Here is a 57671-nt window from a genome sequence, read left to right as displayed (position 1 = left end):
AAACACCTGTGTATTCGGACGAAACAATCGCTAAAACGGCCAGCGGTCTGGACCCTTACCTCTATCCAAACGTAAACTGGATCGATGCTATTTACCGCGACTGGGCTTCTATGACCAACGCGAACGTAAATATCAGCGGTGGCGGAGAAGCCATGCGTTATTACGTGTCTATGTCCTTCTTTAACCAGGAAGGCCAGTATAAAGTAGATAAAGACGTAAACGGCTACAATCCCAACCTGAACTTCAAACGTTACGACTTCAGAAGCAATATTGACCTCAACATTACCAAGTCTACGATATTATCATTAAACCTGGCGGCGATGCTGGTGAACAGCCGTTATCCAGGCAATTCTGCGAGCACTATCTGGTACAATTCCTTTGCTACCAACCCGGTTGCCTACCCTATAAAATACGGTGACAATATATGGGCAGGCCCGCGCGCAAACGGCGGTAACAATCCTTTCAACCTCGTACAGAACGCAGGTTACAGCACTGAGTTCCGTCCCTCCGTACAATCCATCCTTTCCCTTAACCAGCGCCTCGATGGTATTATAAATGGACTTAGCGCTACAGGCCGTTTTTCGTTTGATACCTATGGCGAGTTTAACAACAGCCGCAAGGGTCTCAACGATCTTTGGTACGCCGGTTCCCGCAACCCGGACGGCACACTGGCGTTAGAACGTGTAAGGAACGGCAGCACTTACCTGGGTTACGAATATAGCTCGCAGGGCGAACGGGTAATGTACCTCGAAGGTAACATCAACTACGATCGCAACTTCGGCAAACACACGGTAGGTGGCTTACTCGTAGCATCTGCCCGTAACCGTCTTATCGGTGCCGCCGGCACGCTGAAAAATGCTATTCCCTTCCGCAACCAGGGCTTCGCCGGTCGTGTAACATATGCTTACAATGACAAGTACATGGCTGAGGCCAACCTCGGTGCTACCGGTTCAGAGAACTTTGAAAAAGGCAATCGCTGGGGTTACTTCCCTGCAGTATCTGCCGGTTGGGTAATATCGAAAGAAGACTTCTTTACGCCTTTTACTTCCACCATCAACCTGCTTAAAGTAAGAGCCTCCTGGGGACTTACCGGTAACGACCAGATTGCAGGCGACCGGTTTGGCTATCTTACCTACGTGGGTACTGGCGGCGGTACACAACTGGGGTACTCTCCCACCTGGTACGAGGGTATAACAGAACAAGTGATAGGTGCTGACAACCTTACATGGGAAAAATCAGCGAAAACGAACATTGGCCTCGAAGTTGGGCTTCTGAATAAGTTCAGCCTGATCGTAGACGTGTTCCAGGACAAAAGATCGGCTATCCTGATCCAGAGAAATTCCATTTCTTCCATCGGTGGCTATACAGAACTCGCCTCCTTTGCGAATTTGGGCAGAATGCAGAACAGGGGTATTGATGGTACCCTGGAATATAACGACAAGTTTGGCGAAGATGGAACTATCCGTTTGTTCGGTAATGTTACCTACGCGAAAAACAAAGTGCTTTTCAGAGATAGTCCTAAGTACCTGTACGATTACCAGCAGCCTGAAAACAGGGTATGGTCTGAATTGTACGGTTACAAAAGCCTCGGCCTCTTCGCAGACCAGAACGACATCGATAAAAGTCCGGAGCAAATGCGCCCTGTAAAACCAGGCGACATTAAATACGAAGACCTGAACAATGACGGTGTTATTAACGCCAATGATCAGACTTACCTCGGCAAATCCACCTTCCCTACATGGTCTTACGGTTACGGGTTCAATGTTACCTACCGCCGCTTCGACCTCTCGGCTATTTTCTCTGGTATTGCAGATGTGGGCATCATGGCCAATGGTGATCAAATTAACATGAACGACGGCAGTTCTGCCGGTGTGGGTGTTGTGCCTTTCGCCGGTATCGGTCAGTATCCTGCCAACGTGATCGCCAATGTTAAAAACAGGTGGACGGAAGAAAACCCAAGCCAGGACGTTGAGTATCCGAGACTCAGCATGGCCAACTCAGAAGATAACAACTACGTTCGCAGCACCTGGTGGTTAAAAGACGGTAGTTTCATGCGTTTGAAACAGGCTTCTATCGGCTATCAGATCATCACACCGGCTATGAACAAAACAGGCATCAGCAGTCTGCATTGTTACGCTGCGGGCACCAACCTGCTTACTTTCTCCAAGTTCAAAACGTGGGACCCGGAGTTAGGTAATTCAGCAGCCAGGTATCCTTATGCAAGAACGATCACCGTAGGTCTGAGAGCACAGTTTTGATCAGGTAACAACAAAAACATTAAAGATGAATACGTGTAAATATATTATTCTGTTCACAGGCCTTCTGCTGGCTGTAGGTATTACTTCCTGCACCAAATACCTGGACCAAAAGCCGGACAATCTTTTAACTGAGGACCAGATATGGCAAACCAGGGCGAATGCCGAAGCCTATCTCTACAACATATATGGCTATCTGCCCGATAACAGGGCCGGTGGCGACTTTGAAACAATGGGCGCTTCTGATGAATCCTCTGTTTCTATCCCTACAGTAGGCGTTCGCCAGATGGCCATCGGCAACTGGAGCCCTACCAGCGGTTATTTTGAAACATGGGCATGGTTTTACACCGCCATTCGTAAGAGTTATGTATTTGAGCAGAACATTGACAAAGTACCGGCCAACCAGCTGAGCGACGAGCTTAAACTGCAGTACAAATCAGAGAATAAATTCCTCCGTGGTTTCTTCTACTGGAATCTGTTAAGACAATATGGCCCGTTCGTAAAAGTGACCACGCTAATCCCACAGGACGCCGACTTTCATCAATTCCCACGCGCACCGTTCGATACTTGTGTAGGCTTCATCAACAACCTGATGGACGAAGCCATGGTAGGACTTCCTGCTAAATGGGAGGCGAATTCAAACTTTGGCAGACCCACAAAAGGCGCCTGTATGGCCCTGAAAGTGAAAACCAACATGCTCGCCGCAAGCCCGTTATGGAATGGTAACCCGGCTTTTGCCACCTTTAAAAATGCCGACCAAACACCACTTGCACCGCTCAGTTATGATAAAAACAGGTGGAAACTGGCGGCCGATGCAGCAAAAGCCGTAATTGACTCCAACTACTTTAAACTGTTTACCAACCTTGATAACGGTGGTACCACATTTGATCCGTATGCTTCCGTTCGCGACGTGTTCCTGACTAACTGGAACGACGAGATCGTGTTTGGCAAAGTAGGCTGGAGCCGCTGGGGCTTCACAAAATGTGCGTCCCCTGCACCAGGTGGTTACAATATGTACAATCCTACTCAGAACCTGGTAGATGCCTTTGCTATGGCAAATGGTAAAACCATCGACGATAACACTTCCGGTTACGTAGAAACAGGTTTTGCACAAAGCAGTGGCGCCAACAGCTGGGGGCACAGGCAAAATGACTGGAACATGTACGCTAACCGCGAACCCCGTTTCTATGCCTACATCATGTACAACGGCCGCCCCGTAGTACCTGCACCAACTCTGGACGACAAAAACTTTTACTCATCAGATAATAACATCAACGGCCAGGGACGTGCAGAGTTTTACTATAATGGCAAATCTGGTCAGCGTACCGCTACGGGCAACCTTACCGGCTACCTGCCACTCAAACGGATCAGCGCGAACGATAACATCCGTAACGACCAGGTTGCCTTCCGCGGTCCCTACATACTGCTGCGTTATTCGGAGATACTGTTAGATTATGTAGAAGCCCTCAACGAATTTGATCCGGGCGATCCTAACATTGTTACTTACCTGAACCTCGTAAGAACAAGAGCAGGTTTGCCAGGCATAGAAATCGTATACCCCGGTGCTGTGGGCAACCAGGACCAAATGCGTAAACACATTCTGCGCGAAAGGCAGGTAGAACTTTGTTTCGAAACCGATCGTTACTACACCCTTACCAGGAGGTTGCTGCTGGGTAAACCGGAACACACCGCTATTTACGGCCTGGACGTTAACGCGAACGATAACGGGCTTGGATTCGCCTTTACCGGCTTATACACCAGGAAGTTGTTCCAGCAAAGGTATTGGGACGACAAAATGTACCTCTACCCTATTCTGCAGGGCGACATAGAGCGTAACAGGGCCATCGTGCCAAATCCGGGCTGGTAATATCATTCACACAAACTTCAATGCATTATCTATGATAAAGTCATTTTCTATATACCTGCTGCTCGCCGTGTTAATCATGGCGGGCTGCAGCAAAGATGATCTCGGGCACAATCCATCTCAGCCGATGACCATCACCAGCTTTACACCGGAACAAGGCAGCGGTGGCACATCGATACTGATTACCGGCGAAAACTTTTCGGGTGATACTTCCCAGCTTGAAGTACTGATCAATGGCAACAAACTGGTGATCACCGGTGCTAACACCAAACAGATCATGGCCGTAGTGCCGAAGAAGTGCGGCTCCGGTACTATCACCGTGAAAGTGGGCAGCAACAGCGTAACCAGCACCGATGTATTTAATTACCGATTCACCCGCACCGTAAGCACGCTTGCAGGCAACGGTACCGCAGGTTATGCAAACGGCAAAGGCGAAAACGCCTCTTTCAATTTCAGCGGTGCTAACTGGTACAGATCGCAGGGTATTGCGGTAGACGACAACCTGAATGTTTTCATAGCAGACCCTGGCAACCATTGCATCCGGAAAATCGACAGCGCGGGCAACGTAACACTGGTAGCAGGTAATCCGAACGTTGGAGGTTATGCTGATGGCCAGGGTACCGGCGCAAATTTCTGGTATCCTTACGACCTGGCTTTAGATAAAGCAGGCAATATGTATACCGTAGATCCTATCAACTGGGATATCCGTAAAATTACCCAGGATGGAACAGCAACCACCATTGGCTGGGCATCACAGGAGCCATGGTCAGTTGCTGTGGACAAAAGAACAGACCAGGTGTATTATAGCGGTGCAGTAGGCAGCGCGAATATATATAAACTGGAAGACGGTAATTCAACCGCCATCGTTCAGGGTCTTGTATATCCTACAGGTTTCGATTTCGATAAAGACGGCAACATGTTTGTGACCGGTCATGGAGAAAACGTTATCTATAAATTCGACGTGGGCACCTGGACACGCTCTATTGTGGCCGGCCAGTTAAATGTAGGCGGCTATCAAAACGGTGTAGGTACCGCCGCTAAATTCTCTTTACCCTGGAGCCTGGCACTGGACAGTAATGGTAACATTTACGTAGCGACCAACGGCCGCAGCGATGGTGGTACAAACAATCCTGATCAAAGCATCCGCTTTATTGAGCCGGGTACCTGGACCGTGAGTACGTTCGCTGGCAGCGGCACGGCAGGTTACAGCAATGGCATTGGTGAAGCAGCAGCCTTTAGTGCGCCTACAGGCGTAACAGTGGATAAAAACGGTACGGTGTACGTACTGGACAAAAACAACAACCGTGTAAGAAAAATAGTATCCGAGTAACCATATAAACGGGTGGCAGCTCCGGTTGTCACCCACCTTTTTCTACCATGTATTCCATTCGCTTATGTGTAATATTGCTGCTGGCCTGTGCCTGTAGCAAAAGTGGCAGCGCGCCCACTGGCGGCAACACACCGTCTTCCAAAACGTACTATGTATCACCCACTGGCAGCGATGCCGCTGCGGGCACTATTAACGCACCACTGAGGGGTATTAATACCGCTTTAGACAAAGCTGTGGCCGGCGATACGGTGATGGTGAAAACGGGGGTGTACCACGAAAATGTACGGTTCCCGAAATCGGGACGACTGGATAAATACATTACATTAAAGGCCTACCCCGGTGATAAACCGGTAATCGACGGAACGGGCCTGGGCGTTACCGGCAAAGAAGCCCTGGTCAACATCAGTAAATCCAGCTACATTATTTTTGAAGGATTTGATGTGTGCAACTTCAAAAGCAGTTCGCCCTGGGTTAGTCCCAACGGTATAGTAGCAGACGCGGGAGCCAGTAACCTCATCATCAGGAAAAATAAGATTTACAACATTGAACACAATGCAGCGCCTGCAGATGGCAGAAGCGCGCATGCCATCGAAATATTCGGTAACACCAGCACCCCTATGAAAAATATCCTGGTGGAGGATAACGAGATACACGACTGTAACACCGGCTACAGCGAAAACCTGACCATTAACGGGTATGTTGATGGCTTTACCATCCGCGGCAACAAGATATACAATGCTGAAAACATTGGCATTGACGCTGCAGGTGGCTACGCCGCCAACACTGTACCGGAATTTAACTACGCCCGCAATGGTGTTATTACCGGCAACGAATTGTTTAATATCGATATGACCACCGGCCCCGTAGGCCCCATTCACGGTCACGGTGCTATCGGCATTTATGTAGATGGCGCACGTAACATTACCGTAGAGAAGAATAAAATATACAATACTGATCGCGGGATCGGTATTGTGAGTGAAAACGACGCCTTCCCTACCAGCAACTGCATCGTTCGCAATAACGTTGTGTACAACTGCTGGCGTACGGGTATTTACCTGGGCGGTTACCTGGGTTATACCTCCGGCGGTACCAGGGATTGTTATGTGGTCAACAACACCATCTTCTTCAACAACCGTGAAAACGGCGCTTTCGGTGAAAATGAAGGGGAAATAAGACTCACGGAACAATGCTTTAACAACATAATCAGGAACAATATCGTGTATGCAAGGCCCGGTGGTATTTTCGTTCATAAATACAGCAACACCGGATCGGGCAACATCATCAATAACAACATGTATTTCACCACAGGCACACCGCAATGGATATGGAACAGCACCAATGGCACACCGTACACCACACTGGCCGCCTGGCAAAATGCATCGGGCACAGACGAAGCTTCTGTTAGTCACCTCGATCCGCTGTTCGTAAACTTACAGTTACCCGATCTCCAGCTACAATCTGCCTCCCCCGCAAAAACCGGTGGTGTATTCATTTCGGCGGATGTTAACGGTACAACGGACATACTGGGAAAACCCAGGTTTAACGGGACAAATATAGGATTGGGCGCTTACCAGGCGCAATAGCACATCAACAGCTAAATAATTTTTTTATGAGTATAAATAACCGACGCAGCTTTCTGAAAAGGGCCACCGCCGGCACGGGTGGATTATTATTGGGTAATATGTTCGGCTATGCTTCTGCAGGTGCTTTGAACGAATCGGTACAGCAAAGCCTTTCGCAATCAAAAAAGCATAAGCAATTGTTTAATATGACCGGTTATGCCGCTCCCAAAATACCAACCGTTCGTATTGGTTATGTAGGCATTGGCAACCGCGGTGGCTGGGCAGTACACAGGATGACCAATATCCGGAACGTGGAGATCAAAGCGCTTTGCGACATCCGCGAAGTGGCAGTAAAAAAGAGCCAGCAGGTATTGAAGGAAAAAGGATTCGCTGCGGCGGCTGAATACTTCGGCGATGTGAATGCTTATAAAAAAATGTGCGAACGTGATGATATAGATCTCATCTACATTGCTACACCATGGGAATGGCACGCTCCAATTGCCATATACGCTATGGAACACGGGAAACACGTAGCGGTGGAAGTTCCGGGCGCTGTTACACTTGAAGAGTGCTGGCAGATGGTGGAAACATCGGAGCGCACCAGGAAACACTGTATGCAACTGGAAAATTGCTGCTACGACTTTTTTGAAACACTGACTATCAACATGGCGCAGAAGGGTTTATTGGGAGAACTGGTGCATGGCGAAGGCGCTTATATTCATACACTGCTCGATGGCTTCTTCCACAAACCAGGATCGCCAGATGAAGCCCCGGGCTGGCGCTGGAAAGAGAACCTGAAAAACGGCAACCTCTATCCTACGCACGGCCTGGGCCCCGTTGCCCAGGCAATGAACATCAACCGCGGCGACAAAATGGAATACCTTACTTCGATGTCGTCGAACGATTTTATGATGGAAGCACTGGCCAACAAACTTGCGGCGGGCGGCGATCCCTACTACCAGCAGTTTGCAGGTAAACACTATCGCGGCAACATGAATACATCGGTGGTAAAAACGAATAAGGGAAAAACGATCATGATACAGCACGATGTTTCTACTCCCCGCCCCTACAGCCGTATCCACGCGCTTAGTGGCACCAAAGGTTTTGTACAGAAATATCCGGAGCCGGGCAAAATTGCATTCGGTCACGAAGGTTTTCTGAGCGAAGCAAAAGTAAAAGAGCTGGAAACACTTTATACACCTGAAGTAGTGACGCACGTAGCCGAAGTAGCGAAAGCCGTAGGCGGCCATGGTGGTATGGACTTCATCATGGACTGGCGTATGATCGACTGCCTGCGAAACGGGCTGCCACTCGACATTGATGTGTACGACCTGGCTACCTGGAGTGCCATTACACCTTTGAGCACCTGGTCGGTAAACCATCGTTCCAATTCGGTTGACATGCCTGATTTTACAGGTGGTTCATGGAAAAACAATAAACCGGTAAATCTTTCCCTGCGTGGTGGTGGCAATACAGGTGCTGTAAAACTTTAAATCGATCATGAAGAAACTCATTATATTATTGCTGCTGTTACCTACAGCGGGCTTTGCCGCAGACTTTACCGGCGTACAACAACTCGTTAAACGCCGCGTACCCTGGCTGCAACAGCATATTGTATTTGAAACACTGAACAGTAAAACGGACGCGTTCCAGTTACAGACCAAGCAGCATAAACTGGTGATAAGCGCCAACAATCCCAATGCAGCAGCTGTTGGCCTTAACTGGTACCTCAGGTACTATTGCCACCGCAGCATGTCGCACATGGGCGACAACCTCGCACCTGTAACAAAACTGCCGGAGCTGGAAACACCCGTTACGGTACAATGCCAGGCCATTTACCGCCATGCACTCAACTACTGCACCTACAACTACACCATGAGTTTTTATACCTGGGCCGACTGGGAGCATGAACTGGACTGGATGGCACTAAATGGTGTAAACATGATGCTGGTGGCCAATGGTACGGAAGTGGTATGGCAGAATGTGATGAAACGCATGGGCTTTAGTGCAAAAGAAATCGAAGGTTTCATTACAGGCCCGGCTTTTAACGCCTGGTGGCTGATGGGCAATATCGAAGGCTGGGGCGGCCCAATGCCACAAAGCCAGATCGATAGCCGCAAAGTACTGGTGCAAAAAATGCTCGCCCGTATGAAGCTGCTCGGCATCGAACCCGTAATGCCTGCCTTCTTCGGCATGGTGCCCAAATCGCTGGCTGCCAAAACAAAAGCACATATCATACTCCAAGGTACCTGGGGCGCTTTTCCACGTCCAGACATCCTTGACCCCACGGATACAGCATTCGCACGCATTGCAGGGATCTTTTACGACGAAACCCGCAAGGCTTACGGTAAAGACATCCGCTTCTTTTCCGGCGATCCTTTCCATGAAGGAGGCGTTACCGAAGGCGTTGACCTCGCCAAAGCCGGTGTGGGCGTGCTAAAGGTGATGCAACAATACTTTCCCGGTGCTATATGGGTGTTACAGGGCTGGCAGAACAACCCTAAGCAGCAATTGATATCCGAGGTAGATAAATCGTCGCTGCTGGTGCAGGAACTGTTCGGCGAAAACACCCAGAACTGGCAGGACCGTAACGGGTACGAGGGTACGCCTTTTATCTGGTGTACAGTTACCAACTTCGGCGAACGCCCGGGACTTAACGGTAAATTACAAAGGTTTGCGGACGAGGTGTACAGGGCTAACCAGAACAATTACATGAAAGGGGTGGGCATTATGCCGGAAGGCATCAACAACAACCCGGTTGTATACGAATTGCTGTTAGAACTGGCCTGGCACAAAGAAAAATTAGATGTTAGTAAATGGCTGAAGGATTACACCGCCGCCCGTTACGGCAAATCCAACCCGCATATCGACTCGGCCTGGCAGTTACTCCTGCAAACAGTGTATGGCAACCCCGGTTACCAGGAAGGTCCGCCGGAAAATATACTCTGTGCGCGCCCTGCTCTGGAAATAAAATCGGTATCCCGTTGGGGGAATTTAAAGAAGGGATACGACACCGCGGTATTTGTAAAAGCAGTAACACATTTCTATAAAGCTGCGCCGGCCTTTACGGGCAGCGAAACGTATAAAACAGACCTGATCAACTTCGCCCGGCAGGTATTGGCGAACAGGGCCGATAAAGTGTTTGCGGAGTTTGTAAACGATTATCATGCGAAAGACCTGACATCGTTTAAACTCTCTTCCGGCAAATTCCTGCAGCTCTGCGATCTGGAAAATGACCTGTTAAATGCGCATGCTTATTTCAGGTTACCTACCTACCAGAAACAGGCAGTTAATGCCGGCAATACTAAGCTGGAAAAAACGAATAACCTGTTGAACCTGATGATGCTCACCACCTATTGGGGCGGCCATAATGAAAAGGAAGACAACCTGCATGAATATGCCTATAAAGAATGGGCCGGCCTGATGAAATCGTTCTACCGGGAACGCTGGGCAATATACTTTGCACACCTGGAAGGAAATTTAACCGGCAAACCCACTACCCTGCCCGATTGGTTCTATTGGGAGCGAAGCTGGGTAGAAAAACATCCGGGAATAGCAGTAGATTCGTATCCATCCAGGATTAACGAAACGCTAAAATCTATTCTCCGTTGATGAAGAACACATTACTATTATGCCTGCTGTCTATCAGCAGCTTTGCCCAGGTAAAACTGGCCGGTTTTGGAAACACCGATGTACGTTACAATGCCACGAACCTTCCGCAGCAGCAAACCACGCACACACTTGAAGGCTGGAAGGGCGAAAAAGTAAATACACAACTGGTAATCTATACCAGTTCTCCCGTAGCCAAAGCCTCCGTAAAAACGGGCACCTTCCGCAAAAGCGATGGTAAAAGCCTTGCCTTCGAAACAAAAACCGGCTTTGTACATTATGTATGGACCGATGGTTTGAACAAAGCTGGCAGCGGTTGCGGTATTCCGGCCAACAACCAGCTTGACTCTTCCCGGGTGGCAGATGGTATTGAATGTATCAACACAAAAAAAATCGCCGCAAACACTGTACAACCTGTATGGGTTAGCGTTCGCATACCACGTCATGCTGAAACCGGTGATTATAAAAGCGATATTATTATTGTGATCGATGGGAAAGCGTATCCTCTCACCTTAAACATTAAGGTGAAGGATCACGTTTTGCCCGAACCTTCCAAATGGCAGTTTCACCTCGACCTCTGGCAAAACCCGTATTCCATTGCCAGGGTGCATAATGTAAAACCCATGACGCCGGCCTTTTTCAAGGCAGCAACGCCGTACATGAAAATGCTGGCCGACGCCGGACAAAAAACGATCACGGTGAGTATGATCCACGATCCGTGGCGTAGTCAGACCTACGACATTTACCAGTCGATGATCAAATGGACTAAAAAGAAAGATGGCAGCTGGGCTTATGACTATACCATATTTGATCAGTGGGTGTCTTACATGATGTCGATAGGGATTGATAAGTTGATCAACTGTTATTCGATGGTGCCCTGGAACAACCGGTTCTATTATTACGATGAAGCCGCTGGCAGGGATACAGTACTGGTGGCTCAAACCGGTACGCCCGAATACAATGCACACTGGCGCCCTATGCTGCAAAATTTCGCCCAACACCTGAAACAAAAGAACTGGTACCACAAAACAGCCATCGCTATGGACGAACGTCCGCTGGCGGATATGCTGAAGGTAGTAGCGCTGGTGAAGTCGGCCGACAAGGATTTCAAGATCTCGCTGGCCGGTACCTATCATCGCGAATTAGGCGAAGATATTTACGACTATTGCATATCAGCCGCTGAAATATTTGAGGCAGACATCATGGAAAAGCGGCTGAAAGCATCGCTGCCTACTACCTTTTACACCTGTTGTGTAGAAGCCCGTCCTAATACGTTCACCTTCTCCCCTCCTGCAGAATCAACCTGGATGGGCTGGTTTGCTGCCAACAAAGGCTTCAACGGCTATCTGCGCTGGGCTTACAACTGCTGGCCGGCCAACCCAATGACCGATTCACGCTTCGGCACATGGTCGGCGGGCGATACTTATTTCGTTTATCCGAACGCAGGCAGCTCCATCCGCTTCGAGAAACTGATCGAAGGTTTGCAGGATTATGAGAAGATCAGGATACTGCGCGCCGGTGTTATCAATGCTTCACAGTTGGAACAACTGAATAAAACCGTTCAACAATTTGAGTTGGGCGCACTGGCTAAAGAAACCGCAGCAGAAATGCTGCAAAAGGCCAGGACAGTTCTCAATTCACTTTAAAAACGTTTATCGTTGAGGATGTATCCGTAAGGATCTATCTCCACCGCATCCACGCTTCTGCTAAGCACCAGGTCCAACACCGTTTCGGTTGATGTGACCTGGTGCTTTTTTAAATAACATCGTTCGCCACCGGCATACAGGGCAATTTCCAGGTTATCGTCGGGCACCAGTTCTTTTCCTGTTCGTATATCTCTCTTTCGAACACTAAGCGCAATAGTGGCTTTAAACTGCTGTCCGCCGACAGGTTTACAGGAAAGGAGCCGGGCGCCCGCTGAATAAATGATGACCCGTTGTAGCTCTTCGTGTACTACTTTCTGCTGCCACGGATTCGCCTTTGCAGTCAGCATTTGCACCAGGGCATCGGGGTTGGCCTTTATATGAGGATAGGCATGCTGTGCTAATAACTGGCGCAATACCCCGTTCAGCGTATCTTCCCCAAAAGCTTCCTTCAATGCGTACATCACCACGGTGCCCTTCTGATAATGCACGTATGCTTGGTTGTAAGTGTAGGCAAGCGGCAACTCATCCGCTGTACGCATACCGAAATACAGTTGATTATCAGTCAGCAGGTGTTTGCCAACTTTATCTTTCCCAAAACGCTTCTCCAATACCATTGCCTCTGTATACTGTGCCAGCGACTCTGTAAGGAAAGCTGCCCCTGCACCGTTCTCCGGCCCCAGCAGGTATGCGAACCATTGGTGTGCCGTTTCATGAGCAGTAATGGCGTACGCCTGGTTTACCGTACTACTATCGCTGTAATTACCAAGAAAGTTGATACGTTCACCACTGAATACTACGCCAGGATAAGCTGTAGCAGCACCACGATATTGCGGAATGGCCACCAGCCTGTAATGCCTGTAAGGATACCGGCTATACTGACTGTCCCCATAATCCAACGCATCTTTCATTGCCATCATCATACCTGCCAGATTTTTGGTTTGATTGGGATGATGATAAATGGTAAGTGCTACCCCATTGTACCACTCGGATTTTACGGCATACCTGGCCGAACTGAGCGCCAGCATAAAGCGTACCGGCGATGCCGTTTTATAGTGATAATAACGTCTGCCATCTTTCTTCCAGGAGCCTTGCAGATCACCCACTGTCACCACCTGTTGATCTCCTTCCGTACTAACTACGGTTTCGTAATCGATGAAATGATACAGGCTATCGATTTTTTCTGTTTGTGCAGGCAAACCAAACTTACGTCGCGCAACTTTATCGCCGTTTTCGTACCGGTTATTGTAGCCGATATGTGGCAGGTATTTTTCCAGTTCGATATAAGTACCGTTGCTCACTACAGCGTGTTCGCTATTAAACGGCGTAAAGCCCGAACGCACTGTCTGCATATTAAACTTCAGTATTGTTTCTTCGCCGGGCTGTAGCGGTTTCGGCAACTTGTAGCGATATTGACGGAATTTTCCATCTTCCTGTTGCATCGTACATCCCTCCATAACCGCAGTCGTCACTTCCGGATCGATGCTGATCCATAGCGAATGAATGACAACAGCCGATTCGTTCATTATCCTGTAACTACCACTCACGCTGTATCTATTCTCTGATGGATATAAATCAACCTTTGTGGCAACCGCCTTAATGGTCGGTTGTGGCTGGTTCTCTAATGATTTATATTTTCCCTCATACTGCAACTGCCATTCTTCAGCAGCTTTCCGGCTTTTATAATCCCCTTCTATATTCGATTTATAAAAGATAAACGCCCCGGTAACCATCCAGGCCACCAGCAACGGGAACAGCCACTTACTAATGGGAATTTTCCTTTCCTTTATCCAGATGCTGATGCCAAGCAGCGAAAGTGCTACCGATAATAGCGTCCAGTAAAGCATGTACCAGTTAAATGCTTTCGCATAATGACCAAACCCGTTAAAGTCTGAATATTGCATTTCCGGCACAGTAGCAAATCGTAGCAGGTAATGCTCTATCCCTATTTTTTTACTGAAAATGATAATGCCGGCAATGATGAGGTTACATAACATCGCGAGGTATTTATTCGGTATCAGACTTTGAATGAATATGGCAAGAAGTACGTAGAGGCACAAAGGCAAAGCGCTATAATAGTAGAGACTCAGATAAGCCGCTACATCCATCTGCGCAGTATTGTTAGCCAGTTGCAATACCACGCCCATCATTACATTCAGCGTTACCAGCGTAAATACCAGTAAGAAAAGACTACAACTTTTGGCACTCCACATCACACCATTCGAAACCGGGGTACTGTAAATTATGCCCTGCATGTTCGATGCTCTTTCACGGGCCAGCACTTCGGCCGTGTAAAAAATGATCAACAGCATGGCCGGCCTTACCGTCCGTAATTCCTCCACCAGTATCCCGGTTAACGGGTAAAACGTTATCCCGTAAGGCCCGCGAAACACACCTTCATAAAGCTCTACGCCGTACAGGAATACCCATAACACTAACAGCAGCACAAAAGGAATATGTAAAAAAACAGACCTGACCTCCAGTTTCAGTTGAGATGTAAACGAATACAGGAAACGCGGCTTCACGGCAAAACGCTGGTAGGGAATTATATCGCGGATAACCGTACCCGGCAACTTCTGTCGTAGCTTCTCCGCCAGGCGGAAACGAAATATGCGGTAGGTAACCAATAGCAGTAACGCAGAAACCCCGCCCCATAACAAACGGTTCCATAACAGGATGCCATTTAAGGGCAAAACTTCCGAATTCCGCTGCACATCCGTCCACTGCCTGGTTTCACCAAAAAGCACAGAGAGGGCAAAAGGGTCGGTGAGATAAGGTAACAAAGACGCATGATCGGTCTTAAGCGCCGAACCTGCCATCATCGGCGAATTACCGAGAATGGAAGAGGTAAGATAGAGGATGAACAATAATACACCGGCAGCATATACAGCCTTTGTGCTTCGCGTAAGAACCGCCGTACAAAAAATAACAGCACACGTAAACAATACATTCGGCAGCGCGAATACAAATAACGGATGCAGGTGCCAACAAACGCGAAACGGGCCGTTATTGTCCATCATTGAACTGCCGAGCATCATACCCGCAAGCGCTAACACCATTACCACGAAAGCAGCCAGTAGCAGCCCTGAAAAACGTGTAACAAAGTAAGCTGAACGTCTGATGGCAGTGGCGTACAGTACTTCCTCCATCTTCCAGGTACTGTCTCTTAACACCACGACAGCACAAAAAACAATACTCACAAAAATCGTGAACAGCGATAACAGTCCGAGTACCACCGAAATTACATAAGGCCCGTTGGAATGTACATCCGGGCCGCCAAAGCCGCCATGTACACACACGCAGCCTAACACGAAGAACAGTAGTCCGGCCAGCTTAAATGTTAGCTGCGACCAGTAATACTTTAATTCGAAACTCAACATATGCTACCCTCCTTTTGCCCTTCTATTGCCGAAAAGTAAACATCTTCCAAATCAGGCTGGCATCGCTCAAAGTCCTCGCCCGGCTGCTGGTCGGATAATACATGCAGCTGAACATTGCCCGCAACACGCCTTGTTGAAATAACATTCAGATACGACAGGTAATGCTGCGCCGAAGATTTATCTACCACCCTGCGCCATACCCTGTCCTGCAGCGACCGGGTAAGGTTAGCGGGGCTACCCTGCAACACAATGCGGCCGTGTGCCAGTATAGCCATGGCCGGACACAGATCGTGTACATCTTCTACGATGTGCGTAGACAATACAACTACGATCTGCTCGCCTATTTCGCTTAGCAGATCGTGGAAGCGGTTACGTTCCAGCGGATCGAGACCTGCCGTGGGTTCATCTACAATAATTAGCTGTGGGTTACCTAACAGTGCCTGCGCTATACCGAAACGCTGCCGCATGCCACCTGAAAAAGTACTAACGGCTTGTTTTCTTACCTGGTAGAGATTAGTTTGCTGCAACAGGGCTGCCACCTGCTCTTTCCGTTCTGCTTTGCTGGTCAGGCCTTTCAGCACAGCCAGGTGATCGAGTAAAGCCATAGCAGATATACGCGGGTAAACACCAAAGTCCTGCGGCAGGTAACCCAGTTGCAGTCGTAGCGACTGTGGATCACTCATCACATCTTTACCATCGAAAAGAATGGTACCGCTATCGGGTAACTGCAAAGTGGCGAGGGTACGCATTAACGTTGATTTACCGGCACCATTGGGTCCCAGTAGTCCAAACATACCATTACTCAGCTCGAGGTTAATGCCGCGGAGCGCGGTGATGTTGCCATAACTTTTTGTAAGATCTTTTACCTGTAAGCGGTACATAGGTTTACTGATTTGCTGCAAAGTTGCGGGCAAGGAAAAAAAGCATCAACTTAAAATGAAGAAGGTGACCAACCCAATGATGAACGCCCGCCCATCACCTTCAACCGTCATTTTTTACCTACATCACGAAAAGAGCTGCTTTCGTCATTAAAATTTGTCAGACACACAGATTCGGTGTTTTTTTAGTGATGTTTAAGATGTCGCGCATCTATTTCTGGATATATGCAGGCTTGCTGTTGTGGGGTTGTTTGCTTTTCACGCAGCCTGAAGGTGGCTGGGATGTTTATTTCCAGGCGTTCCTTTTCGGCTGCCTGCAACTGTGGCCCGTGTTGGCCTTCAGTTGGTTCAGCCATCACAAACCGCGGCTCTTTCGTCCGCTCACTTTCCTGTTAGCGCTCCCGCTCACCAGTTATATTTGCCTGGCGCTGAACGCTGATCCGGAATTAATTGTGGGCATGGGCGCCACCGCCATCGTACTGGAACTGCTGTTCATGCTGGATGTGTTTTACAGGCAACGTGCCCGGAACAGCGGCTGGCTGCGGCAACCCGGACTGGAACACGCTGTATTGATCACCATCGGGATTATTGCCGTAGCACTTTCGGCGATGGCAGTTTCCAGTATGGATGATCCGGCCTATAATAGCGGCGGCCAGTTGTTGATCGGGTTTGAATTCAGTATAATCAAAGTGGTTCGGAACTTCGGCACCTTCCTGGTTTTCTGCCTGCAGTTTATATTGATGTACCTGTGCGGATATGCGTTCTTCTTCATCAACAGCAGGTACCTTGTGCCTATTATCCTGAAGCAGAAAGGAATACTGATCTACCTGCTGTCGGGTATGGCAGTGGTGGCATTCCTCGCCCCTCTGCTGGCCCAGCTCGTCATCCTGCTGCCACTCAATCGTACTTTCGGGCAAATATTCCCCAGCAATCCCCTGCGACTCGAAAATGCAGCAGCGGGGATATTCATTATCCTGCTAAGCCTTCCTATTGTGCTGGCATTACAGTACGCACGGCAAAACAACCGCATCTTATCACTGGAAAAAGAAAAAGCCCGCACCGAACTGGATTTGCTGAAGCAGCAAATCAATCCTCATTTCTTCTTTAATACGCTCAACAACCTTTACGCCCTGAGCATGCAACAGTCGGCGCAAACATCTGAAAGCATACTGCAACTGTCGGAGCTGATGCGGTACACCATCTACAAAGGTCAGTTACCAGCCGTTGCCATCAGGGAAGAAATAAAGTATGTGCAGGACTATATACAACTGCAACAAATACGGTTAAAAAACACGGCAGATATTACTTTTGATATACTTACCCAGGATGAAGAGCAACTGATACCACCCATGTTACTGATCGTTTTCGTGGAAAACGCATTTAAACATGGGATTGAGAATGCGGAAGATGCGGCGTTACTCAGGATAAGCCTGCAATGCAGCGAACGCCGGTTGTATTTCTGCTGTGAAAACTCTTTTGAAGAAGGGCATGAAACGCCAGGCATAGGGCTCAGCAACCTGCGGAAGCGCCTGGAACTACTTTATCCGGGTCGCCACGAGCTGCGCACTACCATTAAAAATCATACATTTAAAGCCGAATTGCAACTGGAATTATGAGTATGCGCTGTCTTATCGTTGACGATGAACCACTGGCCCATGATATTATCCTGCGGTATATGGAGGACGTGCCTTTTCTCAAACTGGCCGGACAATGTTACCGCGCGGCAGAAGCACTCGACTTCCTCAGCAAACATTCCGTCGATCTTATTTTCCTGGACATCCGCATGCCTAAACTAAGCGGCCTCGAATTACTTCGCACACTGAAACACCCGCCAATCGTGATCATTACTTCTGCCTACGAAGAACATGCCCTCGAAAGCTACGACCTCGATGTTTGCGATTATCTGCTAAAACCCTTCCGCTTCGAACGTTTCCTGAAAGCTGTAAACCGCGCACTGACGCAGCATACACTTCAGCAACCAACGCCCGGCACATTGCCGCACGCTGAACCGGCACCACCTGCACAGATCTACATCAAATCAGACAAAAAACTCATCCTGCTCGATCTCGAAGCTGTTCACTACCTGGAAAGTCTGGGTAATTATGTGAAGATTTGGGAAGGCGCCACCTTTTTGCTTACACCACGCACGCTCAGCAGCTTTGAAGAACAACTGCCTGCAGATGCCTTTATCCGTATCCACAAATCGTTTATCCTGCACCGTAAGTACGTGCAGTACATTCAGGGCAACATCATCAAATTAAAAAACGGGAAAGAGTTACCCCTGGGTAAAAACTACAAACATGTGCTAAAACTGCTCACCAACGGTTACCAGTAAGCCGGGTACTTATGTAATTCCGCCGTATCCAGCGGCATAAAAATGTAATATTCTTTATAGATACCGGGATAGTTTTTATCTGCGAACGGTTGCCTGCCCTCAATACCACCTTTCAGGATCACGATACTGTCTTGTGCAATGTGACCGAAGGCATAGTTAAACTGCCGCAAAGGGTTATTTACGCGTTGAATAGCTATACGATCACCTTCGATCCGGTAATACCCTTCAAACAGCGTTGCTCCCTGTTCTTTATGCCTTGCTGCTATTTTACCGATAAAGTCCGCTTCGGTTTTAAGGCTGTCGCCCATATCGAGAAACAGGTTGGTTTGCCCGCCAGGGAAAAACTGCAGTATCTTCTTTTCCTTCGGCGCACGCAGGGTGGGATTATCATCTGTCCACACGGCGGCGGCAATATACACACCATCGGTACGTAAGAATGAACTGTCTGCCAGGCGAAATTGTTTACGGTAATAGGAATAATCGCCTGTACGATAAGTTTTTGGAGAACAGGCTGATAAGGCGATAAGCAACACCAGGCTAACGTATTTCATGTATATCGGTTGGTTGTAGATGCCAATTTAGAAAAAAACGGCGTAATTCCTTACCATACGCAGCTGTAAGCGATGGCATTTGCTTTGTAGTTGTATACAGGCTTAACATAAAACCGGCGTATCGGAATATATTATTATTTTTGCTGTCTTCTAACGAACTAATTTAAAATGACCTGGGACATACTTCTAACACTTTTCCTTGTAATACTGAATGGATTTTTTGTAGCGGCGGAGTTCGCGATCGTAAAGGTGCGTACTTCTCAAATTGAGGTAAACACTGGTCGAAGCAATGCGGTTACCGGCATTGCCAAAAGTATTGTAAACAACCTGGACGGTTACCTGGCCGCTACGCAACTGGGTATTACGCTGGCTTCGCTGGGCTTAGGCTGGGTGGGTGAAGATGTAATGACGGTACTTATTATGGACCTGTTCAACTTCCTCAACATGAACCTGACGCCGGAAGTTGCCCATAAAGCTGCTTTGCCGGTGGCATTCATCGTGATCACCATATTACACATCGTTTTCGGAGAACTTGCGCCCAAATCGCTGGCCATTCGCAAACCGGTGGCTACCACCTTTGCAGTGGCGTTACCCCTGAAAATTTTCTTCATCGTGTTCCGCCCCTTCATCTGGATATTAAACAGCTTTGCCAACTTCATCCTGAAAGCCATCGGTATAAAACCCGCCGGCGAGCATGGGGATATACATTCGGAAGAAGAACTGCGGGTCATCATCTCTGAAAGTCACCAGGGCGGTGTAATTGAAGAAACGGAAAAATCACTCATCCAAAACGTATTTAACCTGGCCGACCGCCATGTACAGTCGCTGATGACACCGAGGAACGAGATCGTTTGGCTGGATGTGAACGATGCGCCTGATGTGAATATGCAAAAAGTACTTACGCGCAAACATACGATCTATCCACTGGCCACCGATGATATCGACGCCTCTTTCGCATTCGTATATTCCAAAGATCTGATCAGCGAAAACCTTGCGGAGAAGTTCAAGGACCTGAAAGCGATCAGCAAAAAAATGCTGGTGGTTACGCAGTATAACCGCACTTACCAGATACTCGAACTTTTCCAGAAGGAGAAGGTTTACCAGGCGATGGTAGTAGACGAATTTGGCAGCATTAAAGGTCTGGTGACCATTAACGACATCGTGGACGCGCTGGTAGGCAATATTTCATCGGAAACCAACGAGTTTGAATACGAAGTGGTGAAATACGAAGATGGCAGCATGCTCGTAGATGCACAAATGCCCTTCATCGAATTCCTGGAACTGCTGCATGTCACTATCGATCCGGCTAAAGCCAAATTAACCGGTGGTTATGTTACCCTCGGTGGCTTTATCCTCGAAAAGCTGGGTAAAATACCCGACATCGGCGACACCGTAAAACTGGGCAACCTGCAGTTAAAAGTAACTGCCATGGACCAGTTACGTATTGCCAAGATACTAGTGACCGGCAAAATCCGTCCGTAACCTTCTTTTAAATATAGTGAGCGGGTGTTCCATCAATATGGGGCACCCGATTGCTTTTTTAGCCCCCTCTTTATTTAAAAACCAATATGTCAAAGAACTTCGAAAACGACCTTTTGCCGTTAACGAAACGAAGTTACACCCGCCAACAGGCGAATGAAGGCGAAATGATTTGAAGCTTCATAAACCTTGGGACGAAGCTTAGCGAAAGTTGGGACGAATGCCCTCCTGATCGCCTGTAACCCTCCACCAGAAGGCATCTCCACCATAATTCACTTAATCACCATACAAAAGATGCTGCTTATCAAGCCACTCGAACCAACAGCAATAGGATCAGCATGGCGAAGGTATATCGATCCTATATCGATCCTATAATGCCCATCACCACCAGCGCGGGTTTCAGCGAAAACGGATATAGGATCGATAAAGGATCGATATAGGATGGCCGAAAAAAGGCGTCCCAAAACTGGGACGCCCGTCTTTTCTTTCCTTACTTTATTTTATTTAATAGTTACCCGATATACGGAGAACGAGTTTGGTGGCAGTTCTACATCCAGCTGTTTGCCTTTTAGCTTAACAGCCGATGTTACAGGCGCTACCAGCTGCGGGGCGTTGAAACTGTTCATGTCCTGCAGGGACGGGCTTTTAAGTGTAGCTACCTCGGCATTGCTGACAGCTACGCTCACACCTTCCAGCGCGATCTTTTGTTTTACCGCTACAGAAGAGGCGTTCACCACTTTGAGCAACAATGTTTTCGCCGGTTTGTCGATAACAGCAGAGGCGTACAGGCTGTCCTGCCCTTTAATGGTATTACCGTTCCGCAAAATGGGCACCACGTGCGTGCCTTTATTGGTAGAGAACATCTTTTGCACGTAATAGTCGGGCGTGCCGTACGACTGCAGGTTGTTTACCCAGATAAGGTCGGGCGTCCACTGCCAGCCGTCGGTGTGGGCGAACAACGGTGCGTAAGAGGCCATTACCACTACGCCCGCATTACGTTCCAGCCCGGTCATAAACGCGGCTTCGGCGATCGCTGTTTTTAAGATGTTGCGGTTATGGATACTTACTACTCTATCGCTTTGGGCGGCATACTCACCCGCGAAAATCTTGGAAGCGTTGCGGTCGTAATTATCATAACGGCCGGCATTGTCCAGGAACCAGGAAGGCGGACTGTAATAATGTTCGTCAATAATGTCAGCTTTCATAGCGCGCAGTTCTTTATCGAGATAATCGAAGCGTTCGCCGTTAGGATTAGTGCCTGCGCTTGCGATGATCTTAAAATCCGGGTACTTTGCCTTTATTGCATCCCGGAACAGTTTTAAACGTTCGATGTACTGGGGACCCCAGTTTTCATTACCCACGCCCATCATCGTCAAATTAAACGGAGCAGGGTGACCCATAGAAGCACGGATGCCGCCCCACTTCGTAGCCACGTCGCCGTTGGCAAACTCTATAAGGTCGAGGGCGTCCTGTATATAAGGATCTAACTGATCGAGCGGCACTACCTCCGCGGTGTTAAACTGGCAGGCCATACCACAGTTAAGGATAGGTAGTGGTGCTGCACCAATATCTTCCGCCATCTGGAAGTATTCAAAGAAGCCAAGCCCGAACGTCTGGTAATAATCGGGGGTTGGACGATGTGCAAACTCGGTATTCCAGCGGTTAACGATCAGGTGACGGTCTTCTATCGGGCCAATGGTTTTTTTCCATTGGTAACGTACAGAAAGGTCGTGGCCCTCCACAATACATCCGCCCGGGAACCGGATAAAACCGGGTTTCATATCGGCCAGTAGCTGCACCATATCGGCACGCATACCGCCGGGCCGGCCCTTCCAGGTATCTGAAGGAAAAAGGGAGATCATATCGAGATCTACAGAACCGGCACCATCGAACCAAACCGCCAGTTTGCCACGCATGGTACTATCGGTGGCGTTAAAACTTACATTCGCTTTATGCCAGCCGTCGCCGGTTTCTTTTAAATCAAGTGCGCTGTTGCCAATGATTTTCCCCGCAGCACTCACCAGTTCCAGCCGCAGTTTGAGGCCAGGTTTATGTTGGCGGTACATCACCGAAAAATCGTAGCGCAAGCCCTTCTTAATGCCCATGCCCCTGAAGCCCTCATTCACCATTCCTAAAGTCTGGGTATTAGCTTCGCGGGTTATGCGGATAAAACGGGGATTCGCGGCACTTTTTTCCTGCCTGTTCTGCACCAGCACTGCACCTTCTTTAACGGGCGACTGCCGCACTTCCCAACCCATCAGTGGCTGGTAAAATTCGAAAGAGCGGTTCTTTACCATTTCGGCATAAAGACCACCATCGGCCCCCATATTAATGTCTTCGAAAAAGACGCCCCACATGGTGGGTTCTACAGTCGAAACTACCTTTCCAGCCTGTACCGTCATTACAGGGCTGCCGGACTGTGCCCGCACTTTAGCGGGACAATATGCGGCAACCGCGAGCAGGGCGCCCGCAATCATGCGCTTTTTGTTCATATCTCAAATATAAGGTTATTCAGTACGGGTCTATTTCAGCTGTATCAGTTCGGCAGGCGTATACACCTGTTCGCCAACCCCCACCGCCTTAATTCCTACCCGCGCATATACAAAACTTTTGTTTGCAAGGTCTGCGGGCAACGTGAGCGTTAAGGTTTGCGGTTGAAGGATGTTGGTGATATCGGCAGCCACTTTGGTGACCGCTACATTCCTGTTAAACACATCTACAATCTTACTATTGCCCACGTAAAGAGTGACCGACTCCAGTGGTTGGGTGGGATTTATCCGCATTATTGTAAAAGTTGCCGTTACTGTGGTGGCCGTATGCTGGAAGGTAGCGTCCTGGAACACAAAATACGGGTCTACCTGCACATCGACCTGCCCATTACCCGAAACAGTTACGGGGATAGAGTCCTGGAAGTCGACCCAGGGCCCGTTACCACGCACGCCCACCAGCTTATAGTTACCATTAAACAGTTTTACTGAAAAACTGCCATCCTGGGCTACAAACACAGGGATTTTAGACGACAGTGCAAAACCAGGCTGCCATAACTCCAGCTGCACACCATTAGAGCGGAGGCCCAATTGTTTACCATTGTAAATAATACGGCCTTTCAGTTCCGTGGAAGGCGCATCATAATTATCCTTTTTACATCCCGCGCCCGCTAACAGCAGTATAAAGGCGAGTGATGACAGTATTCTTGTACGCATATGATCTATTGTAAAGGATTTTTAACAATTTTCGGGTTATTGTTCATTACATCCTGGGAGATGAACGTGTAATAGTTCTGTAACTGGAAGTTGCGCGGGGCACCGAAGCGCGGGGCCACCATCTTCACAAAAACAAACTTGTTGTTACGCGCTGCATCGCCTGGCCGTATTACCCGGTACGGATAAAGCGCATACACCCTTGCATTGGGATTGTCGTTTACACCATTCCATACCTGGTCGGCAATACGCCAGCGTTTCAGGTCCCAGAGGCGATGATCTTCAAAGGCCAGCTCTACCCTTCTCTCACTTTGTATTTTAGCGATGGACAGTGTGGTAAGACTGTTTGGAGGAAACCCCGCCCTCACACGCAGTTCGTTAATGTAACCCAGCGCTTCACCCGTACGGCCTAATTCAAACGCAGCTTCGGAAGCGTTCAGGTATATTTCACCCAGGCGGAACCATACCCACCAGTTATCGCTTCTTACACCACGGGTACTCGATTGCGGTGTGGCATCCACGAACTTCCGGAGATAAAAGCCAGTGTTACTTACCTCCTGGATGGCGCGGTGAGGGCCGGCCGCGGCTACCAGGGTACCACCATCTGTGTACTTAGTAGCCAGGTCGTTGCCTTCTGTGGTTTGATAAGCAGTACCGTTCCACACCATTACACCGGCCTGCATATCGATCACTGTACCTTTAAAAGGCGCGCCGCCGTATACGACAGTGCCGTACAGGCGGGCGTCCTTGTTGGCAAAGATGTCTTCTATCTTATCGTAATAAATATAATCGCTGTTATCGGCAGTGCGTGTTTTTACAGCGCCATTACTGCCGTCGAGGTAATCGAAACTTTCAACCAGGTTTAATGAAGGCGTTACGGACGATGACCCGAGGTTGTCTTCACGAATACTGCGCACGATGTTATCGTATGCAAAGAAGTGACGTTTATCTTTAGCGGCAAGATAATCCTTTACGAAAATCACTTCACCATTGGTCGCTTTCTTGTTTACGGCTTCATAAAAGTTCTCGCCCAAATTGCCGGTATTATTACGGTACAGGCGGAAAGGACTGGTAGTAATGATTTCCTGCGAGGCGATCAGTGCTTTATCGTAATACTCATTCGCCCGTGTTGCGGGTATTCCTACTTCGCCACCCGGTGTGGTAATCTGGGGTGTGTTCAAAGCATTGTATTTAGCGATAGAGGCTGCATACAACATGGCCCTGCTCTTTAAAGCCAATGCGGTGAACTTAGTTGCCCGGGTAATGCTGCCGCCGTTTCCTAAATCTTCTTTAATAGCATCTACTTCGCTGGCAATGAAGTCGTATACTTCGGCCTCTTTTGCCCGCGGTTGTTGCAGTTTGCTGGCATCACCGCTGTAGTCATAAAGCAACTGTGTAGTTACAAGCGGCACACCGCCCATTCTTTTCACCAGTTGGAAATAGTTGAAAGCACGGATAAATCGCAGCTCGGCCAGGAACTGTGTCTTCTGCCCGGCAGTAAGCTGGGTGCTTTTAGTAGTGATATTATCGATCATCAGGTTGATGTCGCGGATAAGGCCGTAGTTCCAGAGGTACCAGCTGCCGAAGAAGTCGTAACCGAAAATATTATTACGCCAGTCTTCGTTACTCTGCCCGCTCCACATGGCATCGTCATAATTAGCCATATTACGCCATTGCGAAATACGGTCGCCGCCGTCGGCAATGTCGTCCAGACCCTGATCGGAGGGTAAACGACTGTAAAAGTTAGCGAGTACGCCCACGATCTGACTGGGATCATTCAGCACCTGGTCGTCGGTGAGTATATTCCTGGGCTTCCTGTCCAGCCAGTCTTTCTGGCAGGCTACCAGCGCGGTAATACAAAGGAAGAGTGGGATCGTTTTTTTCAGCATTTTCATAACATGTACGAATTAGAGCGATAAATTAAAACCAAAGTTGAACAGCCTTTGCTGCGGATATACAAGCGCGTTTTCCGAAGCAATTTCCGGGTCAATGCCGTAGTCTTTCACGTTATCGATAGAAAACAGGTTGGTGCCGTTCGCATACATCCTGAAAGCTTCCACGCCTATACGTTCCAGCCACTTTTTCGGGAAGCTGTAACCCAGTTCGAGGTTGCGGAGCCTGACGTACTTCACGTTCATCACCCAAAAATCATTGGGCAGCCAGTTATTGGTAGCGTTGTTCAGGCGGATGGCGGGGTATTTACCGGGAATCCATTCACTGGTATTGTCATAAGGATCGGCGCGGTGCCACACATCGGTAAGCATGTAGTCGGGTGAGTTGCCATTGTTCTGGAAAGGATACCGAATTTCCCAGTTACGGTTGAAAGATTGCAACGCACCTCCCGCAAAGTCGGCACGAAGCGTAATGCCTTTCCAGGCGGCATTAGCCGTGAAACCAAAGCTCACGTACGGCTGCGCGCCCAGGGCATAACCAATCGGGCGTTCGTCCATGAAGTTGATGATCTTGTCGCCGTTCACGTCCTGGTATTTAAAGTCGCCCGGCAACTGTGTCCTGTTGCCCTGCTGATCATTGTTGATATCGTAGTTGCGGATCTCTTCTTCTGACTTGAACTGCCCGGTTACATGGTAGCCCCAGTAGATATTAGACCAACGGCCTTCCACAGAAGCACGGTACTGCTGCCAGGAGTTCTCGAACAGCGGGTTGTAGGTATTCAGTATTTTCAACCTGGCGAAAGTGGCGTTAGCACCAACACCGATATTTACATCCCCTACACGGCCGGCATAAGTAAGCTGGCCTTCAATACCGCGTGTTACATCGGAGTTCAGGTTTTCGTTGGGTAACACGTAGCCTACTTCGTTCGGCAGCCTCACATCGTAGCGGCCGGCAGGTAAACCTGTGCGTTTGCGCTGAAAGATATCTGCACTACCGGTTAACTTATTATCGAACAGGCTGAAGTCAACACCAATATTGGTAGAGCGGTTCGTTACCCAGCTGAGGTTCGTAATAGGAATACCTCTTGGCCTTACATTGATGGTATATTTATTATCAAGTACCGCGTTAAACACCGTGTTGTTATAAGTATAACCGGGAATGGCATCGAACGCGCTCACTCCTATTTCACTACCGGTTTCGCCATACGAAAACCTCAGTTTAAGATCGTTCAGCACCCTGCCTTTGATCTTTGTAAAGAACGGTTCATCCGAAATACGCCATCCCGCAGACATGCCGGGGAAAAAGCCATAACGGCTGCCATCTGCGTACAGGAACGAGCCATCGTAACGGCCCAGCACTTCCAGCAGGTAGCGCTGTTTATAGTTATAGGCGATACGGCCGATATATCCGGCACGTGCTTCCATACCCCACTCATCCGCCAGGTAATCCTGTTCGGCAAATGATTGCAGTGGAATGTAGTTATTGGAAGGCACCGTATGCACTACGAAATAAGAGTTATCGTAATCCGACTGCTCGTACGCACCCACTGCATACACGCTATGGTCGCCAAACTGGCGGGTATACGCGATCTGTAGTTGTGAGAAACGCGATACTACGTTACGCTTATGCCTTTCACGCCAGGGGTTTTGGTTACCGGTGCCTTTGATGTACGTATCAGTGGCGGTGTCATAACGGTACGCATCGTAAGTATATTCAAAACCGTCGAAGTCTTCGTTCATGTAATTGTACGAGTAAATCCCCTTCAGCGACAAGCCGAAATCAAAGTCGTACTGCGCGTTCAGGTTTACGTTCATCGCGCGCCACAGATTGTCTACATAACCCGTTACATCATCCTTATAAGTAGCCGGGTTCAGGTTTACGCTATGGGTTTCGTTGATGTACTGGGGGTTATCGTTTGCATAAGGACTCTCGGTAGGCCACATGCTAAATACGCTCAGGAACGGGTTAAAGTAATCGTCGAGCCCCGGCACCCCTACGTTATGCGTTTTTTCCAGTCTCGCGCTGATCTGTGTACCGATCCTCAATCCTTTTGCCAGGTTCGTTTCTATATTCGCCTGCAGGTTGGTGCGGTTGTACGAGTAATCGCGTATAATTGCTTCCTGGTTAAGGTTACTGGCCGACATGTAATAACTCGCACGTTTCGAACCACCGGAGGCGCTTGCGCTGATGTACGACTGTGGCACATTCTTACGCATCACCATATCGAAGTAATCGTAACTCTTATAGTATTTCTCAGTTCCCGCCTGCCATTTCGCCAATACTTCGGGCGTGTACAACGTTCTTGGATCGCCGCCGATGTTTTGCATACCTTGCGCCCTTGCCAGTGTATATTGCGCGGCATTGGCAGGTTTAGGGTACCGCGTAAAATTCTGGAGGCCGTAATAGCCATTGATGTTGATGTTGGGCTTTTCGTTTTTGCTGCCTTTTTTCGTGGTTACCAGCACTACGCCATTGGCGGCACGCAGGCCGTACACGGCGGCAGCACCATCTTTCAGGATAGTGATGCTTTCGATATCTTCCAGCCCGAGGTTATTAAACACGTCCTGCCCCGTACCTGTGCTAAAGCCGAAGGCATCCGTTTGTGGATTGGCATTGTAAGGCACACCATCGATCACGAAAAGCGGGTTACCCATATTACGGATCTGGATATTAATACCATTGCCCGGCCTGTTATCGGTAGCGCGCGTGGTAATACCCGGCACTTTCCCCACCAGGGCACCTGATGTAGTGGTAGAAGGTGTTTGCACCAACTGGGCCGACTTAACACTGCTCACGGCCCCGGTTACGTTCCCCCGCTTCTGGGTACCGTATCCTACCACAATAACGTCTGTTAATTGCTGGCTGGATGATTCAAGGCGGACATTAACCGTGTTCCGGCCGCCTATCTTCACTTCCTGGGTCGAAAAACCTATATAGCTGAAAACCAGCGTAGCCTCCGGGGCGGCATTGATCGTAAAGGTACCGGTGGCATCAGTAACCGCCGCAATAGTTGTACCTTTCACCTGCACGTTTACGCCGATAAGGGCGCTGTCGCCGGAACTGCTTACCTTACCAGTTACAACCGAAGTTTGTGCCAGCAAAGCAGATGGTAATATCAGCATCAGGAAAAGAAAGAATGGCCGGGGTATACAGTCCAAATAGAAAGTATCACTCTTCAGTTGTTGAAAAGTTTTTTTCATAACGCGTGATTTTGATTGAATATTTAATACTTTAGTTAGTGTGAAATTGACAATTATTATCTGATCCGGCACGCCATTTTGTTTCAATATTTCGCCAAATCATCTCAATAAAGTGATTTGAAACCCTGGACCCACATATTACTTTCCACGTTACTGGCTGTTTTTGTACACAGCCTTTACGGGCAATCCTATAACTTCCGCCATTACCAAGTTGAGAACGGGCTTTCCAACAACGCCACCATCTGTTGCCTGCAGGACCATAAAGGTTTCATGTGGTTTGGGACAAAGGACGGACTGAACCGTTTTGATGGTTATACTTTTAAGGTATTCCGCCATAACCAGGCAGACAGTACCAGCATTGGCAGCAACTTCATTCACAGTATTTATGAAGATGGGCGGGGTATACTCTGGGCCGGAACAGAAAAAGGGTTATACCGCTACGATGCTTCAGTAGAGAAGTTTAACCAGGCCGATAAAAGGGTGAGTGGCCCGGTAAGAGATATTAAATCTGACCGCCACGGCCGACTCTGGTTTATCATGGGTTTTACGCTCTACCGATTTGATCCGCAATCCGGTCAGCTCGATACTTTTGATACCCAGGGCTACTTTGAGGCCACGTCTATTTGTATGACGCCGTCCGGGCACATCTGGGTATCTACGCGCGACGGACTATTAGAGCGGTACGATGAAGCCAGGAATACTTTTACAGGCTTTGATATTTTCAGCCACTCCCCCGGTGCCGTTTCTCACTGGATAGAAAAGATCTACTGCAATTCGAAAGGACAAATATTCGTTGGCACCTCCAACCAGGGCGCGAAAATATTTGACAGTCAAACCCATTCTTATAAAGATATCATCACTTATAATGAAGATAAAACCGCCCTGTTTGCGCGCAACTTCGTAGAAGTATCACCGGAAGAAACCTGGATCGCCACCGAGTCGGGTATTTACGTATACCACACTGCTGCGGGAAAGATCATCAACATCAGGAAAAAATACAATGACCCCTATTCACTGTCAGACAATGCGGTGTACTCATTCTGGCGCGACAAAGAGGGCGGCATCTGGGCAGGCACGTACTTCGGCGGCATCAACTACTTCCCCAACCCGCTAACTCCATTTGCCAAATACTATCCGAAGATGACGGGCAACGCTATCAGCGGCAATATTGTACGCGAAATAAAGCAGGATGCTGCGGGCAACTTATGGATAGGAACAGAAGATGCGGGACTGAATAAACTGGATACCGCCACCGGCCTGTTCACCCCCTACCAGCCGACGGGAAGCCGTAAAAACATTTCGTACAATAACATACACGGGTTACTGGTAAACGGTAACGAAATATGGATAGGCACCTTCGAACATGGCCTCGATGTAATGGACGCCCGTACCGGACAAATTATCCGCCACTATTCCGCCGGCGCCGGGCCGCATATGATGAAGAGCAACTTCATTTATTATCTTACCAAAACCGGCGATGGACAAATACTGGCAGGTACCACACGCGGCGCATACGTTTACCGGAACGATGGTTTTGATCCACTACCGAATATGCCCGCCAACAACTGGTACACCTATCTTCTAAAAGACAGTTACGGCGTAATATGGGCCGCCACCTACGGTAATGGTATAAATTATTCATCCGCCTCAGAACATGGCAATTTGCGCCAGCGGCCGGGTGATGAAAAAAGTCTTAGCAGCGACAGGGTAACCAGTGTTTTCGAAGACAGTAAACGTAACCTCTGGTTTACTACGGAAGATGGCCTTTGCCTGTACAACCGCAACAAGCGCAACTTTACAACCTACACTACCGAACACGGCCTCCCGAGTAACTTTACGTTAAGTATACTGGAAGATGATAAAAGTAATTTATGGGTATCAACCACACGCGGGCTTGCAAGGTTTAATCCGGCCGCCGGTAAAGCGGTAATTTACAACAGCGTTCACGGTACTCTTGGCGATCAGTTCAACTTTAATTCCGCTTATAAAGATGCAACTGGCCGTATGTATTTCGGCAGTGTAAAAGGCATGATCAGTTTTCATCCTGATGAATTAAAAGAAAATGAATTTGCACCCCCGGTTTATATTACCGGGTTCCAGGTATTTGATAAGGAATTAAGGATCGGGGATAATGATTCACCTTTGCAAAACTCCGTGTTATATACAAAAAAAATCACCCTTCCGCACGACCAATCTACCATAAGTATTGACTTTGCGGCGTTAAGTTATGCCGCGCCCGACATGTCGGAGTATGCTTACGTTTTAGAAGGACAGGAAAAAAGCTGGACTTACCTGGCGCGTAACCGAAAAGCATATTTTACCGAACTGCCACCCGGTGATTATCTATTTAAGGTAAAAGCCTCCGTAAAACCAGGTGTGTGGAACCAGGAAACAGCGTTAGCTATAAAAATACTTCCGCCATGGTGGGCCAGTAATGCCGCCTACTTTGCCTATTTCATTTCCACCGTACTCGTGATATCATTCGGCATTAAAAGATATCATGAAGAAGTGGAGAAAAGAAACAACCGCAAGTACGAGCTGCTGGAAAGAGCAAAGGAGAAAGAAATATTCCAGGCCAAAATCGTGTTCTTCACCAACGTAGCGCACGAAATACGAACGCCCCTTACACTCATCAAAGCCCCGCTGGAAAAAGTAATGACCAAAGCCACCGGTATGCCCGACCTGATGAAGTTCCTGCACATCATGGAGAAAAACACCAACCGCCTGGTAGACCTTACCAACCAGTTGCTCGACTTCCGCAAAACAGAGATCAATGGTTACAGCCTTAGTTTTGTGAAAGCAGATATCGGTGCTATGCTGGAAGAAACCTATTATAGTTTTAAACCGCTGGCCGATGAGAAGCACACACGATTTCATCTCCACCTGCCGCCGGAACAGGTGTATGCTTACATTGATATGGATGCGTTCAACAAGATCATCTATAATCTTTTCAGTAACGCCATTAAGTTCGGAGATGTATTTGCATCGGTACAACTATTACCTGTGGACGAAGGTGCAGAGAATTTCAGTATCCGCTTTAGCAACGATGGTCCGCCGATACCCGCCGAACTGCAGGAGAAAATATTTGAACCTTTTTACCGGATGAAAGATATTAAACAACCTGGCACCGGTATAGGCCTGGCTTTATCGCGTTCACTTGCCAAGTTGCATAATGGCTCGCTGTACGTAGAAGCGCATCATCAAAATGTATTTTTACTAACCCTGCCTGTACATCAGGCCACAGAATTTAATCTCTCTGTTGTTCACGGCGTGAACGGCAGAAAACTCTCAAACTGAAAACCAGCAATATGAAACCAGTTTTATTGATCGTAGACGACAACAAAGACATCCTGGATTTCCTGGCAGAAGATCTTGGAGAGAAATATGAAGTACTTGCCGCCAGCAGCGGCCCGGAAGCCCTCACCCTGCTAAAAAACAATTGCGTACAACTCATTATCTCCGATATCATGATGCCCGGCATGGACGGCTTCACGCTTTGCCGCACCATCAAAAACGACTTCGAACACAGTCACCTCCCCATCATCCTGCTCACCGCCAAAAACACCATGGAATCGCGCATCGAAGGCCTGGAACTGGGCGCCGATGCGTACGTAGAGAAACCCTTCTCCCCCCAATACCTGCAGGTACAGGTAGCCAACCTCCTGCAAAACCGCAGCAAACTACGGGACTACTTCGCCAACTCCCCCCTCACCCACATCAAAAGCATGGCCCATACCCGCCACGACGAACAATTTCTCGAACATCTGCACGAAGTCATTTCCGACAACCTCGACCAGGAAGAACTCGACGTGAAAAAAATCGCTACCATCATGAACATGAGCCGTCCTACGTTCTACCGCAAACTCAAATCCATCTCCAACCTCACGCCAAATGAGCTGCTCAACATCACACGCCTTAAAAAGGCAGCAGCATTGCTCGCAGAAGGGAACTACAAGGTGTACGAAGTATCAGAGATCGTTGGTTTCGGCTCGCCGAACCATTTTGGCCGTAGTTTCATGAAGCAGTTTGGGATGTCGCCAACGGCTTATGTGCAGGAGAAGTTGGGGGAGATAAGGGGGGTGTAGCTGCTTTGCCCTTATTATAAGCGTTGATTTAAACGTTTTTGACTGGAGCGACGGGTTGCTTCGCTTCGCTCGCAATGACGGCGGAGAGTAGCGTACATGCGGCGTTATACGTCTCGCGACGATCTAATTTATAAAAATTTACGCTCGTATAAATTCATACAGGTCTTCGCTACAGTAAAAAAACACGCCGACACGTAAACGCATCTACGGCACGCCAGCATCGATTCAACAACAGCCCCGAACATCATCCCACTTGGTCGTCATTGCGAGCGAAGCGAAGCAACCCGTCGCTCCAGTCTTCGCTACAGTAAAAAAACACGCCGACACGTAAACGCCCCCGCTAATCCCAAAAACCGAAAAATATCCAACCCACCTATTATCTTTAGCACCTTCAATTACAACCACGTTTTACATTATGAGGTACTCCATCCTTCTGGGTTTTCTATTTACTACGCTGAACGCATTCTCACAGCTTGCAGCGCCCTCTTCGCCACAGTCCGTGTTCCTGGGCAAGGGCTGGCAGATGCAGCATTTCCCGAAAGCCGGTGCCGGCGGGGAAACGATATCTACTAAAACTTATAAGCCGGATGGCTGGCAGCCCGCGATTGTACCGGGAACGGTGCTTACTTCGCTGGTAGCCAATAAGGTATATCCGGACCCGTATTTCGGGGATGCCAATAAACGGTTACTGCACAAAATCCCGGATATGGCCGATGCCGGGCGGGAGTTTTATCATTACTGGTTCCGGAATTCGTTCAGGGTGCCTGCCACTTTAACGGGTAAACGCCTTTGGCTCAGGTTACATGGCATTAACTACCGGGCAGAAATATGGCTGAACGGACAGAAGCTGGGCGATATGGCTGGGATGTTTAATACGCAGGCTTTCGATATCACCAATATTGCCGTTCGTAACAAAGAGAACGTATTAGCGGTGAATATTACCCCGGTAGACGTTCCCGGGCAGAGCGGGCTTAAGAAAGAGCGGCGTAATGGCGCACCTGGCGAAAACCAGAACGGCGGAGATGGGATGATCGGTAAAAACGTAACGATGCTGATGAGCGCCGGCTGGGATTTCACCTTCGCCGATGGTATCCGCGACAGGAATACGGGTATATGGCGGGAAGTGGAACTCTATACTACCGGCGACGTGCTGGTTGAGCATCCTTTTGTCGTGTCTGACCTGCCATTGCCGGATACTACCAGTTCAAGGGAAACCATATCAGTAGAAGTAGCTAATGCTTCTGACAAAATGCAGGAAGGTTTGCTCCAGGCTACTATACCGGAAAATGGCATTACCATACAGCAAAAGGTTTCGCTGGCGCCAAAAGAGCGTAAAACACTAGTGTTTACACCGGAAACGCATCCCCAACTGGCTTTCCGTTCACCCAAACTTTGGTGGCCTATCAATAAAGGGCATCAGTTCCTTTATCATCTTAACTGCTCCTTTATACAAAATAAAGCCGTAAGTCATACCAGCACCAGCACTTTCGGCATCCGTGAAATATCGAGCGACCGTAAAACGCCGGATTCGTCGCGGAGGTTCCTGGTGAACGGGCACCCTGTGTTTATCAGGGGTACGAACTGGATACCGGAGGCGATGTTGCAGAACTCGCGTAAACGCACCAATGCGGAACTTGTATATACGCGACAGAGCGGGCTTAATTTCATCCGCTTCTGGGCGGGTGGTATCACGGAATCTGATTACTTCTTCCAGCGCTGCGATGAGTTAGGCTTAATGATATGGGCCGAGTTCTGGATCACGGGCGACACGCAGTTCCCGGTTGATAAACCGTTGTATTTGTCTAATATAGAGAACACGGTGAAACGCATCCGTCCGCACGCCTCCCTCGCCTACTATGTTTCCTCTAATGAATCTACGGAGGTAGCCGGCGCTGCTGCCCTTATCAAATCGCTCGACAGCAGCCGTGGTTACCAGATGCAATCGGAATGCTGCGGCGTGCATGATGGAAGTCCGTATAAATACGAGAACCCCATGCAATATTTCGAGAACACGGCTTCGCGCAGAGGCAGTCGTGTGGATGGATTTAACCCGGAGTATGGCACGCCCTGCCTGCCTACGGTGGAATCTTTAAGAGAGATGATGCCTGCCAAAGACTTGTGGCCGATTAACGACAGTGTTTGGAATTACCTCGATGGGGGTGGATTTCACCAGGTAACAACGAAGTATCGCGAGGCGGTGGACCAGTTCGGGCCATCATCTTCTATAGAAGAATTTGCAAAGAAAGCCCAGTTTGTAGGTGCGCTGAACTACCGCGCCATATGGGAGGTTTGGAACCGTAATAAGTTCGGCTGGGGCGATCGTTTCGCTTCCGGCTTCCTGTTCTGGTACCATAACAGCCCGGTAAGGCAAACCGGCGGACGTATGTACGACTGGAGCCTGGAGCCAACTGCGGCGCTTTATTACTCACAGAACGGCCTGCAACCCTTACATGCCCAGTTCGATTATCTTAAGAATACGGTGTCGGTATACAACGACTACCGCAGCAAGTTTGATGGTTACACGGTTTATGCAGAACTCTACGACATCCATTCAGAAAGAAAAACGATACAGCAGGCGATCATCAATATTCCAGCCGATGGTGTGGTGAAAGACGCAATCACCCTGGTTTTCCCGCAGGACATCTCCCCCGTACACTTCATCAAACTAATATTAAAAGACGAGAAGGACAATGTGGTGTCTGACGCATTTTACTGGCGTTCTACCAACGAATACAAAGGCGCCTGGACAATGACCGGCCCTGCTACCGCAGGATTTCAGTCGATTAATGAACTGCCGCAAACCATGCTTAATGTGAAGGCAACCATGCAGGTGAATGGCAAAATAGATGTTACGGTGACGAATACCGGCAAATCGCTCGCATTCTTTACCCAACTGAAATTACAGGATGGTAATGGCAAAAGCATTCGTCCGGCGTTCTACTCCGATAACTTTATCAACCTCCTGCCCGGAGAATCGAAAAAGATAACGATCAGCTTTGATAAAGAAGATGCCGGCCCGAAAGAATTTTTTCTGCGTACAGAAGCATTCAATGCAAAAGCGCCGGTGTTGGACTTTAAGGTGAAGTAAGTAAAACGGCCGGGTAATATGCCCGGCCGTTTTCTATTTATCTTTTACCGCATGCCATTCATGCACGACTTTTTTCATTAATAACGCATTATCAAACTGCACGCTTCCTTCGGGAAACAAATCCCTGTTTTCAAAGAAGGAAGAACGCACCTGGCTTACTTCCAACGGCGTAACTTCCCATTTAAGGGTTTGCAGTTTCATACCCTCGTACTTCGCTCCATTAGGAGAATATCCTACAGCTCCTTTTTCGAAGAAGGAAGACACATTCTCCAGTGTTTTAAAGATAGAGTTACTGCTGAAATTATCAGTTTCCTTCGCATCTATGGAAATCTGCGTATTATCTGAACTGTTGAACGCAACATGATAATTTCCATCCCCTTCCTTTACATCAAAATCTGCCAGGTAATGTTTGCCGGGGAACAAACGGCCGCCCACCAGTGCGTTTAACCGCAGCGATGTATCGCGGCGCGGAATGTATACGCCTTCCTTCGTCACACCATCTTCTTCCCACTCCACCGCAAAACGATGCGCGCCGTTTTCAGAGGCTATTCCCAGGAAACCAGGAAAACCCTTAGGCCGAACCTGCTTAAGACGGATCAGGCAAATGCCCACAATGGCTTTACCATTGTACACTTTCGGGCGAAAAGGCGCTGGAATAACACGGGCCACTACGTCCGGGTCGGCAGCAAAATTCACGAGAATGCGGCGGTCGATTACGCCGTGGAGGACAGGGAGCTTCATATGCCCTCCAAATTAGTGATTATATCTCAATAACCACTTTCCCGGCCACACTTTCATCCTCTAACATGGCATGCGCTTCTCCCGTCAATTCCAGGGGAAACGATTTCATGATCACCGGCCGAACATCGCATGCCTCCACCCAACTTCTGAGTACGTCCAGGTCGGCAGTCAGCGGATCTACCATATACATACGCATACGGGCTTTCAGCAGGTCGATAGCGGAGGAGAGTACTTCGCCTACACCATCAGACGGAGGCTTGGTAGTAACCAGCACACCTTCTGGTTTCAGGCTTTTTTCGATATCGGAAAGGGTTAATTGGGCGGCAAGATCCAACATCAGGTCGTAGCGACCATCTGCCGGTATTTCTTCCCTCTCATAGTCAATCACAAAATCACAGCCCAGTTCGCGGGCCAGCAGGGTATGGGCGGATTTGCAGGTACCTGTTACGGTAGCGCGCAGCTTCTTCGCGATCTGCACAGCCATGCAGCCCACACCACCTGTACAACCGTTGATCAGCACATGCTGACCTGCCTGCAGCTTACCTTCGCGCGTTAAGCCCTGGTAAGCCGTTAGGGCCACCAACGGCAGCGATGCGGATTCGGCAAAACTCAGATTACTGGGTTTAATCGCGGCATTATCTTCATCCACCACCACATATTCTGCGTAGGCATGTCCGGCGGCAGCATTTTTAAATCCATATACTTCATCGCCCGGTTTAAAACGGCTGCTGGAGGAAGCGCTTACTACGCCGGCGAAATCGCTGCCGATAATATGTTCGCCGAACAAACCGGTGAGCAGCTTTAGTTTGCCTTTACGCACGAGCGTATCAACCGGGTTCACAGAAGAGGCGAAGCTGCGCACCAATATCTGCCCTTCCTCTATTTCTGGTATTTTCACGTCTTTGATCTCGAAATTACTGGCGTCTCCATACTGTGATAATACAGCAGCTTTCATATTAAATGATTTAGTTTCAAACAATGTTTCCATGAGTAATGCAACGAATACTATGCCAGTAGCAATTGTTACTGAATGAGTTGCTTAAATCGCCGCTTATCTTCCCCAATTGCGCGTTTCTACCAATTTTTCCGCACATTTGTCTTTCAGTAAAAACGAACCTCATGAATTACAGGACATTCAAAGATGTAAAAGTGGCCGAAGTGGGCCTTGGTACGTGGCAACTGGGTAGTGCAGACTGGGGTGTGGTAGATGAAGACAAAGCATTGGAGATATTAAAAGCCTACACGGACGCAGGCGGCAACTTCATAGATACGGCCGATGTTTACGGAATGGGGGTTAGCGAACGTATTATAGGCAAATTCTTAACTACAGTTGATAAAGAGGTGTTAGTGGCCACCAAACTGGGCCGCCGTGGCGATCAACCGAATGGCTGGCCGCAAAACTTCGGTTACGATGTGATGCGGAAGCATATCGAGGACTCATTGCAACACCTTGGCCAGTCACAGTTGTTCCTGGAGCAATTGCATTGTATCCCTACGGAGATCATGCGATCGGGTGAGGTATTCGATCACCTGCGCAAATTCAGGGAAGAGGGCCTGATCCGGTATTTCGGAGCCAGCGTGGAAACGTCGGAAGAAGCACTGATCTGCCTGGAGCAGGAAGGACTCGCCTCTTTGCAAATCATCTTTAACCTGTTCCGCCAGCATGTGGCAGATGAGGTGTTTGCAAAAGCGAAAGAGAAAGGGGTGGCGGTGATCGTACGCGTGCCATTGGCGAGCGGACTGTTAACCGGTAAGTTTAAGGAAGATACTGTGTTTGAAACCAAAGACCACCGCAACTTCAACGCGAACGGCGAGGCATTTAACGCCGGTGAAACCTTCTCGGGTGTTCCGTTTAAGGATGGCGTACAATTTGCCGCCCGTATAAAATCCCTGCTGCCCGATGAACGTATGGCGCAATGGGCTATCCGCTGGATACTTGATCATCCGGGCGTAACCACCGTTATTCCTGGTGCTTCTAAACTTTCGCAGGTAGCGGGTAATGTAGAAGCTGCGGCGTTACCACCTCTCCCATCTTCCACTCATACTGCATTAAGAAAGTTATATGATGAAGAGATTTATGAAAAGATAAGAGGACACTTTTAACCCGTTCTCTTAAAAATGAACAATACTTTGTATCAAAAGCGGACAGGTTGATTTTTTTGTAATATATAATCTCCTGTCCGTTTAGGATGCAATTAGTGGCATTGTCTTGGGTACCCCAATCACATCAACTATCCCGACATGCTAAAGAACTACTTCAAGATCGCCTGGCGCAATCTGCGTAAAAACAGGATATATTCAGCCATCAACATTACAGGTTTTGCTGTGGGCATGGCCGTAGCCATACTGATAGGGCTATGGATATGGGACGAGTATTCCTTTAATAAATATCATGCGAACTACGACCGTATTGCGCAAATATGGACGCGGGCCACAGACGAAGGTAAAACCGAGGCTTCTTCCGGCATGCCCGTACCGATGGGCACAGCGTTGAAAGAAGCATACGGCAGTGACCTTGAGTACGTGGTGATGTCGTCTCCCGGCGTACACAATATTTCTTATGGTGATAACAAACTTTCGGAATTAGGGAACTTCATGGGTGAGGATGCGCCGGACATGCTAACACTGGAAATGATCAGCGGATCGCGGGCAGGACTAAAAGATCCGTATTCTATCCTGCTTTCCGAGAAAACGGCCAACGTGTTATTTGGCCAGGCCGATCCGGTAGGCAAAGTTGTTACCATCGATAACCGTATAGATGTGAAGGTAACCGGCGTATATAAGAACCTGCCCGAAAACAGCGGCTTTCATGAACTGAACTACATTACACCCTGGAAACTGATGCTGACCCGATGGCAATGGGTGAAGGATATTGCGGAATCGTGGGATTTTTTTGCGTTTTCCGTATACGTACAAATCGCCCCGCATACTAGTTTCGAACAGTTAAACAAAAAGATAAAGCCGCTGGTTGCCGATATGCTTCCGGAAGCAGCAAAGTATAAGGTTGAAGTATTTGCACATCCCATGAGCCGTTGGCGTTTATTTTCGGAATTCAAAAACGGCGTGAGCACCGGCGGATTGATACAATTCGTTAAACTGTTTGGCACTATCGGCCTTTTCGTACTACTGCTTGCGGTAATCAACTTCATGAACCTGAGTACCGCACGGTCAGAAAAGCGCGCAAAGGAAGTTGGCATCAGAAAAGCAGTTGGCTCTTTACGTAGCCAGCTGGTCAGCCAGTTCTTCGCCGAATCGATACTGGTGTCGATGCTGGCTTTAGTGGTCGCCCTGTTGCTTGCACAACTGGCGCTGCCCTTGTTTAACGATATTGCGGGTAAACATATCTCGATATTGTGGAGCAGTCCATTGTTCTGGGCGATCTGCGCCGGTTTTAGTTTGTTTGCCGGCATTATTGCCGGGAGTTACCCGGCGGCTTACCTGTCGTCGTTTCAACCTGTAAAGGTACTGAAAGGTACATTCCGTGTGGGGCGTTATGCATCGGTACCCCGTAAATTACTAGTGGTGGTACAATTCATAGTATCTGTATTGCTCATCACAGGCACGATCACGGTTTACAGGCAGATACAATTTGCTAAAAACAGGCCGGTAGGTTATAACCGGGAAGGATTGATATCCATCCAAATGACCACACCAGATATATATGACCACTACCTTACTATCGCCGACGAGTTAAAACGATCGGGGGTAGCGTTGGCTGTTTCGCAGTCGCAGGGCCCTATCACGGATGTATGGTCGGGTAGCAGCGACTTTGAATGGAAAGGAAAAGACCCCGCAACGCCGTCTTCTGTTGCCCTGGTAGGCGCTACACATGGTTACGGAGCGGCCGTCGGCTGGCAGATAGTACAGGGACGCGACTTTTCTCCCAAATTTGCGAGCGACTCCAGCGGCGTAATCCTTAACGAGGCGGCAGTTAAGTATATGGGACTTAAAAACCCAATAGGCGAAACCATCAGATGGAAAGGCGAACCGTTTATAGTGACGGGTGTGATAAAAGACATGGTGATGAAATCTCCCTATGAACCTGTCTACCCAAGCATTTACTACATATTAAAAGAGCCGGGCAACTTCGTGAACATCAGGCTGAATCCCGCTAACAGCACCAGCGTGGCATTAGCGAAGATCGGCGACATGTTCAAACAATATAACCCCAAAGCGCCATTCGACTATACGTTCGCCAGCGAAGAATACGGGAAGAAATTTGCAGACGAGGAACGAATAGGGCAACTGGCGTTCCTGATTACCCTGCTGGCTATCCTTATCAGCTGCCTGGGTTTGCTGGGACTCGCCTCTTTTATGGCGGAACAGCGCACCAAGGAAATAGGTATACGCAAAGTGCTGGGCGCTTCAGTAATGAACCTCTGGGGATTGTTATCGAAAGAGTTCCTGGTACTGGTAGTAATCTCCTGCATTATTGCCAGCCCTGTCGCCTATTACTTCCTTCACCAGTGGCTCGAACGTTATACGTACCGCATCGCCGTTTCGTGGTGGATATTTGCTATGGCCGGATCGGCCGCGATACTTGTTACGCTGCTTACAGTGAGTACACAAACGATAAAAGCGGCGCTGGCCAACCCGGTTAGAAGTTTACGGTCGGAATAATTACCAGGCGTTGGTAAAGTCTTTATTTACACGCTCAGGTTCTTTAGGAGCATGTTGCTGCCAGTTATCATCGTACCCAACAAAAAATGCAATCCATATGGAGCGGGCCAGCCGCATAAGTATGGGTTGCAGTGCCACCAGTAATACGCCGTTGGCGACCAGCCAGTAAATGAAACGGTTATCGTACAGGCCCATGCCGATCGTTAAAAACCAGGCTACCAGCGAGGCCACACTAATGGCAACAGACAAGGCGTAACTCACGTAGCCAGATCCGTAGTAGAAACCTACTTCAAGGTCGAAGGGCTGGTTACATACCGGGCAGTGAACGTTCATCTTCATGGTACGTTTAAGATGATATGGATTTTTGTCGGCGAACATATCGCCGCGCCTGCAACGGGGACATTTACACGCAAATACTTTGACAAAGGAAGGCCGTTTGGAGGCTTTGTCAGCCACCATCATATCTTGTTCCATCTTATAACTATTTAAGTTCAGTAATACTTTTCCTGAATTCGTCGGGTGTTTGACCCGTGTATTTTTTGAAGAAGCGGTTAAAGTAAGAGTTGTCCTGGAAGTTGAGGTCATACGCCACTTCGGTGATCGTCATCTTTGCATTCGCCAGCAGGCGTTTGGCTTCCAGCAAAACCCTGTCGCGGATCAGTTCTCCGGCGGTTTTGCCTACCAGGTCCTGGCAAAGTGCGTTCAGGTGATTGGGGGTAACGTACAACAGGTCTGCAAACTCACCCGGCAAACGCATGGTACGGTAATGCGCATCTATCAGTCGCCTGAAACCTTTTAACAGTACGAGCTTCTGCTGCGGCACAGCGCCCTGCTGCTTCACCGCCTGTACATCTTCTATCACCATAAACAACTGCAACAGCAACACTTTGATCATATCGGCATGTTTGCGCATATCGCTTACATAACCCAGTATCTGCTCCAGCAGCTCACCCGCTTTTGCAAACACATCGGGCGCTAACTGGCTGACCCCTTCTTCGCTGATACCGCTGAAAAACGAGAACCTGTCCAGGTAACTTTCATTTTGCAGGAAGGATTTAAAGAAGGAGGCGGAGAAGTTGATGATGTAACCGTCCGTATTCCCTGTAAAATGCCAGCTATGCACCTGCCCTGGCACCATAAAGTAGACCTGCCTGGGCTTTACATCAAAAGTGGAAAAATCAATGGTATGAGTGCCTGTGCCTTTCGTAAACAACACCAGGTGAAAGAAAGCGTGTTTATGCGGAAAATGCAGATGGTCGTAATACTTGCCCAGGTAATCGGAAAACCGGTCGGCCAGGAAGTCGTCGTTTCCTTCGTGCGCCTTGCCTAAGCTGCAAATGTCGTAAACCGGTATCTTTTCCTTTGCCATGATGCAATCTATTACTACACAAAGGTAAAGCGAAATAGTACCACAGGTATGAGATTATTCATGGATTTTATGGTGTTATTTACCGAATCTGCATTCCGCCAGGCCCATCCACCTAACTAAAAGCGGCCGCCCCCTCGCAGGTACGGCCGCTTACATTAGCATTTATTCCAGGTTATTTTGCGCCAAACAGCTCTTCGAGTTTCTTTTCCAGCGGACTGTTGCCACCGGGTTCGAATCCTACTTCTTTCATCAGTATTTTCCCTTTAGGATCAATCAGGAAAGTAGTGGGTACTCCGGTTACGGCGAACCCGCTGCTCGAAATACCTTTGGTATCCAGCGACTGTAGCCAGGGAAGTTGCTGATCTTCCAGCCCTTTGAGCCAGGCAGCTTTATCCTTGTCGATGGAGATGCTGTAGATCTCGAATTTGTCGCTTTTGTACTTCGCATACACTTCTTTCATATGCGGGAACGACTGTTTGCAGGGACCGCACCAGCTGGCCCAGAAGTCGATCATTACATATTTGCCTTTCAGTTCGGAAAAAGCAAAAGGTTTGTCCTGCGGCGTATTCAACGTAAAGTTCGCCACCGTAGCACCAATAGCCGATTTTTTCAGTCCGGTGAGGTAGTCGCCTACATTTTTAGCTTCGGCGGAAGCTTTTGTTTTTGCAGACAGCTTGTTGTACAACCTTTCGAGATCAGCTACATCGATGGCAGTGCGGGCACCACTGAGGATGTAACCCGTGGCGTAAGAGTCGGGATGTGCATTGATGAATGCTTCCACCAACTTCAGGTTGCCGGCTTGTATGGCAGCCTGTTGCGCTTCGTTCGCCTCTTTATGCTGCGTATTGTTTTTCGCGTCGTACCAGTTTTTGCCGTACTTCTCTCCTATTGCCTGGTTAACGGTTACATACATTTCGTTCTGCTTTTTACGGTACTCCGAAAAAAGCGTGGCGCTTTCGAGCCCCGACACCGTAAAGCTGCTCATACCTTTGCTGATGTCGCCATCGCTGAGCGTAATGGTACCCGGTTGGTCGGCCAGTACGGCAAAGGGGGCGTACATTCGCTTCACGCTTTTATCGTACTCCGTGTAAAACAGCGGCATAAAAGGCTTATCGAATGGCAGGGTGAACGTGAATTTACCGTCCGTCATCAAAGCAGAATCGCTTTTAACGCCGGTACCATATACGTACACCTGGTTAAAGCCTTTGGTATCGCCGGTAAACTTACCGGTTATTACCAGTGTTTTTTGTGCTGATACGCTACCTGCTAATAACAGGAGCCCCAGCACTAATGGTTGTTTCTTTATCATGATGCGTTATTTTAATGCCTTTTCCAACCTGTCTTCCAGTTCTTTACCGCGCATATTGGTGGCGATAATTACACCGTTAGGATCGATCAGCCAGTTCTGAGGCACAGCGCGAACGTTGTACAGTTTCGCCACCACGTTATCCCATCCCTTTAAATCACTTACATGCAGCCATGGCAAACCATCGTCGGCAATCGCTTTTATCCATGGCGCTTTCTCTTTGTCCAATGATACGGCAAGAATTTCGAAGTTCTTACTTTTGTACTTGTCGTAAGCAATTTTAACATTAGGGTTTTCTGCACGGCATGGTCCGCACCAGCTGGCCCAAAAGTCGATCAGTACATATTTACCACGCAGGGAAGCCAGCGAAACGGCAGCACCCTCGGTATTGTCCTGGCTAAACGCAGGCGCTACAGCACCAATTGCCGTGGCAAAAGCGCTTTTAATACGGGCTTCGAACTTCTTACCTTCTTCGCTATTCCTCAACCTGGCCGACATGCCCTTAAACTGCTCCTGTGTTTGCGCAGGATTGCTGATAATGCTTTTGCTGGTGAGTTCACTGAAGGCTACCCAACTGTCGGGGTGCGTGCGGATAAATTCTGCCTGCACCGGCGCGTTCTCTTTCATTGTAGCCAGCAGTTTATTGTAGAGGGCTTTGTACTCCTCCGACTCCCTGTCTTTCGCCAGTTTTCCCATCTCCGCATTGATCGCGGTCAGTTTATCTACCACGGGCTTTTGCGCCAGGGTTAGCGCTTCGTAGTCTTTCTGAGCAGCAGAACCTTTGATGGCAGCTTCCTTGATGGTTTTACCCTGGAAGGTAATCGCCCCTTCGTCCAGGAAGAACTGCACACCATCGCGACCGATAATCTCACCGCCATACCCCATGCCTAAACCCATTCTCGGATTGGCACTGGACTTTAACAAGGTTATCATGGCTCTGTTTGGCTGGTCTATCTTTCCGGCAAAACTGAACGCACCTGCTGTCAGCGTTGCAGTATCAGAAATTCTCTTGCCACCGGCGCTGTACGCCAGTATTACTTTTCCCGGCTCGCCGATATCGTCGATCTTACCCTGCAGCGTAAAGCTTTTTTCCTGCGCTTGTACCATCAGTACGGGTAAACCGGCTATGGCAAGCAATAATAGTTTTTTCATTATCAGTGGTTTTATTGGATTTTACCGTTCATTCTACCAGGACAACGCGCCATCACCGCCCGCATTCTCTTCACCTGGTCTACAGTGATAGAGGTCAGCAGTGTGGGATAACGGATATCGTCCATAGCATTATCTGTGATGTATTTTTCATTGTCGATGCCCACCTTGGTGGCGAATGAGTAGCTGTTTCTGGTATCCAGCCCATCGAATTTGCGCGTATCATAGCAAAAATCCGAGTACAGCCGGGTAGCCGTGTAAGTGGGCGTGTACAGGCCGTAAAACGAACCTATGTAACGGAACGCTTCCAGTTTACGCTCAAAGCCGGGGAAGAACACTGTGCGTGGAAAACCAACGCATGCAGCGGCGTATGTAAGGGCAAAGTCGTTATCGTTAGCCGCCACACCGGCCACGCCGAGTATCGACTCCTCGCCCTGACCAGGAGGCAATTGTTTTGCGGGAAAAGCGGTACCCATTGCATAGTTGGTGCCCCACGGAATTACGTGTACGTTCAGGAATTCTTTAGGGTTCCAGATGTAGCTCGCCGGTGTAGCGTTGATGATGGTCGTAAAGTCGGCCATCGCAAAGCTGGTAGCCAGCGGGTTGGTTTTAATGTTATCGCTGTAAATGATCTTGTTAAAACCAGGCTGCGCCAGCGCAAGACCAGCCGCGTTCTTTTTAGCCAGGCGGAACTCCACGTTGGCCGAAGCGCCGTTCGGACTGTGCCCCACTTTGTTATTTACCACATTGTTCATGTAAGTAATGGCTTCCTGTAATTTATCGTAAGGTACTGCCTGGTAAGATATAGGATCGTAAGATGCATGCGTGGGATTAAGTTCCCACACGTGGAAGATCACATCTACATACACCTTCGCAGGGAGTGTGGGCACTGGCCTGAGCGCTACCGGTTTGGTGGCCGACTTTACAGTTCCGATTTCCGCGTGGAACTTCACGGTATCAAAAGGGATCGTGGTGGTAGAATAAGAAAGTCCTACTTCGGTACCTGATCTTTCCTCTATCAATTTTAGAGAACCAGCCGGCAGTTCACGGTAATCGATGAACGCCATCGTATCTTTTCCGTTAGAAAGCGTGACCTTGCGGTAAGCTTCCACGATGAAGTCGAGGCGCGCCTGCCCGTCGGCTACCAGCATTTTATCGGTAGCGGAAAAGTACACAGAGTCTACATCTTCCAGGGTGGCTTTCACCATTTTATAATTGAATCCATCTTTTTTGCAGGCGCCCAGTAAAACCGCCGCCAGCATGGTACATGTTATGATGATGTTTTTCATGTAATGCGTTTAACCGTTAATATTCAATAGCTATCCATCCGTCGTTTGGCACCAGGGCCGGGTTTTCCTGCACTTCCGTTAAAGGAATGGGCAAGGCGTAGTTATACGCGTCCGGAGCCACAGTGAGGTCGTACGTTTTGTTGAAGAATATCAGCTTACGTGTGATAGTCTTATTGCGGTAGCGTTTCAGATCGAGCCAGCGTTTATCATTATCACCAAAAAACTCTTTACGGCGTTCGTTGATGATTTCCTGTAACAATGCATCGCCAGTAAGGCCATTAGCCGTACCCGCATTACGCAAGGCTTTGAAGGCGTTCAGCGTAGTGATCGCATCACCGGTTTCGTTCAGTCTGAACTGTGCTTCGGCCAGTAACAGATAAGCCTCTTCAGGTTTAAAGATAGCTGCATTACCACGCTTCAGTGAACCCGTGGCAGTACCATCGGAAGGCCAGCCCCAGTTCAGCGTTTTGCCTGCTACACCTACTTTACCACCTGCACGGGTAACATCATTATTGAAGATAGCAGCGATACGTATATCACCAGGCGTAAACAATGCAGCGAAATCGGCCGCAAGCGGAATGTTCTCCGGGCCGTAAGCGCCGGGCGACAAGTACTGATAGCAGGAGCCATAAATGGCACTTACCGCGCCCTGGGAGTTGTTCTCTCCGCATATAGCCGGGTAGTTGGGATCTTTACCAGCATAAGCATTGATCATCGTTGTAGTGGTAGTCGGAATAGCAGCTGCTGTTCCTTCTGCCGCTGCTGCAGCGTGGGTTTTCACCTTTGCATAGTCATCGGCTTCTTTGGCAGGTGATTCTGCTTTGAACCAATATACCTGTGCCAGGAGGTGATTCAGGTAACGACTGTTGTAAAACACGTTAAAGCCCTGCAGGGGAGCAGATTTAGCATTTAACTCCAGCGCCGCGTTCAGATCGTCCAGGATAATCTTATATACCTCTGCATGCGTTTTGCGCGACATCTTAATACCCATGGTACTTTGACCGGTATGCAGGTATACAGGAATGCCCTGTTCTGCTTTGTTATATGGAGCGAAGTATTGCAACAGTTTGAACACGTAATACGCACGGTGCGCTAACATTTCACCCCGCATCTGATCGCGCTGCTGCTCTGTACCGTCCTCGATCTCTTCTAACTGGTCGATGAGGCTGTTCAGGAAGCCGATGATCTCGTAGTGCTGCGTCCACAATGTTTGCGGCGTAGTGAAGTTATTCCACAACAGCAGATCAGCGTAGCTTAACTCCGATTTAAGATGGTAGTTATTCGGCTGCAGGTAAGTTTGCGTAAGGGCCGTTTCAAAATCTATATTATCGGAATAAGATTCGAACAGCACGTTGCCTGCGGGCGGCGCTATGCACAATACACTGCCGTAAAGCGGCTTTACACGTAACTCTGCCACGCCGCGCAGGTAAGAGCCCAGCAGCGATTTTACATCGGTGATCGTCGTCACCGTACGTTTGTTTTTTGGTGGCAGGTCGAGGAAGTCTTTACAACCCTGCGAAATCATCAGCAGGGAAGAGAGTAATATATAGGCAATACTTTTTCTCATGGTTGATAAATTTAGAAGCCAACGGTTAAGGATGCTGTGTAGCTGCGTGTGTTAGGATAGCCGAAAGGTGTTTGCGTTTCCGCATCGGTACCGCTGTACGGACTTAACGCTAACAGGTTGGAAGCTACGATGGTCGCTTTCAGCGATTTCATGCTCGAACGTGCCAGCAGATTGCGTGGTGCGCGCCATGACAGCGCCAGCTCTGTACACTTCAGGTAACGGCCGCTTTCTATATCGGTAGAAATAAGGTAGTTGGTATAACTGGAAGACGAGGTGCGATATACCGGGATATCGGTAATATCACCTACCTGGCGCCAGCGGTTCAGGTTTTTCTTCAGGCGATTGGTTCGGCTGGTAAAGATGTCGCTGTTAGCGCCACTAGGACCTTCTCTCCTGTCGCGGAAACCAACGATCTGGTTGCCATCTGCAAATACGAAGTTGGCGGTCAGCTCTATCGCCTTATAAGTTAAACGGGAATTAAAACCACCATACACCTCAGGGTCACGGTGACCGAGGTAGTAAGGGCGGTAGTTAGCCTGCAGATCGGCCACGGCGGTGCGGCTTAAGTCTACTTCGGTATCTACCAGGGAGGTTTCAACTTTACCATCCACCACTTTAGCGTTACGTTTCTGCGCCAGTACGATCAGGCTGCCATTCTCCGGGTTTACACGAACGTATTTGTAACCGAACCAGCTGTTTACCGGGTATCCTTCTATGTTGGTAGTATAACTGTTGGCCAGCGTTGGATATTCCTTTTCGAATACATTCGTCAGGTTATTCTTCACCTTCGTGATGTTACCGCTCACTTCCCATAACCAGTCTTTTGTTTTGATCGCTTCTATACGCAGGCTCACTTCCAGTCCTTTGTTGCTTAAAGAACCTACGTTCACTTTCGTGCTCGAACGGCCAGTTGATGGTGGTATCTTGGTATCATCGAGCAGGTCGGTTACTTTCTCGTTAAAGTAACGCCACTCTGTATTCACACGACCTTTAAACAGCGATAGCTCCAATCCTAAGTTCGTTTCACCTTTTTTCTCCCACTTAATTACCGGGTTACCATAATAGAACATTGCAGCAACAGGTGTGCTGGCGTATACGGCGGTCCCGAGGTCGTAAGTATGGAAAGGCAATACACTGCGGTTAATACTACCGCGGTAACCGTAACCGGCCGACAGTACCAGCCTGCTGATCACGTCCTGATAGTCGATCAGGAACTTCTCGTTCTGCGCGTTCCACCGAACACCGGCAGACCATAACGGAGAGAACTGATTTTCGGAGCCGATAATATCTACGCCATCGTAACGAATATTACCGTTAAACACGTAGCGGTTGTCATACGAGTACACGAGCGAGCCGATAAAGGAGGCGCTCCTGTTCTCTGATGTTTTGGTATTACCGAACCTGCTTAAATTCAGACTCATGAAGCGCGTATCCGCCACCAGGTCCCAGCTGGGATAGCCGGCGATGGCATACTCCTGCAGGTAGATAGGATTGAAGTGCATGAACTGGTCGTTTTTAATGGCGCCGAATTCATTCGCAAAAAACGCCTGCACGAAATGTTTCCCTGCAATCGTATTGTTGTACTCGAGCGTATTACGCACCGTATAATCGAAGGTGCGACCTGTATTTTCCTGCAGGTAACCACGGTTATGCTCAGGCAGTACGCCTCCACCCGTAGACGCTGCGGTTAGCCAGTTGTTGGCCCATGAGCGGTACGTGCCTCCAAACGATTCGTCCTTATCATGCACCGAAGTGTAAGACGCTGCAACGTTACCCGTGTATTTAAAGTGTTTCAGGAAATCGTATTCCACTGCAAACTGTCCACGTATGTTGCCATACATGTTAGTAAGCCGGTTTTCCTTCAACTCGCGGATCATATTGAACGTAGAGTAATACAGGGTACTGTTGTTCCCGATATCATAAGGAATAGCGCGGTAGGTCATATCTGATGCGTAGGAACCGTCTGCATTATAAGGCTTCTCATACGGATTGGCGAACACCGCATATTTAAAGGGGTCGAGGCCTGCCTGACCCTCCTGGTTCTTTTTCAGTGTGGTGTACAGGTTTACCTTAAACAGCAGCTTGTCCGTTGCATAACGGGAGAGCTTCATATTCAACCCGCCAGTCTGGAACTTGTTCTCGATCAGGCTACCCTGTGACTCCTGGTAGTTGAAACCGGCATAGTAAGTGGTTTTTGTATTACCACCACTCAGGCTGATGTTGTGCGACTGGCTCTGTGCCACGCGGTACAATTGTTTGATCCAGTCGGTATTCGTTTGTTCCAGTTCTGCGATCCGCGCTTCTGCATCAGCTTGTGAAATGGCACCTTTGTCGGCCAGACTAAGCAGCTGGATAACACGGCCACCCGATTCATACGGGGGATAAAAGTCATCCCTGAGGCCCCTTTCAAACGCCACTTTCTCTTTCGAGTTCATGAAGCTGAAGTTGTTCTGCGGACGTTCGGTGATACCATATTTGCCAGTATAGTTTACATAGTCGTTACCCACCTTACCGCTTTTAGTGGTAATTACAATTACCCCGTTAGCTGCTCGGGAACCATAAATGGACGCTGCCGTCGCATCTTTCAGGATGGTGATGCTTTCTATATTTTCAGGGGGGATGTTACCGATACCGTTGGTGATGAGCGTATTCATGCTACCGCTCACTTCACCAGGCTGTAGCGGCATACCGTCCAGTACGTACAGCGGTTCCACGTTACCCGTAAGCGTGTTAACGCCACGGATGATGATCTGCCCTGTTTCGCCCGGCCGGCCCGATACGCTGCGTACGTATACGCCTGGCATTCTTCCTGCCAGGGCTTTATCGAACGTAGTAATACCGGAGTTCTCCAGGTCTTTTCCCTTTACAGAAGTAATAGAGCCTACCTGCTGGCTCTGTTTCCTGGTTTGATAACCAGTAGTTACGATCGATACTGCCTCCAGGTTATTGGCTGCAGGAGCAAGTCGGATCAGTGATGAACGTAATACGGCCGGCGTGGTCAAATCGCGCGGCAAATAGCCGATACTCGAAATATGCAGTATGGCTGTAGTATCTGCCTTGATGCGGAACTTCCCCTGCGCATCGGTGGAAGTACCGCCAGTACGGCCCTGAACACGAACTGTAACACCCGGAATAGGTTGTCCTGCTTCGTCGGTTACCGTACCAATAATGTCTTTCTGCGGAAGGCGTGCAGTGTCTGGTAAAAAGGGAAGCACATTGACTTTCTTTCTGCGGATAGTAATCGTTTTGTTCTCAATAGCATATTCGAGTTTCGGCCCCTTAAACAGTTCGTCGAGGAACGTTACAAGTGGCTGCTGCGACGCCGTGATGGTCACAGGAGGAGCTTCTTTAATGAGCTGGCTGTTGCTCATAACAAGGTAGCCGGTTTGTTTCTGCACTTCCGTGAGTACCTCTTGTAAGGGCACCTTTGTACCGGAAAATGTAATACGCTGGGCGTGTGCCATGGCGCTACAACTTAGTGCACATGCAAACAGCATGAAGGCAATTAATCGCATAGTACAAATGTTTGATCTTGGTTGGTAAATAATGGTCAATACAAGCCTTACAACCCTCTTTCGGGCTGCAATATGTTCTCTAAAGCTTCAAATGCGTACTAACGTAACACGGATAGTTTCCGTCCTTCTTCCAGTCTAACTTTTACATCCATTGCGTTCAGGATGGCAACTACTTGTTGCAGATTTTGGTTTCTTTTCATTCTTCCCCATATCTTAATATCGGGGGCGCCTGGTTCATAAGTAATGGTAACATCGTACCACTTTGATAATTGCCGCATGACATCCGACAATTTCGCATCGTTAAAATCGAACTCTCCATTTTTCCACGCCACGGCCCGGATAGTGTCGGCCGCCTGTACATTTACAGGACTGTTAGGCTGGTGGTTTACAATGGCCTGCTGGCCTGGCGACAATCGTCGCCTTTCTGCGCCGGCAGTAACGGCTACTGCGCCTTGCAGTAGTGTTGTATATATATGTTCCTGGTCTGTATAAGCATTTACATTAAAGTGGGTACCCAGCACTTCTATAGCAGTAAAATCGTTTACTTCCACGATAAAAGGATGTTCCGCATCCTTTGCTATTTCGAAGTAGGCCTCCCCTGTTACCTGCACCGTACGTGTACTGCCGGTAAACTTTGTCGGGTAACGGATAGATGAAGCGGCGTTCAGCCAAACCAGCGTACCATCTTCCAGTCTCACTTTAAACTCGCCGCCTTTGGGGGTGATGAGTTTGTGATAGATTACTTCATCCGTTTCTCCCGTCAACTGTTCGTAAGCCAGGTTCCCCTGGTGTTGCTGCACCTGCACTGCCTGCCCCTGCATGAAGGCCGTATCGCTGGATTCGTCCAGCGAAAGCGTTTCACCGTTCGGCAGTACCAGTTTTGCTTTGGTACTGCCAGGCAACACTTCCGCTATTGCCGCCACGGGTGTGGTAGCCGGTTTCGTGTTATTTACCCATATCGCCGTGGTGCTGCCAATAACTACCAGCGCAACCGCTGCCGCCTGGGCCCACCATATTTGCCTGTTACGCACGGGTACGGGCGATATAGCTTTTACCGTTGCCGGTTTCTTCAGCCTGTACTTCTCCATCATCCGCCACTCCGCTAACGCCTGATCTTCGTTCAGCAGGCTTTCCACCGCTTTGCGGTTAGTGTCGCTGGCTGCCATCCATGCCTCCAACGCTTCCCTTTCTAACGGGGTAAGGGTATTAGTAAGATAACCGGGCATGAGCCCCGCCATCTTTAACGCTGTTTGCAATTCTTGATCATTCATCTTTGGAATAGCCGTATATCCATATTAAAACAGAACTCAATCCCGTTTTTGGACAAAAAGAATAAAATATTTTTTCTCAGGATAGCTGATCGTTGCTCAAAGCCGCCAGCAGTAAGAGAAATGATTTATGAGAAAGAAGTTTCTTTAAGGACGACAGGGCTCTGTTCTTCTGTTTATGCACCGTATTCACCGGCATATCCAGCTTCTCTGCTATCTCGTTGATTTTCAATTCTTCTTTATAGGCCAGTTCCATAATTACCCGATACTTCTCTGGCAGTTTGTCGATAGCCTGGTATATTTCGCGCATGGCTTCCGCCCTGAATATGGAACTGAGGATCACTTCTTCAGAAACCGGGCTGCTTTGCTCTATTAACTTTTGCTGCTGGCGCTGCCGTTGCAGCTTATCGAGGTGGTTAAGGCTGGCGTTGCGGGTACTTATATAGAGAAAGGATTTAAGGGCAGGAAAGGCGTCGAAGTCCGCCCGTTTGTTCCATACCGTCATCATAACCCCCTGCACTACTTCTTCGGCGGCAAACTTATCTTCCAGTATCTTTTCCGCGAAGTAACAAAGGGGTGCATAGAATTGCGAGAACAGGCTGTTAAACGCAGCCATATCTCCACTCCGCATTGCATCAATAGAAAATGTACCGGTAAAGTCTGCCTTCTTTTCCATGTCTCGAACTTCGGGGGTTAAGATATAAAAAATTGGAGAGAAAGGGTAATTTTAGCCGTTAGCCTATAGCGTTTATGCCATCCGGGGAATATGGACTTATAACCAGCTGGTGAATGTGACGCGGCGCAGGCCCGTCGGGAAGCGAAACAATTTATCGCACCGGCAAAATGTCTTGGTTAGGAAAATTACTATATCAATCTTTGGGGTGAAGCGTTATAGTCTTTATACATCAGTAGTTATTCCCTTTTAATGTTCTATTTATGAGGAAATCCGCTTGCGTTAGTAATGTACGCTTAACCTCTATTCCGTTTCCTTGCTTATTTCTTTTTGTAGGCAAAATCCTGTCACTAGCTTCGCCTGTATAGACGATGCTTCTGTACTTACCAAATTGGATTATTCAAAAGGAACTATTCCGGATTATTATCTTTTTGTAACAGGAATTTATAAATCAGTCCACCAACAATGGCACCTGCAATTGGTGCAACCCAAAAAAGCCATAGCTGCCCCAATGCTTCTCCCTGTACAAAAAGAGCCTGTGAAGTAGAGCGGGCAGGATTTACCGAAGTATTGGTAATCGGGATAGAGATCAAGTGTATCAGTGTTAGTGCTAATCCGATGGCTATTCCGGCAAATTTCCCATTCGCATACTTATCGGTAGCCCCTAAAATAACAATCAGAAAAAATGCTGTCAAAACAAATTCAGCTGCAAAAGCCGCCGCCATGCTAAAGCTTCTACCGGCATATCCGGGCATTTCATAAAAGTTAGTAGCAAATGCACCTGGGCCCTCTGCCGAAAAAGCGTCAGCACCATTCAAAATTAAATACAAAACAGCCGCTGCTGCCGTTGCCCCCAATACCTGCGAAGCAATATAAGGTAACAATTGCTTTGCTTCGAATCGGCCACTGGCAAATAAGCCAACAGAAACAGCCGGATTAAAATGTCCCCCTGATATATGACCAACAGCATAAGCCATCGTCAATACCGTAAGACCAAATGCCAGAGAAACCCCTAGCAAACCGATCCCTATTTCGGGAACACCCGCTGCGAAAACCGCACTACCACAACCTCCGAACACCAGCCAAAATGTACCGAAAAATTCTGCAAAGTACTTTTTCATAGTGATTTATGTTATTGTCAATATACTAATGTATGATTTTTTAAAAGAATAACTACCGGGGCACGGAATTTAATTAATCTTTTACCGTCATGGTTAAATGTTATGTAACAATAGACTGAATGTAACTAACATACTTACCGAAGGCAACATAACACCTACCTCCAGGTATCTTTAATACCGCTACCGCTAACTAAACAACAATAAATACGCAATGGATCATAAATTGTTCGGCACCAACACTAACTTTGTATGATATATCTTTATTGTTCTCCCATCTGCCAACTTTTAATTTACCTTCTATCCCCATTATATCGCTGACCGGCTTTTGAAATATGATAGCGTTGAAACCTGGTCAAACATGGACTCACGCATCTAAAACAAAAGCCCTACCGAAAAAAACCTGCAAATAACTCCGCTAAACCCTACCCAAATACAACCTCGTTGTATAATGAAACTTCACGATCCGCTGTTCATTATACTTCCCGAATATTGATTCGAGTTTCTCAAGCATGGGTGCATAGTTTTTATGACCGGGTTCCGGGGCATAAGAAGATGATAACAGCCGGCCTTTAAGTCCGGCATAATCGAAGAACTGTGCATTCTTAAACAACTGCAGCACGAAACCCTCTTCAGAAAAGAACTCTGCCAGTTGTTCCGGCCCTATATTACGGTGATCTACTTCAATATAATCCACCGCATAATCTTTCAGCAACTGTTCAAACGCCGCTTCAAACGGGGTGTCCGTTAAACGTTCGTTCCAGATTAAGGCCACCATCGCATTTTCACGGCCAATCCTTCTGAACTCCGCCCGCGCCTCGGCCCTGTTGAACCAATGAAATGCCTGTCCCGCTATGATGAGGTCAGCGCAGTTATCGGGCAGGGTGGTATGCTCGGCAGAGCCATTCACTACTTTAAAACCGGTATTGTTGCCCAGTTGATTTTCTGCAGCCAGGCGCATTGCTTCATTGGGTTCTACCCCAAGCACTGTATTACCGTTTTCAAGAAAAAGCAGGGAAGATATACCCGTACCCACGCCGATGTCGGCTACTACGCCACCAGGTTTAAGGCCGGCATGCTGTTTCAGATATGGAATGATGGCTTCAGGATAATGCGGCCTGTACTTCACGTAGTTGTCTACCCGGTTGGAAAAGCGTTCGGTGTTTTTCATGGTACTTTGAAGTTAGGGAAAAAATACGAAGGGACGCCCGGTTTACGAGCGTCCCTTTGGGGCTTATTGAAAATTTAACGTCTACTTATCTCTTAGCATTTTAAATTCCACCGACACACCTCTTGAGATATGCGAGCAGTCGGTGATCATCATCTCCATGGAACCGGAGAAATTCCCGCTCACAACTTCCCCTATAGCTCCCCACTCAGTAACGTCAACCTTTCCGGAAGCCGTAACCGCTTTACCGGGATCGCCACATTCATGGTGACCTACCGTCCACGTATCATCATCAACGGTTACCGTTACGCTGGAGGTGCCTGGTTTGTAAGCGAGGTCCCAGGGATAAGCACCGGCGCTGCCAGGCCCGTCACTATTAATACCGATAGCCACTGCAATTTCTCCATCCTCCGATTCCCCGTGGATCCCCATGAGCTTCTGCGTAAACATACCAGCAGCAAGTTCGCTGCGAAGCACGTACTCCTTCCCGTTATACTGCAGTCGTATGTAACCCGCCATAATATCTACCTCCGTGCGGATGATCAACAGCCCCGTCAGCCGCTCGCCACCGGGTGCTTTCGGGTCTTTTACCGGCCGCACGCCTTCCAGCGTCACTTCTATGAGGGCCTTATCTGTCAGCTTTGTCATTGTAGTGGGGGCTGTATAAAGCGCCTTCGATTTCATATCGTTCGCCACTTCAATCGATCCCGGACCGGTAACGATACGCCAGTTCTTGATCTTAGTTACCTGGCCGGTACGAATTACCTCGTATAATTCGTTGCCATTCTGGAAACTCGGCGTCAGTGGAGCCAGTAATACATCCTGGTTCGGACTGCTGAAAAGAGTACCTAACAGCACCTCGGTATACTCACCGGGTGCTACCTGGTCTTTCACGGGCATTAAAAATATTTTCTCATAAATCTCAAATATCGAGAAGCTGGATTTTTCCACCGTAACTGTATTATTCGTTTTATCCAACGCCGTCGGCAGGTCGCGCCACTTCCCGGCTTCATCCCTGTAAGCCACCATCAGCACATCTTCATTCATCGACAGATCCGCAGCATACTTGAAGCTCACCGATATTGGTTTGGAAAAGTTCACATCGTGCGGCAGCAGTTCGTAACTCACCTTTCCATCCGACTGCTGCAACGTGTTTTCAACAGGTTGAATACTGAAGGTAGTGGCAGACGATACTGCGCCGGCGGGCACTACGATTTTCACACTATCGTTGCCCAGACTCAGGGTACCGCCCTCTGCCCCAATCACCTTCGTAACGGCTGCAGCCAGTGGCATTGGCTTTGCCGTAATTACCTCTTCCATATCTTCGGGTATTTCCGCAGGCCCGTCATTATTTTTTTTATCGCACGATGCAGCGAGCATGGCGATCAACAAACAGTAAGCATGTATTCTTTTCATTTTTGAGGGGATATTTAAGGGCAAAACTAGATGAATCGCAGGCGGTATGAAAGCGCGGCGAAGGAGGGTTTGGGGGGAGATGAGGGGTTTGGGGGACGAAGTGATAATTTTTTGGGTCGA

The 57671-nt window shown here is 48.5% G+C and carries 36 protein-coding genes (1 of these 36 running past the window's edge); 15 read left to right on the top strand and 21 right to left on the bottom strand.

Annotated features, from left to right (window positions below):
- The 7 genes in view from QZT80_RS24965 to QZT80_RS24935 are tightly spaced (at most 47 nt apart) and all read left to right on the top strand, a layout consistent with a single transcriptional unit that may run on beyond the window.
- Nucleotides 1-2258 carry the 3' portion of a TonB-dependent receptor gene (locus tag QZT80_RS24965; RefSeq protein ID WP_295128864.1) on the top strand. Its footprint begins 1180 nt before the window's first position, so 2258 of the gene's 3438 nt are visible here — the last part of the coding sequence; its start codon lies off the left edge, out of view; it ends in the stop codon at nt 2256-2258.
- A gap of 25 nt (nt 2259-2283) precedes the next feature.
- Nucleotides 2284-4122, top strand: a complete 1839-nt coding sequence (locus QZT80_RS24960; protein ID WP_295128862.1) for a RagB/SusD family nutrient uptake outer membrane protein — start codon at nt 2284-2286, stop codon at nt 4120-4122.
- Nucleotides 4123-4153: 31 nt separating this feature from the next.
- The gene (locus QZT80_RS24955; RefSeq protein ID WP_295128860.1) at nt 4154-5449 is read left to right on the top strand and encodes an IPT/TIG domain-containing protein; all 1296 of its coding nucleotides are present in this window, start codon (nt 4154-4156) and stop codon (nt 5447-5449) included.
- Nucleotides 5450-5496: 47 nt separating this feature from the next.
- Nucleotides 5497-7032, top strand: coding sequence for a right-handed parallel beta-helix repeat-containing protein (locus QZT80_RS24950; protein ID WP_295128857.1), 1536 nt, complete (start codon nt 5497-5499; stop codon nt 7030-7032).
- A 26-nt stretch (nt 7033-7058) separates the two neighbouring features.
- Nucleotides 7059-8504, top strand: a complete 1446-nt coding sequence (locus QZT80_RS24945; protein ID WP_295128856.1) for a Gfo/Idh/MocA family oxidoreductase — start codon at nt 7059-7061, stop codon at nt 8502-8504.
- A gap of 7 nt (nt 8505-8511) precedes the next feature.
- A complete protein-coding gene (locus tag QZT80_RS24940) occupies nt 8512-10623 on the top strand; it encodes an alpha-N-acetylglucosaminidase (protein ID WP_295128853.1) in 2112 nt (703 codons plus the stop codon).
- Nucleotides 10623-12266 carry a DUF4091 domain-containing protein gene (locus QZT80_RS24935; RefSeq protein ID WP_295128852.1) on the top strand — a complete coding sequence of 548 codons (1644 nt, stop codon included), beginning with the start codon at nt 10623-10625 and terminating at the stop codon, nt 12264-12266. The genes QZT80_RS24940 and QZT80_RS24935 overlap by 1 nt, the downstream gene beginning before the upstream one ends.
- On the opposite strand, the gene QZT80_RS24930 is transcribed toward QZT80_RS24935, so the two are convergent.
- Together QZT80_RS24930 and QZT80_RS24925 are read right to left on the bottom strand one after the other, a co-directional pair.
- A complete protein-coding gene (locus QZT80_RS24930) occupies nt 12263-15643 on the bottom strand; it encodes a M1 family aminopeptidase (RefSeq protein ID WP_295128851.1) in 3381 nt (1126 codons plus the stop codon). The genes QZT80_RS24935 and QZT80_RS24930 overlap by 4 nt on opposite strands.
- A complete protein-coding gene (locus tag QZT80_RS24925; protein ID WP_295128848.1) occupies nt 15637-16524 on the bottom strand; it encodes an ABC transporter ATP-binding protein in 888 nt (295 codons plus the stop codon). The genes QZT80_RS24930 and QZT80_RS24925 overlap by 7 nt, the downstream gene beginning before the upstream one ends.
- 197 nt (nt 16525-16721) lie before the next feature.
- On the opposite strand from QZT80_RS24925, the gene QZT80_RS24920 reads away from it, so the two are divergent.
- Both QZT80_RS24920 and QZT80_RS24915 read left to right on the top strand, forming a co-directional pair.
- Nucleotides 16722-18137 (top strand): sensor histidine kinase, encoded by a 1416-nt coding sequence (locus QZT80_RS24920; protein WP_295128847.1) that lies wholly within the window; start codon nt 16722-16724, stop codon nt 18135-18137.
- A complete protein-coding gene (locus QZT80_RS24915; RefSeq protein WP_295128845.1) occupies nt 18134-18856 on the top strand; it encodes a LytTR family DNA-binding domain-containing protein in 723 nt (240 codons plus the stop codon). Before QZT80_RS24920 ends, QZT80_RS24915 begins: the two co-directional genes overlap by 4 nt.
- Here the strand turns inward: QZT80_RS24915 and QZT80_RS24910 are convergent.
- Entirely contained in the window at nt 18847-19407 is a 561-nt protein-coding gene (locus tag QZT80_RS24910) for a hypothetical protein (protein ID WP_295128843.1), read from the bottom strand. The two genes, QZT80_RS24915 and QZT80_RS24910, sit on opposite strands and share 10 nt — an antisense overlap.
- A gap of 168 nt (nt 19408-19575) precedes the next feature.
- Here QZT80_RS24910 and QZT80_RS24905 point away from each other — a divergent pair, with 168 nt between their 5' ends.
- Complete coding sequence (locus QZT80_RS24905) at nt 19576-20889, top strand: hemolysin family protein (RefSeq protein WP_295128841.1); 1314 nt, start codon at nt 19576-19578, stop codon at nt 20887-20889.
- A gap of 497 nt (nt 20890-21386) precedes the next feature.
- Here the strand turns inward: QZT80_RS24905 and QZT80_RS24900 are convergent, their stop codons facing one another.
- Genes QZT80_RS24900 through QZT80_RS24885 form a run of 4 tightly spaced genes read right to left on the bottom strand, consistent with a single transcriptional unit; the run spans nt 21387 to nt 29179 of the window.
- Nucleotides 21387-23378 (bottom strand): alpha-L-arabinofuranosidase C-terminal domain-containing protein, encoded by a 1992-nt coding sequence (locus QZT80_RS24900; RefSeq protein WP_295128839.1) that lies wholly within the window; start codon nt 23376-23378, stop codon nt 21387-21389.
- Nucleotides 23379-23408: 30 nt separating this feature from the next.
- Nucleotides 23409-24089, bottom strand: coding sequence for a DUF3823 domain-containing protein (locus tag QZT80_RS24895; protein WP_295128837.1), 681 nt, complete (start codon nt 24087-24089; stop codon nt 23409-23411).
- A gap of 5 nt (nt 24090-24094) precedes the next feature.
- The gene (locus tag QZT80_RS24890) at nt 24095-25981 is read right to left on the bottom strand and encodes a RagB/SusD family nutrient uptake outer membrane protein (protein ID WP_295128835.1); all 1887 of its coding nucleotides are present in this window, start codon (nt 25979-25981) and stop codon (nt 24095-24097) included.
- Nucleotides 25982-25993: 12 nt separating this feature from the next.
- The gene (locus QZT80_RS24885; RefSeq protein ID WP_295128833.1) at nt 25994-29179 is read right to left on the bottom strand and encodes a TonB-dependent receptor; all 3186 of its coding nucleotides are present in this window, start codon (nt 29177-29179) and stop codon (nt 25994-25996) included.
- Nucleotides 29180-29296: 117 nt separating this feature from the next.
- On the opposite strand from QZT80_RS24885, the gene QZT80_RS24880 reads away from it, so the two are divergent.
- The 3 genes from QZT80_RS24880 (at nt 29297) to QZT80_RS24870 (ending at nt 36352) form a co-directional block, all read left to right on the top strand.
- The gene (locus tag QZT80_RS24880; protein WP_295128831.1) at nt 29297-32476 is read left to right on the top strand and encodes a two-component regulator propeller domain-containing protein; all 3180 of its coding nucleotides are present in this window, start codon (nt 29297-29299) and stop codon (nt 32474-32476) included.
- An 11-nt stretch (nt 32477-32487) separates the two neighbouring features.
- Nucleotides 32488-33264 carry a response regulator gene (locus QZT80_RS24875; protein WP_295128829.1) on the top strand — a complete coding sequence of 259 codons (777 nt, stop codon included), beginning with the start codon at nt 32488-32490 and terminating at the stop codon, nt 33262-33264.
- A gap of 415 nt (nt 33265-33679) precedes the next feature.
- Nucleotides 33680-36352 (top strand): glycoside hydrolase family 2 protein, encoded by a 2673-nt coding sequence (locus tag QZT80_RS24870; protein WP_295128828.1) that lies wholly within the window; start codon nt 33680-33682, stop codon nt 36350-36352.
- 33 nt (nt 36353-36385) lie between these two features.
- On the opposite strand, the gene QZT80_RS24865 is transcribed toward QZT80_RS24870, so the two are convergent.
- Both QZT80_RS24865 and QZT80_RS24860 read right to left on the bottom strand, forming a co-directional pair.
- Nucleotides 36386-37093 carry a DUF2071 domain-containing protein gene (locus tag QZT80_RS24865; RefSeq protein ID WP_295128826.1) on the bottom strand — a complete coding sequence of 236 codons (708 nt, stop codon included), beginning with the start codon at nt 37091-37093 and terminating at the stop codon, nt 36386-36388.
- A 19-nt stretch (nt 37094-37112) separates the two neighbouring features.
- Nucleotides 37113-38048 carry an NAD(P)-dependent alcohol dehydrogenase gene (locus QZT80_RS24860; protein ID WP_295128824.1) on the bottom strand — a complete coding sequence of 312 codons (936 nt, stop codon included), beginning with the start codon at nt 38046-38048 and terminating at the stop codon, nt 37113-37115.
- Between the two features lie 164 nt (nt 38049-38212).
- Here QZT80_RS24860 and QZT80_RS24855 point away from each other — a divergent pair, with 164 nt between their 5' ends.
- The gene (locus QZT80_RS24855) at nt 38213-39196 is read left to right on the top strand and encodes an aldo/keto reductase (RefSeq protein ID WP_295128822.1); all 984 of its coding nucleotides are present in this window, start codon (nt 38213-38215) and stop codon (nt 39194-39196) included.
- 138 nt (nt 39197-39334) lie between these two features.
- Nucleotides 39335-41713 (top strand): ABC transporter permease, encoded by a 2379-nt coding sequence (locus tag QZT80_RS24850; RefSeq protein ID WP_295128820.1) that lies wholly within the window; start codon nt 39335-39337, stop codon nt 41711-41713.
- Here QZT80_RS24850 and QZT80_RS24845 read toward each other — a convergent pair whose 3' ends face one another.
- The 12 genes from QZT80_RS24845 to QZT80_RS24790 form a co-directional block, all read right to left on the bottom strand.
- Entirely contained in the window at nt 41714-42187 is a 474-nt protein-coding gene (locus QZT80_RS24845; RefSeq protein WP_295128818.1) for a DUF983 domain-containing protein, read from the bottom strand.
- Between the two features lie 7 nt (nt 42188-42194).
- The gene (locus QZT80_RS24840; protein WP_295128816.1) at nt 42195-43082 is read right to left on the bottom strand and encodes an AraC family transcriptional regulator; all 888 of its coding nucleotides are present in this window, start codon (nt 43080-43082) and stop codon (nt 42195-42197) included.
- Nucleotides 43083-43254: 172 nt separating this feature from the next.
- Nucleotides 43255-44391, bottom strand: coding sequence for an AhpC/TSA family protein (locus tag QZT80_RS24835; protein ID WP_295128814.1), 1137 nt, complete (start codon nt 44389-44391; stop codon nt 43255-43257).
- 6 nt (nt 44392-44397) lie between these two features.
- Nucleotides 44398-45540 (bottom strand): TlpA disulfide reductase family protein, encoded by a 1143-nt coding sequence (locus QZT80_RS24830; RefSeq protein ID WP_295128812.1) that lies wholly within the window; start codon nt 45538-45540, stop codon nt 44398-44400.
- A gap of 11 nt (nt 45541-45551) precedes the next feature.
- Nucleotides 45552-46826 (bottom strand): hypothetical protein, encoded by a 1275-nt coding sequence (locus QZT80_RS24825; RefSeq protein WP_295128810.1) that lies wholly within the window; start codon nt 46824-46826, stop codon nt 45552-45554.
- A gap of 16 nt (nt 46827-46842) precedes the next feature.
- Nucleotides 46843-48393: a RagB/SusD family nutrient uptake outer membrane protein gene (locus QZT80_RS24820; RefSeq protein WP_295128808.1), complete on the bottom strand. Its 1551-nt coding sequence runs from the start codon at nt 48391-48393 to the stop codon at nt 46843-46845.
- A gap of 11 nt (nt 48394-48404) precedes the next feature.
- Nucleotides 48405-51908, bottom strand: coding sequence for a SusC/RagA family TonB-linked outer membrane protein (locus QZT80_RS24815; RefSeq protein WP_295128806.1), 3504 nt, complete (start codon nt 51906-51908; stop codon nt 48405-48407).
- 98 nt (nt 51909-52006) lie between these two features.
- Nucleotides 52007-53179, bottom strand: coding sequence for a FecR family protein (locus QZT80_RS24810; protein WP_295128804.1), 1173 nt, complete (start codon nt 53177-53179; stop codon nt 52007-52009).
- 76 nt (nt 53180-53255) lie between these two features.
- Nucleotides 53256-53852, bottom strand: coding sequence for an RNA polymerase sigma factor (locus QZT80_RS24805; RefSeq protein ID WP_295128802.1), 597 nt, complete (start codon nt 53850-53852; stop codon nt 53256-53258).
- Nucleotides 53853-54259: 407 nt separating this feature from the next.
- Nucleotides 54260-54970: an aquaporin Z gene (gene aqpZ, locus QZT80_RS24800; RefSeq protein WP_295128800.1), complete on the bottom strand. Its 711-nt coding sequence runs from the start codon at nt 54968-54970 to the stop codon at nt 54260-54262.
- A gap of 415 nt (nt 54971-55385) precedes the next feature.
- A complete protein-coding gene (locus tag QZT80_RS24795; protein ID WP_295128798.1) occupies nt 55386-56138 on the bottom strand; it encodes a class I SAM-dependent methyltransferase in 753 nt (250 codons plus the stop codon).
- 81 nt (nt 56139-56219) lie between these two features.
- Nucleotides 56220-57551 (bottom strand): hypothetical protein, encoded by a 1332-nt coding sequence (locus QZT80_RS24790; protein ID WP_295128796.1) that lies wholly within the window; start codon nt 57549-57551, stop codon nt 56220-56222.
- Between the last annotated feature and the right edge of the window lie 120 nt (nt 57552-57671).

Origin of the sequence: uncultured Chitinophaga sp. (assembly GCF_902168175.1) — a bacterium.
Taxonomy (GTDB): domain Bacteria; phylum Bacteroidota; class Bacteroidia; order Chitinophagales; family Chitinophagaceae; genus Chitinophaga.
The sequence above is the reverse complement of the archived record's forward strand: the minus strand, read 5'-3'. Positions and strand labels throughout refer to the sequence as shown.

Excerpts from the sequence above, each read along its gene's own strand:
- QZT80_RS24960 (WP_295128862.1), top strand. The coding sequence starts at position 2,284 with ATGAATACGTGTAAATATATTATTCTGTTCACAGGCCTTCTGCTGGCT.
- QZT80_RS24955 (WP_295128860.1), top strand. The coding sequence starts at position 4,154 with ATGATAAAGTCATTTTCTATATACCTGCTGCTCGCCGTGTTAATCATG.
- QZT80_RS24950 (WP_295128857.1), top strand. The coding sequence starts at position 5,497 with ATGTATTCCATTCGCTTATGTGTAATATTGCTGCTGGCCTGTGCCTGT.
- QZT80_RS24945 (WP_295128856.1), top strand. The coding sequence starts at position 7,059 with ATGAGTATAAATAACCGACGCAGCTTTCTGAAAAGGGCCACCGCCGGC.
- QZT80_RS24940 (WP_295128853.1), top strand. The coding sequence starts at position 8,512 with ATGAAGAAACTCATTATATTATTGCTGCTGTTACCTACAGCGGGCTTT.
- QZT80_RS24935 (WP_295128852.1), top strand. The coding sequence starts at position 10,623 with ATGAAGAACACATTACTATTATGCCTGCTGTCTATCAGCAGCTTTGCC.
- QZT80_RS24930 (WP_295128851.1), bottom strand. The coding sequence starts at position 15,643 with ATGTTGAGTTTCGAATTAAAGTATTACTGGTCGCAGCTAACATTTAAG.
- QZT80_RS24925 (WP_295128848.1), bottom strand. The coding sequence starts at position 16,524 with ATGTACCGCTTACAGGTAAAAGATCTTACAAAAAGTTATGGCAACATC.
- QZT80_RS24920 (WP_295128847.1), top strand. The coding sequence starts at position 16,722 with ATGTCGCGCATCTATTTCTGGATATATGCAGGCTTGCTGTTGTGGGGT.
- QZT80_RS24915 (WP_295128845.1), top strand. The coding sequence starts at position 18,134 with ATGAGTATGCGCTGTCTTATCGTTGACGATGAACCACTGGCCCATGAT.
- QZT80_RS24910 (WP_295128843.1), bottom strand. The coding sequence starts at position 19,407 with ATGAAATACGTTAGCCTGGTGTTGCTTATCGCCTTATCAGCCTGTTCT.
- QZT80_RS24905 (WP_295128841.1), top strand. The coding sequence starts at position 19,576 with ATGACCTGGGACATACTTCTAACACTTTTCCTTGTAATACTGAATGGA.
- QZT80_RS24900 (WP_295128839.1), bottom strand. The coding sequence starts at position 23,378 with ATGAACAAAAAGCGCATGATTGCGGGCGCCCTGCTCGCGGTTGCCGCA.
- QZT80_RS24895 (WP_295128837.1), bottom strand. The coding sequence starts at position 24,089 with ATGCGTACAAGAATACTGTCATCACTCGCCTTTATACTGCTGTTAGCG.
- QZT80_RS24890 (WP_295128835.1), bottom strand. The coding sequence starts at position 25,981 with ATGAAAATGCTGAAAAAAACGATCCCACTCTTCCTTTGTATTACCGCG.
- QZT80_RS24885 (WP_295128833.1), bottom strand. The coding sequence starts at position 29,179 with ATGAAAAAAACTTTTCAACAACTGAAGAGTGATACTTTCTATTTGGAC.
- QZT80_RS24875 (WP_295128829.1), top strand. The coding sequence starts at position 32,488 with ATGAAACCAGTTTTATTGATCGTAGACGACAACAAAGACATCCTGGAT.
- QZT80_RS24870 (WP_295128828.1), top strand. The coding sequence starts at position 33,680 with ATGAGGTACTCCATCCTTCTGGGTTTTCTATTTACTACGCTGAACGCA.
- QZT80_RS24865 (WP_295128826.1), bottom strand. The coding sequence starts at position 37,093 with ATGAAGCTCCCTGTCCTCCACGGCGTAATCGACCGCCGCATTCTCGTG.
- QZT80_RS24860 (WP_295128824.1), bottom strand. The coding sequence starts at position 38,048 with ATGAAAGCTGCTGTATTATCACAGTATGGAGACGCCAGTAATTTCGAG.
- QZT80_RS24855 (WP_295128822.1), top strand. The coding sequence starts at position 38,213 with ATGAATTACAGGACATTCAAAGATGTAAAAGTGGCCGAAGTGGGCCTT.
- QZT80_RS24850 (WP_295128820.1), top strand. The coding sequence starts at position 39,335 with ATGCTAAAGAACTACTTCAAGATCGCCTGGCGCAATCTGCGTAAAAAC.
- QZT80_RS24845 (WP_295128818.1), bottom strand. The coding sequence starts at position 42,187 with ATGGAACAAGATATGATGGTGGCTGACAAAGCCTCCAAACGGCCTTCC.
- QZT80_RS24840 (WP_295128816.1), bottom strand. The coding sequence starts at position 43,082 with ATGGCAAAGGAAAAGATACCGGTTTACGACATTTGCAGCTTAGGCAAG.
- QZT80_RS24835 (WP_295128814.1), bottom strand. The coding sequence starts at position 44,391 with ATGATAAAGAAACAACCATTAGTGCTGGGGCTCCTGTTATTAGCAGGT.
- QZT80_RS24830 (WP_295128812.1), bottom strand. The coding sequence starts at position 45,540 with ATGAAAAAACTATTATTGCTTGCCATAGCCGGTTTACCCGTACTGATG.
- QZT80_RS24825 (WP_295128810.1), bottom strand. The coding sequence starts at position 46,826 with ATGAAAAACATCATCATAACATGTACCATGCTGGCGGCGGTTTTACTG.
- QZT80_RS24820 (WP_295128808.1), bottom strand. The coding sequence starts at position 48,393 with ATGAGAAAAAGTATTGCCTATATATTACTCTCTTCCCTGCTGATGATT.
- QZT80_RS24815 (WP_295128806.1), bottom strand. The coding sequence starts at position 51,908 with ATGCGATTAATTGCCTTCATGCTGTTTGCATGTGCACTAAGTTGTAGC.
- QZT80_RS24810 (WP_295128804.1), bottom strand. The coding sequence starts at position 53,179 with ATGAATGATCAAGAATTGCAAACAGCGTTAAAGATGGCGGGGCTCATG.
- QZT80_RS24805 (WP_295128802.1), bottom strand. The coding sequence starts at position 53,852 with ATGGAAAAGAAGGCAGACTTTACCGGTACATTTTCTATTGATGCAATG.
- aqpZ (WP_295128800.1), bottom strand. The coding sequence starts at position 54,970 with ATGAAAAAGTACTTTGCAGAATTTTTCGGTACATTTTGGCTGGTGTTC.
- QZT80_RS24795 (WP_295128798.1), bottom strand. The coding sequence starts at position 56,138 with ATGAAAAACACCGAACGCTTTTCCAACCGGGTAGACAACTACGTGAAG.
- QZT80_RS24790 (WP_295128796.1), bottom strand. The coding sequence starts at position 57,551 with ATGAAAAGAATACATGCTTACTGTTTGTTGATCGCCATGCTCGCTGCA.